38 protein-coding genes and 1 pseudogene (1 of these 39 running past the window's edge) are annotated in these 57,671 nt (G+C 44.6%); 24 read left to right on the forward strand and 15 right to left on the reverse strand.

Going from position 1 to position 57,671, the window contains the following annotated elements; translation table 11 throughout:
- Positions 1-142 precede the first annotated feature (142 nt).
- The 6 genes from IEW93_RS03825 to IEW93_RS03855 form a co-directional block, all read right to left on the reverse strand.
- The gene (locus tag IEW93_RS03825) at positions 143-625 is read right to left on the reverse strand and encodes a hypothetical protein (protein WP_188737100.1); all 483 of its coding nucleotides are present in this window, start codon (positions 623-625) and stop codon (positions 143-145) included.
- A 218-nt stretch (positions 626-843) separates the two neighbouring features.
- Entirely contained in the window at positions 844-2,382 is a 1,539-nt protein-coding gene (locus tag IEW93_RS03830) for a transposase (protein WP_188737102.1), read from the reverse strand.
- Between the two features lie 240 nt (positions 2,383-2,622).
- Positions 2,623-3,111 (reverse strand): hypothetical protein, encoded by a 489-nt coding sequence (locus IEW93_RS03835; protein WP_188737104.1) that lies wholly within the window; start codon positions 3,109-3,111, stop codon positions 2,623-2,625.
- A 1,084-nt stretch (positions 3,112-4,195) separates the two neighbouring features.
- A complete protein-coding gene (locus tag IEW93_RS03845; RefSeq protein WP_188737108.1) occupies positions 4,196-5,773 on the reverse strand; it encodes a general secretion pathway protein GspF in 1,578 nt (525 codons plus the stop codon).
- A gap of 103 nt (positions 5,774-5,876) precedes the next feature.
- Entirely contained in the window at positions 5,877-8,315 is a 2,439-nt protein-coding gene (locus tag IEW93_RS03850; protein ID WP_229706596.1) for a LamG domain-containing protein, read from the reverse strand.
- Positions 8,316-8,317: 2 nt separating this feature from the next.
- On the reverse strand, positions 8,318-9,526 hold the full coding sequence (locus tag IEW93_RS03855) for a hypothetical protein (RefSeq protein WP_229706598.1): 1,209 nt from the start codon (positions 9,524-9,526) through the stop codon (positions 8,318-8,320).
- A 387-nt stretch (positions 9,527-9,913) separates the two neighbouring features.
- On the opposite strand from IEW93_RS03855, the gene IEW93_RS03860 reads away from it, so the two are divergent.
- The 15 genes from IEW93_RS03860 to IEW93_RS03930 all read left to right on the forward strand — a co-directional run bounded on the left by IEW93_RS03860 (position 9,914) and on the right by IEW93_RS03930 (position 25,729).
- Positions 9,914-12,571 (forward strand): HzsA-related protein, encoded by a 2,658-nt coding sequence (locus IEW93_RS03860; protein WP_188737113.1) that lies wholly within the window; start codon positions 9,914-9,916, stop codon positions 12,569-12,571.
- Positions 12,572-12,626: 55 nt separating this feature from the next.
- The gene (locus IEW93_RS03865) at positions 12,627-13,367 is read left to right on the forward strand and encodes an outer membrane beta-barrel protein (protein ID WP_188737115.1); all 741 of its coding nucleotides are present in this window, start codon (positions 12,627-12,629) and stop codon (positions 13,365-13,367) included.
- On the forward strand, positions 13,337-13,999 hold the full coding sequence (locus IEW93_RS03870) for an outer membrane beta-barrel domain-containing protein (RefSeq protein WP_223419759.1): 663 nt from the start codon (positions 13,337-13,339) through the stop codon (positions 13,997-13,999). Before IEW93_RS03865 ends, IEW93_RS03870 begins: the two co-directional genes overlap by 31 nt.
- A gap of 57 nt (positions 14,000-14,056) precedes the next feature.
- Complete coding sequence (locus IEW93_RS03875) at positions 14,057-14,575, forward strand: TlpA family protein disulfide reductase (protein ID WP_188737117.1); 519 nt, start codon at positions 14,057-14,059, stop codon at positions 14,573-14,575.
- A 7-nt stretch (positions 14,576-14,582) separates the two neighbouring features.
- Positions 14,583-14,843, forward strand: a complete 261-nt coding sequence (locus tag IEW93_RS03880) for a DUF4266 domain-containing protein (RefSeq protein ID WP_188737361.1) — start codon at positions 14,583-14,585, stop codon at positions 14,841-14,843.
- Positions 14,830-15,984, forward strand: a complete 1,155-nt coding sequence (locus IEW93_RS03885) for a DUF3570 domain-containing protein (RefSeq protein ID WP_229706602.1) — start codon at positions 14,830-14,832, stop codon at positions 15,982-15,984. The genes IEW93_RS03880 and IEW93_RS03885 overlap by 14 nt, the downstream gene beginning before the upstream one ends.
- A 65-nt stretch (positions 15,985-16,049) precedes the next feature.
- Positions 16,050-16,601: an AraC family transcriptional regulator gene (locus IEW93_RS03890; protein WP_188737120.1), complete on the forward strand. Its 552-nt coding sequence runs from the start codon at positions 16,050-16,052 to the stop codon at positions 16,599-16,601.
- A gap of 48 nt (positions 16,602-16,649) precedes the next feature.
- Positions 16,650-18,743 (forward strand): tetratricopeptide repeat protein, encoded by a 2,094-nt coding sequence (locus IEW93_RS03895; protein WP_188737122.1) that lies wholly within the window; start codon positions 16,650-16,652, stop codon positions 18,741-18,743.
- Positions 18,743-21,763, forward strand: a complete 3,021-nt coding sequence (locus IEW93_RS03900; RefSeq protein ID WP_188737125.1) for a tetratricopeptide repeat protein — start codon at positions 18,743-18,745, stop codon at positions 21,761-21,763. The genes IEW93_RS03895 and IEW93_RS03900 overlap by 1 nt, the downstream gene beginning before the upstream one ends.
- Entirely contained in the window at positions 21,750-22,535 is a 786-nt protein-coding gene (locus IEW93_RS03905) for a tetratricopeptide repeat protein (protein ID WP_188737127.1), read from the forward strand. Before IEW93_RS03900 ends, IEW93_RS03905 begins: the two co-directional genes overlap by 14 nt.
- Positions 22,536-22,883 carry a hypothetical protein gene (locus IEW93_RS03910; RefSeq protein WP_188737129.1) on the forward strand — a complete coding sequence of 116 codons (348 nt, stop codon included), beginning with the start codon at positions 22,536-22,538 and terminating at the stop codon, positions 22,881-22,883.
- 108 nt (positions 22,884-22,991) lie between these two features.
- Complete coding sequence (locus tag IEW93_RS03915) at positions 22,992-23,645, forward strand: MotA/TolQ/ExbB proton channel family protein (protein ID WP_011636700.1); 654 nt, start codon at positions 22,992-22,994, stop codon at positions 23,643-23,645.
- A 5-nt stretch (positions 23,646-23,650) separates the two neighbouring features.
- Entirely contained in the window at positions 23,651-24,205 is a 555-nt protein-coding gene (locus tag IEW93_RS03920; RefSeq protein ID WP_188737131.1) for a biopolymer transporter ExbD, read from the forward strand.
- A complete protein-coding gene (locus IEW93_RS03925) occupies positions 24,202-24,735 on the forward strand; it encodes an ExbD/TolR family protein (protein ID WP_188737133.1) in 534 nt (177 codons plus the stop codon). The genes IEW93_RS03920 and IEW93_RS03925 overlap by 4 nt, the downstream gene beginning before the upstream one ends.
- A 1-nt stretch (position 24,736) precedes the next feature.
- Positions 24,737-25,729, forward strand: coding sequence for an AgmX/PglI C-terminal domain-containing protein (locus IEW93_RS03930; RefSeq protein WP_188737135.1), 993 nt, complete (start codon positions 24,737-24,739; stop codon positions 25,727-25,729).
- 213 nt (positions 25,730-25,942) lie between these two features.
- On the opposite strand, the gene IEW93_RS03935 is transcribed toward IEW93_RS03930, so the two are convergent.
- Positions 25,943-26,497, reverse strand: a complete 555-nt coding sequence (locus tag IEW93_RS03935) for a class I SAM-dependent methyltransferase (RefSeq protein ID WP_229706604.1) — start codon at positions 26,495-26,497, stop codon at positions 25,943-25,945.
- Positions 26,498-26,816: 319 nt separating this feature from the next.
- Here IEW93_RS03935 and IEW93_RS03940 point away from each other — a divergent pair, with 319 nt between their 5' ends.
- The 6 genes and pseudogenes from IEW93_RS03940 (at position 26,817) to IEW93_RS03970 (ending at position 45,321) form a co-directional block, all read left to right on the forward strand.
- Positions 26,817-27,674, forward strand: a complete 858-nt coding sequence (locus IEW93_RS03940; protein WP_188737137.1) for a helix-turn-helix domain-containing protein — start codon at positions 26,817-26,819, stop codon at positions 27,672-27,674.
- Entirely contained in the window at positions 27,658-35,532 is a 7,875-nt protein-coding gene (locus IEW93_RS03945; protein WP_188737140.1) for a type I polyketide synthase, read from the forward strand. Before IEW93_RS03940 ends, IEW93_RS03945 begins: the two co-directional genes overlap by 17 nt.
- Positions 35,529-37,604 carry a PfaB family protein gene (locus tag IEW93_RS03950; RefSeq protein WP_188737142.1) on the forward strand — a complete coding sequence of 692 codons (2,076 nt, stop codon included), beginning with the start codon at positions 35,529-35,531 and terminating at the stop codon, positions 37,602-37,604. The genes IEW93_RS03945 and IEW93_RS03950 overlap by 4 nt, the downstream gene beginning before the upstream one ends.
- Positions 37,601-43,389, forward strand: a pseudogene (locus tag IEW93_RS21985) (hotdog fold thioesterase). The gene IEW93_RS03950 and the pseudogene IEW93_RS21985 overlap by 4 nt, the downstream one beginning before the upstream one ends.
- Positions 43,390-43,407: 18 nt before the next feature.
- Positions 43,408-45,036 (forward strand): eicosapentaenoate synthase subunit PfaD, encoded by a 1,629-nt coding sequence (gene pfaD, locus IEW93_RS03965; RefSeq protein ID WP_188737144.1) that lies wholly within the window; start codon positions 43,408-43,410, stop codon positions 45,034-45,036.
- Positions 45,037-45,063: 27 nt separating this feature from the next.
- On the forward strand, positions 45,064-45,321 hold the full coding sequence (locus IEW93_RS03970) for a hypothetical protein (protein ID WP_188737146.1): 258 nt from the start codon (positions 45,064-45,066) through the stop codon (positions 45,319-45,321).
- A 77-nt stretch (positions 45,322-45,398) separates the two neighbouring features.
- Here IEW93_RS03970 and IEW93_RS03975 read toward each other — a convergent pair whose 3' ends face one another.
- The gene (locus tag IEW93_RS03975) at positions 45,399-46,088 is read right to left on the reverse strand and encodes a fumarylacetoacetate hydrolase family protein (RefSeq protein ID WP_188737148.1); all 690 of its coding nucleotides are present in this window, start codon (positions 46,086-46,088) and stop codon (positions 45,399-45,401) included.
- A 185-nt stretch (positions 46,089-46,273) separates the two neighbouring features.
- Here IEW93_RS03975 and IEW93_RS03980 point away from each other — a divergent pair, with 185 nt between their 5' ends.
- Positions 46,274-48,304 carry a methyl-accepting chemotaxis protein gene (locus IEW93_RS03980; RefSeq protein ID WP_188737366.1) on the forward strand — a complete coding sequence of 677 codons (2,031 nt, stop codon included), beginning with the start codon at positions 46,274-46,276 and terminating at the stop codon, positions 48,302-48,304.
- 77 nt (positions 48,305-48,381) lie between these two features.
- Here the strand turns inward: IEW93_RS03980 and IEW93_RS03985 are convergent, their stop codons facing one another.
- The 4 genes from IEW93_RS03985 to IEW93_RS04000 form a co-directional block, all read right to left on the reverse strand.
- On the reverse strand, positions 48,382-49,965 hold the full coding sequence (locus IEW93_RS03985) for a methyl-accepting chemotaxis protein (protein WP_188737151.1): 1,584 nt from the start codon (positions 49,963-49,965) through the stop codon (positions 48,382-48,384).
- A gap of 599 nt (positions 49,966-50,564) precedes the next feature.
- On the reverse strand, positions 50,565-51,575 hold the full coding sequence (locus IEW93_RS03990) for a succinylglutamate desuccinylase/aspartoacylase family protein (RefSeq protein WP_188737153.1): 1,011 nt from the start codon (positions 51,573-51,575) through the stop codon (positions 50,565-50,567).
- Positions 51,575-52,480: a 30S ribosomal protein S6--L-glutamate ligase gene (gene rimK / locus IEW93_RS03995; RefSeq protein ID WP_188737155.1), complete on the reverse strand. Its 906-nt coding sequence runs from the start codon at positions 52,478-52,480 to the stop codon at positions 51,575-51,577. The genes IEW93_RS03990 and rimK overlap by 1 nt, the downstream gene beginning before the upstream one ends.
- A 4-nt stretch (positions 52,481-52,484) precedes the next feature.
- Positions 52,485-52,916, reverse strand: coding sequence for an ATP-dependent zinc protease family protein (locus IEW93_RS04000; protein ID WP_188737157.1), 432 nt, complete (start codon positions 52,914-52,916; stop codon positions 52,485-52,487).
- 889 nt (positions 52,917-53,805) lie between these two features.
- Here IEW93_RS04000 and IEW93_RS04005 point away from each other — a divergent pair.
- Both IEW93_RS04005 and IEW93_RS04010 read left to right on the forward strand, forming a co-directional pair.
- Positions 53,806-54,477, forward strand: a complete 672-nt coding sequence (locus tag IEW93_RS04005; RefSeq protein ID WP_188737158.1) for a DUF2461 domain-containing protein — start codon at positions 53,806-53,808, stop codon at positions 54,475-54,477.
- A gap of 135 nt (positions 54,478-54,612) precedes the next feature.
- Positions 54,613-55,974 (forward strand): RsmB/NOP family class I SAM-dependent RNA methyltransferase, encoded by a 1,362-nt coding sequence (locus IEW93_RS04010; protein WP_188737160.1) that lies wholly within the window; start codon positions 54,613-54,615, stop codon positions 55,972-55,974.
- 421 nt (positions 55,975-56,395) lie between these two features.
- Here the strand turns inward: IEW93_RS04010 and IEW93_RS04015 are convergent, their stop codons facing one another.
- From IEW93_RS04015 to IEW93_RS04025, 3 genes are all read right to left on the reverse strand, one after another.
- The gene (locus IEW93_RS04015) at positions 56,396-56,794 is read right to left on the reverse strand and encodes a DUF2802 domain-containing protein (RefSeq protein ID WP_188737162.1); all 399 of its coding nucleotides are present in this window, start codon (positions 56,792-56,794) and stop codon (positions 56,396-56,398) included.
- 82 nt (positions 56,795-56,876) lie between these two features.
- Entirely contained in the window at positions 56,877-57,371 is a 495-nt protein-coding gene (locus tag IEW93_RS04020) for a chemotaxis protein CheW (RefSeq protein WP_160054647.1), read from the reverse strand.
- Positions 57,372-57,373: 2 nt separating this feature from the next.
- A protein-coding gene (locus tag IEW93_RS04025) for a chemotaxis protein CheW (protein ID WP_188737164.1) crosses the window boundary here: on the reverse strand, positions 57,374-57,671 show its 3' portion. It continues 761 nt past the right edge of the window; the window shows 298 of its 1,059 coding nt (coding positions 762-1,059); the start codon falls outside the window, past its right edge; its stop codon occupies positions 57,374-57,376.

Consider the following 57,671-nt stretch of genomic DNA (forward strand, 5'->3'; position numbering starts at 1 on the left):
TCTCTATTGAGGACTCAAAAAAGGCTTTTGCATCAAACTCTTCGGCTATTGACTGTATACTAAATAAAAAAGTTAATAACAATATGGCTGATAATTTCACAACTCTATCCTTGATAGCTAACGCCTCAAGAAGAGGCGCGCATTAGCGCGTCCTTCTTGCTTGACTTGTTATACGAAAATTATCAACAATTTTACAAATCTCTTCGGGAGCAACATCTGTTAAACGCTGATGTATTTCGGGAGTACTTCCCATTAATGGACCAACCATAAATACCTCAAAGTCATTTACGCCAATGTTATCTATTCGGTCTTTGATGACGTAGCCTTTTGGAACGTATTTTGTAGTACTGAAATCAACCGTACTTATTAAATGCCCATTCTCAATTTTATATCTGTTTGCGTAGTAAGTGATGTCTACTTTGCCTTTTGAGTCAAACTCATAAGACAATACACATTTACGTCCATTCTCAGTGAAACCAATTTGGCTAAACCAGTAAGGGTAACGGCCGTCAAATTTTAGCTCCCAAGTTCCTACTAGCTGAGAAGTACTATACTCGACATTTTTTGGTTGTGATGCACAAGAACTTAAAAACGTTGCGATTATTAATATTAACGCTGATTTCAATTGAATCTCCTTTTCGTATAACGAGCCTGTAGAATTACTCGTTGTTAAATTTATTTTGATTAATGAATAAACAATATCTGAGTTTATATTTTGATTCAATTATTTAGTGGTGTTTAGATTATTATTTAGCATGCAGTTTTGTTGATTTTTTTAGTGTGCTTTAGGGGGGATTGAGGCCGGTTTGTAGCGTTTTTTGAGGTAAAAAGGGCTTCCCCTTCTTAGTGCATCGTGTGTTGCAACTTTTCTATGTTATGAACAAGGCAGTACAGTTGCCACTGGGCATTCACTTTGGCTTGGCCACGTAAGGTCAATTTATTCATCCCTTTGTTGACCGTAATATTGCCAAATACCGGTTCGATACAGCCCAGTCGTTTGCTATATTGCCGCCGCCCCATTGGGCTGTCTATTTTCACTTTCATCTTGTCGGTGTAACTCAGTTTTTTCCGTGAGGCATCATTTTTAAACTGCACTTGCCGACCCGTTTTTATCGGCGGTTTTCGCATGCATTGCTGTTGCAACGGACAAGTTTTACAATCTTTTAAATAACCACAGAATCGAGTGTATTCTTGGTGATAACTTTTGACATTGATGCCGCTTCGCCACATCTCATTGCCTGCCGGACATCGGCAAGTTTGCGTTGCTTCGTCATAATGAAAATCATCTGAAGTAAACAATCGAGGCTTGCCATTACGTCGTTTTAATCTGCGTTTTTCTTCCTCGGTTTCGTAAGTTTCACTTTCTTGAAACAACGGGTTTCGTTTTCTAAATTGATTGTCTGCGATGTAGGTATCAAAGCCACTTTGTGCCATAAATGCCAGATTAGCCTCACTGTTAAAGCCACTGTCTGCGGTAAATTTTATGGTGTGCTCGCTTGAGGGGTTAACAGGATTGAGCTTATCGAGTTGTTGTTTTAATTGCGTGACTGCTGGCTGGAGTGTTTGCTGCTCACCGACCGAACCCCACGTTTGTGCTTGTAAGATAATTTGATGTTTATCATCGTTTATCGCAATACCATTGTAGCCTTGAATGGTGCCCTTCGATGTGGTCATCTTTGCACTGTCAGGGTCGATGATATTGCTTTTCACAGGCTTACCTTGGCTGCCTATTTTTTCTTGGTGTGATGCGAGGAATGCCGTGATTTTATCCGCACTTTTATCTAACTTTCTTTTTTGGTTTAAGTCTTGTGTGACGAGTTCTTCACTCAACCCATCTTGCGCTTGATGACGCTCAATAATGCGTTTACTTGCCCGTTCTAGTTTTGCTTTTTTACGGCCAAGTTCATCAAATGTACCACTCCATTCTTTGCTCGCATTTGACTTTAACTTACAACCATCGATGGCAAACATATTGCGGCCAATGAGCCCTTCTTCATCACAAATCAGCAGCACTTGCGTAAATAAGGGTTCTATTTGTTCATGCATTTTAGCCACAAAACTGGCTATGGATGTGTAATGTGGCTGAACGTCACCCGCCACGCTCATGAACAAAATATTGTTTTCACACGCCTTAGCAATGCGTCGACTGCTAATTAACCCATGCGCATACCCGAGTAAAATAATTTTGAGCATCACTGCTGGTGAATACGCTGCCGCCCCCGTTTTATCATTGTGATACCAAGCATCAAACCCCGATAAATCGAGTTTATTTTCGATAATATAACAAAGGGCATACTCGAATGTGCCAGGCAAAATTTGCTCTGAAAAATTGATGGGAATGAATTTACTTTGGCAGGATAAGTCAGGCTTGTAGTTGGCCATAACAATTTACTGTAGGTGAATAATATCTATTAGATCACAGGCATCGACACACCGCAAGCTCAAAAAACAACCAATTTGTTTTTTAGTAAATAGACGTTAAAAACGTCTATTTTGGAGAAATTCTACAGCCTCAACGCCCGCCTAAGCGGCAATTTAACAATGGGCTAAAATTATTGAGCGCAGCGACAATAGCCCATTGTTAATTGTCCGAGCGAGTTTACGAGCAAATTCAGGCGCTTGTTATATTTTGTTTAATGATTCGCATAACTCAAAATAACTTCTATCTTCAGTTATTGAAAGCGAACCGTCAGCATACACCTTAATTAATTTACTATTTGGGACATACTCAGCTCTACCATTACAATCAAACTTATTTGGAGCTCCGTAATAGATATTAAACTCAAAATATTTAGGACTGCCATCTTCATTCAAAGCAGAATCTTTTATAATAAATTCAATATCTTTTACTTGTACTGACGTCTCTTTTTTTAACGCCTCAATATTTGGAGTTATCCAACCATGGTTAGCTGTAGAAATTCTTAGCTTTTTAAGCGTTCTGGATGAATCAGTTGTTGGGTAGAACTCTAATTTTGTCGCCCCGAATGGATACGGTATATTCACCTCATAGGTGATTTTACTCGGTGGCAAAAACTTAAAATTCAATTGAACACTTGCATTAAGTGCTCCTGAAAAAATAATTAAAAATGCAATTAAAACTCGATTTATCATAAAAATATAACAGCTTATTGAAGGGCAAATGAAAATTAAAGTCGCCCTTTAACTTATTGATTATTAACATCCTACATTTGCTATCTTATTGAAGCAAAGCAATTAATTGTGCCTAACAGACAAAAACAAACCGAGCTTGCGCGTAAAGTAGAATTTTGGCTCAGTACACTAAAAATTAAATCCAATAAAATCAGATGATTACGGTTTTTCTATTTTTAATACGATACAACTAAAGAACGATTTTAAATCGTTTTTTAGTTGTAAATCGATGAAATCCCATTATAACTGTACATAAAAACAGTGCGTATCATATAAAAGTGTCCCAGTTGATTTTATCTTTCACTCTTTTGGCTTTTTCACATGCGCAGCATGTGGCTGTTGGGGTTAAGGGTTTCCTCCTTGCCCGAGTTTATCTCTCATTGAAATGCACCTTGGTACAGAAATGATCAAACTTTAAGATAAACGCACAGATAGCCGAGCTTACAAGGATGTACAAGCTGCGTGTCACAGAAGAGTTTGAACTCGAGGTGATTCAACCGCATCCATAAACTAATATTTAGCGACACATCTGTGCCAATACACAGCAAGCAACGAAAAAATAGAGCCTCGGGTGCAAGCGCAGCTGTGACCGTCCATGACATGGACGTCATGGCCGAGCTTACAAGGATGTACTTGCAGCGTGTCACAGAAGTGTTTGATCACGAGGTGATTCAGCCACATCAATGAGCCAAAATTTAGCGACGCATCTGTGCCAATACAATGCCAGCAACGAAGAAATCGAATCTCGGGTGCAAGCGCGGCTGTGACCGTCCATGACATGGACGTCATGGCCGAGCTTACAGGGATGTACTTGCAGCGTGTCACAGAAGAGTTTGCACTTGAGGTAACTCTGCCGCATCCATGAACTAATATTTAGCTACACATCAATCCGATACACCACCAGCAACGCACAGATAGCCGAGCTTACAAGGATGTACTTGCAGCGTGTCACTGAAGTGTTTGCATTTGAGGTGACTCAGCCGCATCCATGCTAGATCAATATCAACAATCCCTTTGTCTTTTGATTTTCTTACAAATAGCCAAACTACACTATCGGTTGAAACGCAGTTAACGAATCGAGCATAGTGGCATTACCTAATCCTTGCCCTGGTGCAACAGAGGTAAATTGGCCTTGTTCACCGTGTAGTGCCATGTAATTAAGCAGTACCGTTTCCACTAACAAATTCACGTTATTAGCAGACGGTGCCGACGCGGTATCAACAGAGGCATCAGATCGCATAAAACCAATCTGTTGTTTTTGGGCCATTTGATCGGCAGTCCCGCCCATTAACTGCGGCTTACCTGAAGGGCTATACACCAAAAAGAATGAGGCTCCCGTTGACGAATTATCGCCTGTCCATTCACCTTTACCGCGCCCTTCCATCGAGTCATCAATACGGCCATTACTTGAAACTGAGCCATCACTGAATACATATAACATTAACGGCATATTACGACGTGAAGCATACTCTAAACATGCACCCATACAGCGCCCAGCACGTAAATCACGTAACTCACCTGTTGCACGCTCGCCAGTGTGATAATCAAACCCGCCCATGGTCACGGTACCAGCGCCAGAGAAGCCATTCACCACTAGTTTCATGATGGACGCGGTTTTTTGAAACTCTGATTCTGAATCAAACTCATTAATACCAAAAATACCACCAGGGCCAACAATATCAGGGTCTAATAACGGATTTAAGGTTGAAGGATCACCAAAGCGATCTGCTAAATCAGCACTTTTCACATAGCCACAATTAACCAGATCTTTAATCACATCATCACGTGTGACCTGGGTATTCACCGCCGCCATTTTTTGCGCGCTAATACGTTGAATGCTTTCCATTACCGCCACAGCGTCACGTTGCGACAATAAACTGAATAAGTCCCCCACATCCACCAAACCTGTCACGTCTGACGGACGGTCAATTTTAGTTGGCCGCTTACTTAAATCGATAAAGCTTGTGGGCGCCATTGAATTACCGCCCGAATCTGAATTGCGCGAGCCCACCAACGGCATTAACGAACCATTCGCGCCCGCCGCTGCAATGGCATACATAGGGTTATGTGGGTTATTGCCCGTGTCGTTGTCTGAACGATTAGGGATCACGGCACCATTTATGCGCGATGCCGTATCAGGAGACACTTTTTCTAAAATACCACGTAAAAACGCCGAGTCAGAATGAAATGCTAAGCCTAAGTCAGTATTAATAAAATCAGACATACCTGCATTTGGATTAGCGATAGAGGGCGCCATATCACCGGGTAAGCCTAGCTTGTTATAACCCGCTGTAGATAGAAAATCTTGCTGACCGCCAGCACCGCCAACTAATACGTTAGAACCTGCAATATTGGCACCGCCCGCTAAATCAAAACTAATAAACGGAATTTTGCCTGCCCCCTGCACGCTAATACCACAGGAGCCCCTTAATGCCTCAAGATCTGGCGATAAAGCGGCATGAGCATTGTTAGGGCTAGCAAACATGCTAAACAAAGATAAGCCCGCCACAGCGGCACCGCCTTTGTATAAGCCCGTTGAAATAAACTCACGACGAGTCATCGGTTTACGGTGATCAGCAAACAACAATGGACTGTCTGGGTGAAAATGCTTTGGTCTAGTCATTGTTGTTTCCTTGTTGTATCGGTTTTACACTCACATCGGCTGCGAATATCAATGGCGGTAACATTAGTTGCACACTGGGTAGTAAGTATGTCATCAGCAGCTCCTATTGCACTAGCATCACGGCACTAGCAAGTACCGCTGCACATGTCGATTTGGCAATCGTTCTTGTGCGCTCAGCATCGCAGGTACCACTGCACACAGACAAACCAGAAACTAAGCTGTCTAGCTCGGCATAAATAGCACTTTGATTAGGCTGATTGCTCAATGATAACGGCATTAATTGATTAATTAACGGGTTCAGTAAATTGCCCCTCTGAGCAGTGCTCAATGCCTCACCAGGCACAGCGGTAAAATCAACATCAGGGAACCAATTTCCTCGAATTGTATTATCTTCAATTGCCGAGTCGCAGTAAGCAATCGCTAATTGGGTAATACCCATCTGCTGCGCTGAAATAAAGGTTTCAATGTTTTCAATACTGGGCAGTTGACGTTTAACCAGCTCATAGGTGTCAAACACTTTAGTCGATTGTTGAGACACTCCAGTTAATGCACTCATGCTGTGATTAATCTCAGCAAAATTACGCACACCAATTTGCGCAGACTCAGTGCTCGCAGGCACCTCTGAGGGAGTAACAAATACGCTAGGTAATACCACATTGGTATGCTCGCCTAATTGCTCAAATGTTAAGAAAAACTCGTCCTGATTAACCCCTTTTTCGAGCGCGATAATGGTGCCAAGTGCCGAGATTGAAAAGGGCTCAGCAATGTCTTGCCCTGCCGAAAGTGACAAATCCAAATTAACATAAGACTGACCTTGCGCACTTTCTTTACCGTTAATCCCGATGCGTAATCCTTTTACGTCAAACCCGGTGCTCACAGGCGTGCCATCAATGTTGACAATGGCGGCATTACTAAACAAATAACTGTAATTATCAAACTGACTCACTTCAAACATCACGTAAGTATTAGGCAGGTCAACTAAATGGCTTATCGAGAACAGTAAAAAGAACTTTTCGCCTACACCAACCTCATAATTTTGCTGTACTTGTTCAGATGTTAATACACGATTATATATGGCTAATAAACGAATATCGCCTTGCCACACATGTTGATTAGACGCTTCGCGGCCTAAAATGAGTGCAAAGCTGTCATCCCAGTTGGCTAATGGCGCAATATCTTCATCCACTACATCAATTAGCTGACCGTTCACATAAATACGGCGACCATCAGTAGCGTTATAAGTCATCACCACATGTTGCAAAGTGGCTTGCAATACTTCATCGGCATCAGGGGTGCTTAATGCAGGCTCTCCATTACTGTTTGATGCGTCAGTTTGCAGCATAAAATCATAATTATAGAGTGTTTGCCCAAGGGTAAAGTTACGTGCGTCGTCGCCTGCTGAATAAGTAACGATGCGGGCTGGTCCTTCTTGAGTGACATTATTAGGCGTTACCCAAGCTTCGACCGAAAACTCCCCTGTCGCGGTAATTAAATCATGTAATTTTTTGCTGTTTGCGGTACTCGCTTGGGCTTTACCATTAGTAAACGACAACCCCCAACTACCTAGCCAGTCTACATCGCCGCTGAGGGTTAAATTAGCAGCAGGAGAGATGCCCGATGTATCATATGCAATGGTGCCCTCACCCGTTTTAAATTGATAAAGTGCAATCACGTCGGTTTCAAAACGCCCACCGCTTGATGCAGTAATACCGTCGGTTAAACGCAACGATTTAGATACCACCATATCAGGCGAGACTTCATCAAGCTCAATGCCATCACTCAAAGCCATAATGGCATCGCGCATTTCAATACTGTCGTCGACACATTGACTCCAACAATTATGAAACTCAGATCCTAAACGCACAACAAGCCTTGATAAGGCCGGCTCATCTAAGTTAATGACGCTTTTTGCCGCTTCATAAGCCACATCAATGTCATTACTGGCAAAAAACGGCGACTGTGCAGCTGGCACACCTTCGTTATGGCAAGAGACACAATATTGATTCAGCAGTGGGTAAACATGCTGACTAAACAAACTACTGTCATCTGGAAAGCTTTTGCTCGCACCGGGGTCGCGAATAACCGGTGCGGTTAACTCAATGGTATTAGCCGTACTGACACGCTCGTCGGCCCACAATTTTATCCATTGAGTCATGGTTTCGCCACAAGCAGAGTCACTGGCAAGCCAGCAATTATGGCCACCTGCAACCTTAGTCACCAAACGCGACACTTTAGGGTCGGTTAAATCAACTAAAGGGTTTGTTGCTGCATAAGCATCGTTAACATCATTACGGCTAGCAAAATAAGGCGCCTGACTACCTTCAGTGTGGCAAGCTCCGCATTTATCTTGCGTGGAAATATTGTCCCAAAGCGAAGATTTGTATTTTTGAATATCGGCCGTTGCCGCTGCAGGCCCGGTATACACATCAGATGTAGGAGTTTGCTCAGTTGGCGGATTTTCTTCAACATCACCACCACCACAGGCACTTAAGCCCAAAAACAATGAGACAAAAACAAGGCGTTTAAACAGTAAATGCTTCATGTTTATTCTCCCATGCAGTAGTTGCCAATTTCGGCAAATACTCGCTTAAGTTGATAAGCATTCTGCTTAAATGAGGCTGTAGTTGCGCTAATTTGTGCAATATCGGCTTGGCTTTCTGCGTCACGCAAACATACTGACTTAAATACCTTTTTAACCTGACATTGAGCAAAAGCATGGCTATTTGCCAATTCTTGACCTAGCGACTTAGCACCACTGCCCTGGCCGGGTAAACCACTGTCCCAGCCTAATTTTTGGTTAGGTCCTTCACGCCAGTAGTTTTGCCAATCATCGTTTGGCGTCGCAAACCCATAAGGAAAACTGGTTGAGTTAATATGATATTTACCCTGAACGCGAGTGCCGGTATCAGGGTCAGTTTGACCACTGGTATTGTAGGCAATGGCCCCATTCTCCCCAGTAGGGTCTTGCTCGAGGTTAAACTCATATTGATAGTAAGCAAACGCCTGGGCTAAAGGATCCATACCACTGTGACAACTTGAACAGTTATTAATAAACAAACGGCTATCGCCACCAGGGCTACGGCTCACATCTTGGCGAATACGATCTGTTGGACGAGTATTGTCTTTTAGTGGTTCTAAATCGGTGCACAAATGGTTCATTAAGGTAAATCGAAACATCGCTCGGTTTGTCCCCAAATAAAAGAACTCTTTGGCGGCCGCTCTGCTGGTTAACACACCGGCAGTGGCTGATGAAGGCAACCCATTTAAACTCGATTGAGTGGTGCGCTCAAGCCCATCTTTTAAATCAATAAATTGATCTTCCAAGGCCTGATAGTGATCGTTGTTATTACGATTATAAGCAGGTAAATTTAAACTGTTATTGCCCACATACACCATGTCAGCTTGCAAGATTTCTCTAAAATCAACATCGTCTCGCACGGCCCCAATCACAGTGGCCGAATAGTCATTTAATGGCGCAAAAATATCTTGGTCAATGTTAGTCCAAGGTGTGGCAAATAACTTAAGTGTGGTGGAGTAAAATGCAGGGGTTTCCATAGCAAGATAGGCAGCTTCAATAGGTTTTCCATCATCCAATAACGCAGCCATACTCAGCAACGTAGCCTCAGAGGCAGCAACACCGGCAATACGGTCGTGTAATTGTTTTGCTTGCTCTAAACTGCCGGCACATGCATTCACCGACAATAAGCTTAACGCCCCAAGCGTCAATAAATTAATAACATGCTTAACTGACATGATTGTTCCCAAATAAGATAATAAGCTGAGGCTTTTTATCGTACGAAGCCGCTCCTTCATACTCTCTCCTTGTCACACTTAACTGCCTTGCAAAAAAATGACGTTGGCCTTGTGGTGCCTAATGGAATATTTTTTAAACAATTAGGTTGTTCTTTGCTGCTGATTAAAGCATTCAATGCAGCACAATAAAAGTATTTATTTTGTTAATTTTTTTGACACTCCCAGCCAATTACTTGACGTCAAAAAAGTGCCCCCAAGCGTCAAAAAAAAGTATTGCAACTATTTAATAAAAAGTGTTGAAACACTGAGCCTACAAGGCAATAATGTCAAGCATCGCCGGGTTAGACTCATGCCCAAATAACAAGAATAAACGGTTAAGGAAAACACATGAGGCCGATATCAGGCTATAACATAATCCTGTTTACAGTAATCACATTGTTACTAGGATGTAATACTGAAACAGCCATTAAAGATGAGCAACCTGATCCTGTTCTTGTGGAATATCCGGTGGCCTATATCGAGCGCAACTTAGTCGCAGTCGACGAGACAACGGCACAATTTGAAACACTCAACCCCGCCCGTTTTAATCCCGGCGCGCAATTATTAATCAAACGCAATGCCTTTGCCGATTCACCTACCACCAATTTAACCGCCACTTTATTCGGTGAAGATCAGCTCATTGATATCCGCGATCTTTCCGTTTCAGACGACGGCCAGCAAATGCTAATGGCGATTAGAGCACCTGAAATTGAAGGTGTAGACGACGATGAGCAGCCTACATGGAACATTTGGCGTTACACGGTTGCCACTGAAACATTAGAACGCGTAATAACCAGTGATGTGACCGCAGAGCAAGGCGACGACCTTATGCCAAGCTTTTTGCCCGACGGCAGAATTGTGTTTGCCTCAACTCGCCAGCGTTTATCACGGGCTATTTTGCTCGATGAAGGTAAACCACAATACACTGCACTCGATGAAAGCAGCTCTAATGAAACATTTAACATCCATGTAATGGACCCAGACGGCAGCGCCATTAAGCAACTTACGTTTAATCTCAGCCACGATTTTTATCCTTTAGTATTGCAAAGTGGGCAAATTTTATACAGCAGATGGGACAGGATGGGCGCCGACCATGGGGTGAACTTATACCGCATGAATCCCGATGGAACAGATAATGAACTGGTGTTTGGCTGGCATTCGCATCAACTTAATTTAGATGCTCAAACCGAGTCAATTGACTTTATTAAGCCACAGCAGCTACCGAGCGGCGAAATTTTAATCTTGTTAACCTCACAAGATGATAGCGTAATCCAAAAACGCCCAGTGCTAATTAATATTGATGACTATATTGATGCACAGCAAGCAACAGCCACATCAGGAGCCGAGGGCGATGCCATTACTGACGTTGAACTGGCCGACTTTAACTTTTCATTCTCAACCGATTTGGCACTCACCGGTCGATTAAATCATTTGTTTCCACTGCCAGACTCGAGCCAACGTTACTTAATGAGCTGGGATTTATGCCGTGTTGTGGTCAATGATATTATCCGTGCTTGTGGCCAATTAACTGCAGAGCAACTGGCCGATGAAAACCTAGTTCAAGCTGATGCCTTATATGAATTATGGCTACTCGATAATGCCAAAAATACTCAACAGCTAGTCGCCACAACCACCCAAGGTACCGTGTTAACTGAGTCAGTGGTATTGCAACCAAGCTCGCAGTCTAAAACCTTTATTGCCGATAAAGTAGTCGGTAATGAACTCGACTCACAGCTCAGCCAAGCGTTAGCGGGATCAATCCACATTCGTAGTGTGTATGACTTTGACGGCACAGACAGCACAGCCAATGCTGGCGGCATCAGTCGTTTAAGTGACCCAACACAAACACCTGCGGCAAATTTACCAGCGCGTTTTTTACGTGTTGTTCGTGGTGTGCCTATGCCACCAGATGACGTTCGCGATATTCCTAACACAGATTTTGGGCGCAGCAACAACCAACTTATGCGCGAAATTGTTGGCTATAGCCCAATTCAACCCGATGGCTCGGTTAAAATAAAGGTGCCTGCAAACGTACCGCTCGCCATCAGCGTGTTAGATATTAATGGCCAGCGTATCGGCGGCCGTCATCGCCAATGGATTACACTCAAACCAGGTGAAACGTTAGAGTGTGTGGGTTGCCATACCGCCAACAGCCAATTACCTCATGGCCGATTAGACGCCCAAGCTGCCAGTATTAACCCTGGCGCGGTAGGTGGTTTTGCCTACCCCAATGCCAGCAGTAATATTATTCCAGAACAAGGCCAAACCATGGCCGAAGCCGATGAAATGGTTAATGGCCTAGCAGAACTTAGCGCCAGCATAAAATACACCGACATATGGACCAATCCGGCTTTATCGACAGTCAATCCAAGTGTCGAATACAGTTACGCTAATTTAGCCACGCCAGCTCCAACCGGCAGCGAATGCTTTGATAACTGGACCGCATACTGCCGCATACAAATCAATTATGTTGAGCACATTCAACCTCTGTGGGATCTTGCAAGGCCTGTTGTCGACACAGCAACTCAAATGATCATTGCCGACAATACCTGTACCAGTTGCCACAATATTGTCGATACCGACGGCGTCACGCAAGTTCCCGCAGGGCAACTGTCATTAGCAAACACAGTATCAACAGACGAAGCCGCACACTTAACCTCGTACCGCGAGTTGCTGTTTAACGATGTAGAACAAGAAGAAGTCGACGGCATTTTAATCGACAGATTAGTTGAAGTACTTGATGCAGATGGCAACGTAGTTTACCAAGTCGACAGCAATGGCGAGCTGATCCTTGACGCAGATGGAAACCCTATTCCGGTGCTTACAACGGTCAATGTGCCTGCAATATTGTCGTCGAATGGCGCTCGTTCTAGTAGTGATTTTTTTGAGGTGATGAATAACACCACTCACCAAAATATGTTGTCTGCTGACGAGTTAAAGCTGATCAACGAATGGTTAGACATAGGCGCGCAATATTACAACACGCCATTTTATTCGCAGGATTGAGTAAAGCACAGCGCAAACAATACGTTGAACTCAAAAGACTTTATTAAAGGGAACTATGCTGACTACTATACGCAACATTTGCCTGCTACTGACACTATTGTGCTTAAGCCCAATATTGCAGGCTAACGACAACCCAAACTTACGTATTGAGGTGCCTTTTGTTGAACTCAGATCAGGCCCGAGTGCGGGTTATCCAGTGGTATCTGTCATTGAAAAAAATGAAATAGTCAGCGTATTACTTAAACGTACTGCCTGGATAAAAGTAAAAGACAAACGCGGCATTGAAGGCTGGTTTCATGAGGATGATTTATTAGGCCTATCTCAAAACGGTCAAGCCATAAACACCACACAAATCACAGAACAAGACGTGATAAACCGTCAATTTGAAGCAGGCGTAATGTACGGCGACCTAGAAGGCGCTAATTTTTACAACCTGTTTGCAGGTTATGCTTTTACCCCAGTTTTTAGCGCCGAATTATCGGCGGGTAAAGCCTTAGGCAGCATCTCTGACAGCGATGTATTTGAAGTCATGTTACTCAGTCACCCAATACCCGATTGGCTAGTTGTACCCTACCTAGGCGTTGGCGCTGGAGTCATTAATACCGAACCGCACAGTGTATTAGCTGACACAGAATCACGTCGTAGTACACTAATGAGCGCCGCCGCTGGCGTTAAATATCACCTTGCCCGTAATTTTATATTACGCGCCGAATACAAACTCTCGATAGCCTTAACCGACCGAGATGAAAATGAAGAGATCCAAACATGGAAAATAGGATTCAGCGTATTTTTTTAATGCCGTTATTGACCGCCAGTGCCTTGGCATTGACCGCATTAACACCAAGTTCAGTCGCTTTTGCTGCTGACGATACTGCCACCACAGTTAAAGCAGATGTAGAGCGCCGAGATGTACTCGACGATGTGCTCGACACTGAAAATTTTGAAGTCGGAATTCAAGGCGGCATCATGTCGATTGAAGATTTTGAATCTAGCCCTTGGGTGAGTGCGCATCTTGGCTATCACATTAGCGAGCATTTTTATGTTAAAGCCCGTTATGCTCAGGCTAAAGCCGGTGAAACCAGTTTTGAAAAACTCGCCAATGCAGCGCCGCTGTTAACCGATGCAGAGCGAGAGTTAACGTATTACGGCTTAAACATTGGCTATAACTTGCTACCTGGTGAAATATTTTTCAGTAAAGACACAGTGTTTAACAGTGTGTTTTCAATTGAACTAGGTGGCGGCAATACTGAGTTTGCCGGTGACGAGCAATTTACCGTTAACTTAACCGCCAACTATCGGGTGTTTTTAACCGACTGGATAGCATGGGACTTAAGCATGAGTGATTATTTGTTTAACACTGAGGTCACTGGCGAATCTAAAACCACGCACAACTTGAATTTTGCCACCGGTGTGTCGTTTTATTTTTAAATTTATTGCTCAGCAAAAACAGTAACAAAAGCAGAAAAAAACTAATAAGGAAATACAATGTTGTTCAGTCGATTAAGCGGTAAATGTCTTATTGCCTTAGGGGCATTACTTTTGGCTATGCAGGTAATGTCGATGCAGGCTCATGCTCTCACTATTGGTGACACTGCACCCGACTTCACCTTAAAAAACCAACAAGGTACTAACCTTAACTTAACCGAACAACGCGGTGAGATAATCTTAATCAACTTTTGGGCATCCTGGTGCGGACCTTGCCGTAAAGAAATGCCGGTACTGCAAAAGTTACAAGACAAATATCGAGACCTAGGCGTGCAAGTGTGGGGCGTCAACGTTGAGCAAGAAAACCAGGCAGGCAAAGACTTTTTAGCCGATCTTGATTTGAGCTTCTCAATCTTTTTTGACCAAACTAACTCCTTGTCTAAAACATACCAAGTTGAAGCCATGCCAACCACAGTGATGATTGATCGCAACGGTAAAGTGCGTTTTGTGTTTCAAGGTTATCAAGATGGTTATGAAAAAAAATACGCCGCCGCCATTAAACAGCTGATCAGAGAGTAAATCGATGATGACATCCACCTTATCACCTCGCCTCACCGCCTTGTCGCTTAAAGGCATCGCGCTACTCAGCCTTATTGGACTTAGTGGTTGCTCGAGCATGGGCATTGAACCCTGGGTTAAGCCCTACGAGCGCCAAAATCTAGCTGACCCAATCATGCGCATGAATCGTCACCCAAGCGCCAGTATGCATGTGGCTCACGTACTTGAAGGCCGTGAATCAGCTCGTGGCGCTGAAGGCACCGGAGGAGGTGGTTGTGGTTGTAACTAAATGGTTTAATAACAGCGTCAAACTCTTCGCGGCAATATGCCTGGGGTTAACTAGCTTAATGGCTCAAGCAGCAGTGCTCGACCCTGACCGCGCTGATGTGCTGTATCACAGCTATGAAGGTGGCGGCATGACCATTGATGGTCCGTCAGTGATGCTGCGAAAAAAAGCCTCTGAATCGGTCGCTATTACCGCTTACTATTACTTGGACAGCATTTCATCAGCCTCTGTTGATGTGATCAGTACCGCCAGCCCATACACTGAAAAACGCCACGAAGGCCAGGTTGGCGTTGAATACCTGCACGACAAAACCTTAATGTCACTTAATTTGCGTCAAAGCAATGAAGACGATTATTTAGCCCAGTCATTTAGCATTAATGTGTCGCAAGACACCTTTGGCGACTTAACCAATCTTAATTTGGGTTTATCGTACGGCGATAACGAAATTAAACGCAATGGCGACGATATTTTTGAAGAGCAAAGTGAGCAATACCGTATTCGTGCAGGCATCAATCAAATTTTAACCCGCAACTTCACCGCTAGCCTCAACCTTGAAGCGATTGCCGACAGTGGTTATTTAAATAATCCTTACCGCACCGTGCGCTATGTCGACAACAGCATTCCATCTGGCGTGGGTTATCAAGCCGAAGTCTACCCTGAAACCCGCAATTCGTTTGCGGCAAAATTGTCGGCCAGTTACTTTTTACCTTACCGCGCGGCGCTGTTTTTTCACTACCGCCATTTTAACGACAGTTGGGAAATTACCGCCAGCGATGTTGAAGTAGGCTACAGGCACCCGCTAGGTGACAGTTTAGAACTCGAACTTAAAGTGCGTTACTACCAACAAACTCAAGCAGAATTTTACAGCGATTTATTCCCCTACCGTGACGCACAAAATTACATGGCGCGCGACAAAGAGTTAAGTGATTTTAGTGATGTGACTTATGGTTTAGGGATAACTTACCTACTGCCGGCATCAATGTCATTTGCCGACACTCGCTCTGAGGCCTCCTTACAATGGGATTATATTGATTTTCAATACAATAACTTTAGGAACCCTAATGCAGAAGGCGGAGTCGGTAACGAACCCTTTTATGGCTTTTCGGCCAATGTGATCCGCGCCTTTGTTAGCGTGTATTTTTAATGTTTATAGTTAACTTTATTGATAAAAAAATGAACCTACAACGCATTTACCAGGGCCTTAACCATATGACTATCGCGCATAACTTTTGTGCTTTTTTACTCCGTATCTTTGCTCTAACAACGCTACTGATAGGCTTGTTGTCTGTACCTGTACATGCTCAAGACAGTAATGGCGCACTGGCATCAGAGCTTGAAGACATTAAAAGTCAGGTGTTAAAGCTCAATCGCGATTTGTTTATTTTAGAAGAAGATTTACTGTTTCCAGCCAGCACTCAAATTGCGGTGTTCGTGTCGGTTGATGTAGGGCGTTTTCTTAAACTTGACAGTGTAGAACTTAAAATTGACGACAATAATGTCAGCGGTTTTTTGTATACCGAACGTCAACGAAAAGCATTAGAACAAGGCGGCATTCAACGTATTTACTTGGGTAATATCAAAACAGGCCCGCACCTGCTAACTGCCATTTTTACTGGTAAAGATCCAGAAGGTCGCACAGTGCAACGCGCGATCACTCACAACTTCGATAAAGACGATGAAACCGTGATGATTGAGCTAAAAGTTGAAGACAGCGAATCAAGCTATCGTGCTGATATCAAAGTCGAACAATGGGTTCTGTAAACCATAATGGCCTTTAATACTCAATTAATTAGCACAGGGCTAACTTGCATGGGTCGTCGACTCACAGCCGGTTTCGGTGCAACTGTAATGTGTTGTTGCTTAACACTGTTTACTTCAGGGGCACTGCAGGCTGAAGAAAACACTCGTCAATCTGCCACGACCACAGATCTTGAAGACAAATTTTATCGCCAAGCATTGTACTTTTACTTTGCCGGTGATTATGGCGCAGCTTTAAGACAAATTAGTCTTAATCGCCAACGTAAAGGCATTGACTCAGATCGCAGCCAACTGTTTGAAGCCGGGTTGCAAGTGGCTATTGGTTTACACGATCAGGCCACACAAACATTAATCCGCTTTGAGCAAAATCAGGCCAATACCACACGCCACACCAGCAAAACCACATCAAGCGCATCGCCTGGTGAACTGTTACTCATTGCATTATTGCAACTGAGCGAGCAACAAATTGATCAAGGCGACATTGAAACCGCTAAACTCACGTTAGCCAGAATTACCACCCTTTTGCCGTCTTATGTTGAACAGTACCACGTACTCAGTCAGTTAGCTTATTGGCCAGAAACGCCGCCATTAAGCGCTCAAGTTCAACAAAAAAGCCTAACAGATGAGACACAACCCGCTGATTCAGCTGCCGCGTATATCGCCTTAAACCAGGCATTATTGCATATGCAACAACAAGAGTATGACAAGGCTCAACCCATATTAGTTGAACTCAAAGAGCAACAATGGCAACCACCTGAAGTCAATTTTTGGCAACGCCTGTTCAACCCTTTTGCCCAGCCCGAAATTGTTGATGATAACGACGAACTATTGCCTGAAGTCAAAGACGCCTTATTACAACAACAGGCGATTAATGATTATGCAAAATTATTGTTAGCTCAGTTGTATGTCACTAATAAGCAATACGATTTAGCCTATAACGAATTGGCCGATTTCCCTGAGCAAAGCCCTTATGCCGAATCAGCATTATTTTTGTTTGCCTATTCTGCCCAGCAACAACAGCAATTCGACATGTCGTTTAATTTGCTCACCCTATTACAGCAGCAATATCCTTATTCTAATTTAGCCTGGCAAGCTGCGCTTTTAACAGCAAAACAAGTTAGCGAGCAACAGTCGCTAGCTCAAGGGTTAACGCTTTATCAGCAAGCTGAGCAGTTGTATTTGCAAAAAATGGCTGAAATTAAAGCCTTTGCAGAAACCGTAAGCACCATTAACAATGTCACCGATTTTGCCACTCAATCTGAGGCTCAGCAAACCACGGCCTTAACGCCAAAATCAGATGCATTAGCCCTGATCCTTACAGAGCGGTTTAACACAGACGCCCCTTGGTTAAAAAAAGCCTTAAACGATCCGCAATTAGTGACCGATTACCACACATTATTAAACCTTGATTTACTTGCTGATAACGTACAAAAGCAGCAAGCAAATAGCCAATGGCTAAAGAGCACCTTAGCGCTCAACGCCCAACGCCAAGCCAAGGTTATTGAGCAGCAAAAAAAGCTTGCCTATAAAGAGCTAATCAACAACCTAAACACGCAAAAACAACGTATTGCCACCATTATTGAGCAGGCTCAAGCCCAACAAGATGCCCAAGTCTTTGCAGATCCAAACCAACAACAATGGTTAAACCGGATTAATGACAGCCAAAACACACTCAATAGATTAGCAGGTCAACGCAATACCGATGATGAACAACAAAGGCTGGACAGAATTAAAGGGGTGCTGCAATGGCAGTTACAAAGCACCTTTCCTCAGCGATTATGGCAACATAAACAAAGCCTGAAACAACTCACTGAACAGCTCACCTTGCTTGAACTACAAGCCAGCCGCTTTAGTGATTTATCAAATAATCCACGCCTTTTGGCTGACTTTGAGGCGCGCCAACAACAAACCCAATTAGACATTACAGCCATGCAGAGTAATATTGGCGCGCTGCGCGATAAAACCGACCGGGATATACGAGGTAAACTGAGTATTTTTACTCAACAACAGCAATACACTCTGCAGCAATTATTGCTCACGACACGTCATCAAATGGCCAGTGTATTGGAGCAAATGTCGCAAGCGGACAAGCGCTCAAATCCTATTGCACCAAGCATTGAACCCACTTCACAAGGAGTGCGCTAATGTCTGCCTCATCTCATGTGTCAAGCGCATTAATCATTGGTTGCACCCTCTTTTTATCGGGGTGTTTTAGCAGCGGGCAAGCAGAGTTAACTCAACAAGGTAAACGTGCCAGCTTAAGTGATATTGCCAATAAATCCTCAAATAAACATGTCCCCTCAGTAGCCATGACTCAAGAGCAACGCGCTACTGCGTTGGCCAGTATTTATCAGCAACTACTGACGCTAGAGCCTGATCCTGAAGTGCGAACTCATGTGGAATATCGTTTAGCACAAATTAATACCGAGTCATTTGAAGCGCAATCTTATGCAGACTTAGATGATGAATCACTGGCAGACAGCCAAGTATTGGCGCAACTGACAAAAAACGATGCTGCACTGCAACAATTAATCGATCAATATCGGCAACTATTGCAAGGTTATCCGCAGCGAGCAGAAAACGAGCACATACAATATCAATTAGCTAAAGCACTGGATTTGCAAGGCAAACAGGATGAAAGCCTGGCTGAGGTTGAATCATTACTGCAACAGTATCCACAAACGGGTTATCTGGCTGAGCTTAATTTTAGGCGCGGTGAAATTTACTACAATTTGCAAAATTACCCAGCAGCAATTTCGGCCTACCAGCAAGTGTTAACGGCAGATAATAATCAAAAGTACCAACTCAACAGTTTATATATGCTCGGTTGGTCTGAGTTTAAACTTAATCGGCTTGCCAATGCCGATAACGCCTTTTTACAAGTGTTTGAAGCGATTATCGCCAGCGAACAAAACCAGCTGAAATCAGCACAGCTCACGGCCGATAATTTTGCATTTGACAAGCTAAGTAGCCGGGCGCAAAACCTCGCCATCGACACGCAAAGAGTGCTGAGTATTTCATTAAGCCAACAGCTGCAATCTCAATCATTAGTTGCCTTGGTGAATGACAATCAATCGCTACCCTATATTGGTTTATATCAACATGTGTTATTTGCCAATTTAGCCACCTTTTTACTCGACAAAAAGCTCGACCATGATGCGCAGTTAACTTACCAGGCTTATATAGACTTTACCCCAAATCATATTTGGGCGGCGCGCTTTTCACTCGACTTACTTGATTTGTACCAGCGTCAGGGTAAATTTGCCGCCATGCATAAGCTTAAAAATGTTTATGTTAATCAATACGGCTTAAACAGCGCCTTTTGGCTAAATGCTTCAACGGCGCACCAAAGTGAATTGCTGCCGCATTTACTCAACTTTAGCGACGAACACAGCCGCCGTTTATATGCTGATGCGCAAACACAACAGGGTAAGGCACGGGTCTTGGCGTTTTCTCAAGCCGCTTCAGCTCTTAGCACCTACTTACAGCTGGCCACATTACCCCAAGCTAAGGCACTACTTAGCAAAGATATTGTGAACGACCAATACTTATTTGCCGACGCCAACTTTGAGGCTCAGCAGTATCAAGCTGCATTAGACAGCTACTATGCTATTGCTTATGAAAATACCCAAGCGAACCACACTGCCGCGTTAGCAAAAATCCAACAACAATCTGCCTATGCGACAACCGTAACAATACGTGAGCTTATTGAACAACATCAGCCACAAATGGCAGAACTCATAGCCAAGCGCAATCAATTAGACAAACAGTTTATTACCCAATATCCACAAGATGAACGCGCCTTACAATTAGCCAGTAATGCGGCGCAGTATTCATTTGACAGCCAAGACATGGCCAACTTGAAATTTTATACCGATTTTGTCTTGCAAGCTTATGGCATTGCACCGCTTGCAAACACATCAAATTCAGTACAAACCGCCAAGCCACTTTCTGACGCTGCCCGTAAACAAGTTCAGTTTGTTAGCCAACTTTATGCCAATAGTCTATACCAACAAGAACAGTACTCGCTGGCAGAAGATGCCTACACTTTAGCGCTACAATACACAGATCAGCGCACCGACACCTGGACTGAAATGCGTAACCTGCTGGCTTCCAGTATTTACTTTCAGGCCAAGGCAGTTAAACACACTGAGCCTTCGCTTGCTGTAAGCCAGTTATTACGCGTCGCGCAAGCCGTGCCTGAATCACAATACGCACTCAACGCAGAACTTGACGCAGCCAACCTTTTACTTGAACAACAACGCTGGCAAGACGCCATAGATGTATTAAAGCCCTTTCAGCAACGACATCCAAACCATGAGTTTAGTGCGGCTATTCCGGCAAAATTAGCCCAATCATACGAAGCGCTAGGCCAGTGGGATTTAGCTGCAGAGCAATTATTGTTGATTGTCGCTAAAGAGGACTCTGGCGCGCTTAAGCGTGAAGCCTTATACACAGCTGCCGAATATTACTTAAAGGCCGGCGATAATAACAACGCCCTCAACACCTTTAGAACGTATGCCAAAACATACCCGCAACCATTTGATGTGGCTCAAGAAGTACGCTTTAAAATGAGTGAGTTTTACCGTCAAAGTGGCGACGCCAATAAGCAATATTACTGGTTTAGACAAATACTTAGCTTTGATCGCCAGCAATTGCAAACTGATGCCAATGCCATTCAAACTCGACAAGCTGAGCTCGCCTCAATTGCCGCCTTTGCGTTAGGCGAAGCAGAGCAGCGCAGTTTTGCCGCCATAAAACTCAATGCACCACTGCAAAAAAGCTTAAAGCGTAAACAAGACGCCATGAAAAAAGCCATTGGTTATTACCAACAGGTACTCGACTTTCAACTGGCTAAATACGTACCCCACGCCACTTACAACCTTGCTGAAATGTATCGCCAACTCGCCAGTGACATGATGAGTTCTCAGCGCCCTGGCGACTTAGATGAATTAGCATTAGAAGAATACGAGATTTTACTTGAAGAATTGGCCTATCCATTTGAAGAAAAAGCCATCGAAATTCACATCAGCAATACTCAAAGAGCATGGGATAATATTGCCGATCAGTGGATAGATAAAAGCTTTGAACGCCTGGCACAAATGTCGCCAGCCCTTTATCAAAAACAAGAGTTAATGCATGAGGTCGTCGATGCTATCCATTAAGCCATTATTTACCTCATCAGCAACTAAACTTGCAGCCATAGCGTTATTGAGTCTAGTGCTGCTACCCAGTTGTAGCTCATCAACAGGCAGTACAGCAACAAAAAGTACTACCGATAAAAACCTAAATGGCATGGACAATGACATTGTCGACATGGTCAGTCTTAATGCGCAACGCGCTAATACCAGCACCAGCAGCAGTGCCAACACAACCGACAAGCGTAATGTGTATCTAGAGCAAGCCTCACAGCGTTTAGAGGGCGTGCCTGAGTCGGTGTTAAGTCAATATCAACAAGCCATTGAGCAAATGAAAAACCAGCAATGGCAAACAGCTAATACGTTATTTGATAAGGTGATTGCTGCAGAGCCTCAATTATCTGGTGCTTATGTCAATAAAGCCATTATTGCCATTAATCAGCAGCAATTAACCCAAGCCGATGCGCTACTAGACCAAGGCATTGCCGTTAATAATAGCAATCCTTATGCACACCAAATTAAAGCGAATATTGCCAGGCTGCAAGGCCAATATGAGCAGGCAGAACAAGGTTACTTAACAGCGCTTACACTATGGCCGCAATACCCACAAGCACAACTCAATTTGGCCATACTATTAGAACTGTATCGCGGTAAATTACTGCAAGCTCGCCAATATTACATGGCATATTTGACCAACCAACCAGATGATGAACAAGCAAAGCGCTGGTTAGCAGGGGTTGAAATAAAAATACAACGCGCGGGCCTAACCTTACCCGACGACAGTAACGGAGCAGGCTAAATGGATACTTTACAAGCGACTAACACCACATTTTGCCTAAACAAATTAACATCAGTATTCACCGCCTTGCTGCTCAGTGTTTCAGCGCAAGTAATGGCTAATGATGAGGTAACACCGCAAAAGGCGAACTCAAGCAATAAGCCTGTGGTGATTGAAAGCCAGGTAACGGGTTCACAAGAGCAACCTAAAGTGCTTTACATTATGCCCTGGCAAGGAATAACCAGCCCAATAGACATTAATAATAAAGACATGCGGCTCACCCTGCCTGAATTTAAACCCATTAACCCCAAGGCATTTAAGCAACAGGTGAGAGATTTTGCCAAAAGCAGCCAAACTACCGAGAAATAAACAGAAAAAATTAACCAAACAATGTCGCTGAGTCACCAACAACCAAACAACTGAACCATGTAGCCCAAATGCCGTGGATTCAAACAACAAAAATAGAAGGAACATCACATGAGTTTTACCGACCATATCATTGCGTTTTTACAAAATGGCGGCCCATTTATCTACCCTATCGCATTGGTGTTAGTAGTTGGTTTGGCTATTACCATTGAGCGCTGGTTATATTTAAGCTCAGCGCATCGCACTAATCAGCAAGCGTTTGCATTAATTAAAAACGCCCTAAAAACCGGCGACATCAATACCATAAGCCAACATGCACAAAACCATAAAGCGCCCGTGTTTGATGTATTGCAGTCAGGTATTGCGCGCATATCAAGTGCCAGCCGCCGCGAAGATGTTGAATACGCCATGGAAGAAACCGTCATGGAATACATGCTGCGCCTAGAAAAACGCACCCCCTTTATTGCCACACTGGCCAATATCGCAACGTTACTCGGTTTGTTAGGTACCATTATGGGCTTAATCGCGGCATTCTCGGCAGTGGCTAGCGCCGACCCAGCAGAAAAAGCCAACTTATTGTCATCGAGTATTTCAGTGGCGATGAACACCACCGCATTTGGTTTGATCACCGCTATCCCACTGATTTTATTTCACTCGAGCCTGCAAACTAAAACGGCCACCATTGTTGACTCAATAGAAATGGCAGGGATCAAACTGCTCAATTCACTGTCATTTAACAAGCAAACGGATAACAACCGAGGCTAATGAGTATGAGACGCCACCGTCGCCCTAATACCCAAGATGCAGAACTGGATATCACCTCATTTATGAATTTAATGATCGTGTTAGTGCCGGTGCTACTGCTAAGTTTGGTGTTCTCACAAGTGCGTATTTTGAATCTACAATTGCCGATCTTGTCTGAAACAGAACAAGCGCAAGATGAGCAAGAACCTAAAATACTCGAACTTGTTATCACCCCTGCTCGCCTGGAATTAAACTACCCCGCTGGCATGTCACTTAAACGCTTTGATGTGACAGACACAGGTTATGACTTTGCAGCCCTATCAGTGTACCTGCAAGATTTAAAGCTGACATTTCAGCAACAGGGCATAGAGAAAAACGATATTGTGTTGCTGCTAGACCCAGCCATTGACTATCAAACCATCGTATCAGCCATGGATACGGTTCGTTCTTTTAAAGCTGTTGTTGCCGCTAATTTGGTAGATGCTGAATTGTTTCCAATGATCTCGCTTGGCGATGCTCCCGCGGTCAGTGACTCAGAGTCACAGGCCACTATTGGACAACCAATAGGAGCCAAGCAATGATGAAACAATCGGCCAGAAGCCGCAGATTAGTTAAACATCACAAACGCTTAAAAGCGGGTAGCAAGCTTAACCTTGTCGCGTTAATGGACATTTTCACGATTTTGGTGTTTTTCTTAATTGTGAATCAGTCTGAAGTGCGGGTTTTGCAAAATATCGAAAAGCTTAGCTTGCCAGTGTCAGTCGCTGAAACCTTGCCCGTTGAAAACCTGGTTATCACAGTCATTGCCGACACTGTGTTAGTACAAGAGCGGGCTATTTGGCAAAAAAGTGAAGATGGACAAGGACTCACTGAGCAAGAAAACCCTGAGTTTATTGAAACCTTAACCACTGAACTCACCTACCAGGCCAGTAAGCGCAACGAACTGACTGAAACCGAACAACAAAACGGCCGAGCTGTTACCATTATTGGCGATGCGTCAACGCCTTATGTGGTGTTAAAGCAAATAATGGCCGCCTGTGCTGCAACGGGGTATCGAGATATATCGTTAGCGGTTGAACAACAAGCAAAGCAAGTTAATGGTGAGGGCTAATATGACAACAGCGACCTTTCACCCGCATCAAACAACAAATAGCTTTAATGATTTAGGCGACTTATTTAAACCCAGCAAACAAGACAAACTCTTTAAACTGATTTTGTGGGTGCTGTTGTTGGTTTATTTGGTGTTTGCCGTTGTGGTGCCCATGCTTGAACAAGTTGAGCTGCCACGAGAAGTTAAAGAGCAAGTGCCGCCACAACTGGCGAAAATCATCTTACAAGAAAAGCAACTACCGCCGCCGGTTAAACCTGAGGTAAAACCGCCTGAGCCAGAACCACTACCAGAGCCAGAACCGGCTCCGCCAGTAGAAAAAGCTTTAGAAAAGCCAATAGAGCCAGTGGTAAAACCTCAAGTTGTGCAACCCACAACCCGTGAGGCCGCCAAAGAAAAAGCCAGCATATCAGGCCTGGCCGCTATGAAAGATGAGCTATTTTCAATGCGTGAAGCCTTTGATGTTCAACCAGCAGCACAGCGTAAACTTGAGCAGACCACCAGCCAAGAGGTTAAAGTAAAACGCGATTTACTTGCCGGCGCGGCTAATAAGCAAACCGACAGTTTGGCAAAATCAACCATTAGCCAAACGGTGTCATCTGGCTCGCTGAGCGGTAACGAAACCCAGCAAATTCGTCTCGCAAAAGAAGAAGTGTTAGCCAGCCAAGGCGCCGTGGCAGAAAAGGCCAGTCAAGCAAGCCAAGGGGGGCAACGTTCAGAAGCTGCGCTTAGACGTACTCTAGAGGCCAATAAATCTCGGCTTTATTCGCTCTACAACCGCGCCTTAAGAAAAGATCCCTTTTTAAAAGGCAAAGTGATGTTTGAAATTGTCATTCAACCTAATGGCAGTATCAGCAAAGTGAGCATTAAATCTAGCGAGCTAAATGACGCAAAATTAGAACGTCAATTAACCTTGGTGCTCCGTTCAATTACTTTCCCAGCAGAAAGTGTTGCGGTAATGACCACCATATGGGCCATTGACTTCTTTCCAAGCTAAGTGAGCGACACCCAAACTAAAAGCAGGTAATGATATATTCATCACCTGCTTTTAACGCTTAGTGGACAGGTCAATAAGTTGAGCGACATTTAAAAGGTTACTCGAGAACACAGGCAAATTATCGTAAAAATGTCAAAATATGACCTTTAAATGCTTCTGGTAAATAATCTGTGTGTAATGGTTTTTGATGAACAGAACTAAAGCCTAGCTCAATCATTTTGGTTGACAGCTTATTTTTTTACCGCGGCCAGGGTCCACTAAAATCACTTCGCAAACATCATTGGCATGGGCATTAATAAAGTGAGCTAACAACTCAACATGCTCATCTTCGTATAATAAATCGCTGCCAATAATTAAATCGAATGAACCCAAATGATCTTGATCACTGGCCCAGTCAGCTTGTTCATAATGAATCGGTTTGTCTTGATTTAGCTCTGTATTACGCAATAAAAACTTACCCACTTCAGGATGGTAATCAGTCGCGGTGATGTCAGCATGGCGTTTGTTTAGTAACAAACTGCTCAGTGCCATGCCACAACCAATTTCAAGAATACGCTTACTACCAGTTTGGTACCCATCGATATGATGCGCAAGCACTAGGCTAGAAGGCCAAATAACACCAAAAAGAGGCCAATTGGCTGAAGAAATGCCAAGCTTATTAGCCACACCATCTGGATCGAAAAACTCTTGTTTATCACGTAACGTACAAAGGTGAATATCAATTTGACCAAACTCGACCGTTTGGTAGCTTAAGCGTAAATTTGTCATTTGGCGGCCCTGTTGTGGTGCTCGGCCAAACATCTGAGATAATTGACAAAACGTAAGACTGACCAAACTATAGTAATCTGACCAAAAGACAATCTATTTATATAATATTCCGTCAATTACTGAGTCACTAAATAAGTGTGCTAAGGCACTAGCATCATGACTGATGCGTCCTGTCACATTCTTTTTAGTCTCGGGTGATTGTATCGAACTGAAACCTCATGTAATCTGCTTGTTGTTAATATAATAAATGGATATTGAGCTAATTTGAGCGAGTCTTGAAAGCAAACGTCCCAACAGATTATTTGGAACCCCTGTCTAGATGACAAAAAAGATAAATTCACATCCTGAGCCTAAGTCTACTGAGGTTCGGCCACGTCCTAAAACGGTAAAACACCGTAATGCGACCACGACGCCAGAGATGCGCCAATTTATCCAGCAATCCGAATATAGCGTGAGCCAATTAGCTAAAATACTTAATATCAGTGAAGCCACTGTGCGTAAATGGCGCAAACGTGACTCAATAGATAATACGCCGAACACCCCGCATAAACTCAACACCACGCTCTCTCCCATGCAAGAATATGTCGTGGTTGGTTTGCGCTATCAACTTAAAATGCCGCTAGACAGGCTATTAAACATTACCCAAAAGTTTATTAACCCAAATGTATCTCGCTCCGGCCTAGCCCGCTGCTTAAAACGTCACGGCGTATCTAAACTCGATGACGTAGACAGTGCATTTGTACCAGAACGTTATTTTAACCAGCTGCCTATTACTCAGGGCACAGACATCGTTACCTATGAAGTTAACCCACAAACATTGGCTGACACCTTAGCCATTCCCAATGTCGACAATGTGGTGCAGGTAGAATCATTAAGTATTCCCAAACAATACAGCCCCAAACAAGCTTATTCAGTGTTATTGGGTGTTGATGCAGACACCGACTGGGTCTATTTAGACATTTATCAAGACAGCCATACTCAAGCGAGCAACCGCTATATGGCTTACGTGCTTAAGCATGGACCGTTTCATCTACGCAAATTATTAGTACGCAACTATCACACTTTTCTTGCTCGTTTTCCTGGAGTAAGTCAATCAGCCGCAAGCGCAGCCGAACCCCAACATCAGGTAGCTGATCCTCAGTTATCAAACGGAGACTCAAATGAGCCAATCCAATAATCATGATAAGCGCCTTAACAAGCGCTTAAAAGACATGCCCATTGCCATTGTTGGCATGGCGAGCATATTTGCCAATTCGCGTTACCTGAACAAATTTTGGGATTTAATCAGCGAAAAAATCGACGCCATTGTTGATATTCCAGACAGTCACTGGAACGCCGACGATTACTACGATGCCGATAAATCTGCGCCCGATAAAAGCTACTGTAAACGTGGCGGTTTTTTACCTGAAGTTGATTTCAACCCAATGGAATTTGGTCTTCCACCTAACATTTTAGAACTCACCGACACCTCGCAATTATTGTCATTAGTGGTAGCCAAAGAGGTATTAGCTGACGCTGGCGTTGATGCACAATACGATACCGACCGTATTGGTATTACCCTTGGTGTGGGCGGCGGACAAAAAATCAACCACAGCTTAAGTAGTCGCTTGCAATACCCTGTACTTAAAAAAGTATTCAAAAACAGTGGTATTAGTGACGCCGACAGCGACATGCTGATCAAGAAATTTCAAGACCAATACATCCACTGGGAAGAAAACTCATTCCCGGGTTCGCTCGGCAACGTGATTGCTGGCCGTATTGCTAACCGTTTTGACCTAGGCGGCATGAACTGTGTTGTCGATGCGGCTTGTGCGGGCTCACTTGCGGCCATGCGCATGGCGATTACCGAACTGGTTGAAGGGCGCAGTGACATGATGATCACCGGCGGTGTTTGTACCGACAACTCGCCGTCAATGTACATGAGTTTTTCAAAAACCCCAGCCTTTACCACTAACGACACAATTCAACCTTTCGATATCGACTCAAAAGGCATGATGATCGGTGAAGGTATTGGCATGATCGCCATTAAGCGCCTTGAAGATGCTGAACGTGATGGCGATAAAATCTATGCGGTAATTAAAGGTATTGGCTCATCGTCTGACGGTAAATTTAAAAGTATTTATGCTCCGCGCCCAGAAGGCCAGGCTAAAGCATTAAAGCGTGCTTATGATGACGCAGGGTTTGCCCCGCATACAGTAGGACTCATTGAAGCCCATGGTACAGGTACCGCCGCTGGTGATGTGGCTGAGTTTAACGGTTTAACGTCCGTTTTTGCTGAAGATAACCAAACAAAACAGCACATTGCACTAGGCTCGGTTAAGTCTCAAGTCGGTCATACTAAGTCTACCGCAGGCACGGCAGGCTTAATCAAAGTTGCATTAGCTTTGCATCACAAAGTGTTACCGCCAACGATCAACGTCAGTAAGCCACACCCCAAATTGGGCATCAATGATTCACCGTTTTATCTCAATACCGAAACGCGTCCTTGGTTACCTCGCCCTGACGACACGCCGCGCCGCGCCGGGATTAGCTCGTTTGGTTTTGGTGGCACTAACTTTCACATCGTATTGGAAGAGTACCGTCAAGAACACGCCCGTAATGACAAATACCGTCAACGCGCGGTGCCACAAAGCTTACTGATCAGTGCAGATAACAAGGCTGCACTGCAAAGTAAATTGGCCGAGCTACAAGCTGAAATAGCCGCCATCGATACCAGCAAAGCCAATAGTCAAGAATTGGCATTAACCGAGCTAGCCCAGCGCTTTGCCATTTCTGAGATCGCGCCAACTGCAGCACGTTTAGGCCTAGTTGTGACGTCAATTGCTAACTTAACAGTGCAGCTTACTCAAGCCCTTGGCCAGTTAACTAACAATGATGCCGATAATTGGCAATTACCCTCTGGCGCAAGTTATCGCAGTGCCAGCCTAGTGCATAAAAACGCGAAAGCGAAAGTGGCAGCATTGTTTGCAGGCCAAGGGGCACAATATGTCAACATGGCCACCGAGCTTGCATGTTACTACCCTGAAATGCGTCAGCAATTAATGCAAGCAGACAAAGTGTTTGCCAAGCATAAACAAACGCCATTATCGCAAATTATCTACCCTATTCCGGCTTTTGAGGAGCAAGACATTGCCGCGCAGCAAGCCGCATTAACCAACACGGCTTATGCTCAAAGCGCCATCGGTGCGGTCAGCATGGGCCAATACGCACTGTATACGCAAGCCGGCTTTAGTCCTGACATGGTCGCAGGCCACAGTTTTGGTGAACTGTCAGCCTTGTGTGCAGCAGGGGTTATCAGCCAGGATGATTATTATCAATTGGCCTTTGCTCGTGGCCAGGCCATGGCGGCCACACCTGCCGATCAAGACCCAGGCGCCATGTACGCCATCATTGTGCCGCCACAAGCAGCCGAACAAGGTGTCAGTCAGTTAGAAAACTGTATCAGTGCCTTTGATGGCGTAAAAGTCGCTAACTACAATGCGCCAACGCAATTAGTGATTGCAGGCCCAACAGAGGCTTGTGCTGATGCAGCAAAAGCCATTACTGCAGAGTTAGGCTTTAAAGCCATTGCCTTGCCAGTATCAGGTGCGTTCCACACTCCTTTAGTTGGCCACGCGCAAAAGCCGTTTGCCAAAGCAATTAGCAAGGTTAAGTTTGCTAAGCCTAACGTGGCGTTATACGCCAACGGTACAGGCAAGCTTCACCCAAGCGATGGCAAATCGATTCAAGCCGCCTTTAGTGAACACATGCTGCAGTCAGTGCATTTTAGCGAGCAACTCGTTGCTATGTACGATGCTGGCGCGCGAGTATTTGTTGAGTTTGGGCCTAAAAACATTTTACAAAAGCTGGTTGAGGCCACATTGAGCAACAAACCTGAAGCGGTTAGTGTTGTTAGTCTAAACCCTAACCCGAAAGGCTGTAGCGACACTCAATTGCGTCAAGCAGCAACCCAACTTGCAGTATTAGGCGTTGCATTAACTGAGGTTGACCCTTACCAGGCACCTTTAGCAGAGCTGGCCAAAGTATCACCGATGAACGTCAAACTGACGGCGCAAAACTACATCAGCCCAAGCACACAAGCCAAGATGCAAACATCATTGCAAAGCGGCGAAGTCACCAGCAAGACAGTGGAAGTGCCTGTCGAGAAAATTGTGGAAAAAATAGTGGAAAAACAAGTGATCAAAACAGAGTATGTTGAAGTGGCAACTGCACCTACGGCATCTGCGCAAGCGTCTATTGCACAAGCGCCTCTTACACAAGCGCCTGCGCAAGCTAGTCAAACATCAGCTCAGGCGCAAACACACACAAGGGTAAGTAACGACAGTTTAAGTGCATTTTTTGCAGCGCAGCAACAAACAGCCACCTTACATCAACAGTTTTTAGCCATTCCACAGCAATATGGCGATACGTTCAATAGCTTGATGACAGCCCAGGCGCAAATGGCATCATCAGGGGTTGCTATCCCCGAAAGCTTGCAACGCTCGATGGAACTATTCCACCAGCATCAAGCGCAAACACTGCAAAGTCACACACAGTTTTTAGCACTGCAAGCGCAAACCAGTCAGGCTGCTCTTGCCATGTTACAAGTGCAAGCACCTGCTGCTGTAAATACCTTTGCCAATAACCTTGCAGCGCCACAAACGGTTACAGCACCTGTTGCGTCAACCCAAACACCAGCAATGACTCAAGCCGCTGCGCCAGCAACTTTTGCAGCCGCTGCCACAACACCAACACCGACACCCGCAGCAGTATCAGAGCCAATCGCTCAAGTGGCTCAACCAGCAGCACCGATGCCTGCAACGGCACCAGTAGCAAGTGCATCTACAGGCTTATCGGCAGATGCAGTGCAGCTCACCATGATGAATGTGGTTGCCGACAAAACCGGTTACCCAACTGAAATGCTCGAACTTGGCATGGACATGGAAGCTGATCTAGGCATCGACTCCATCAAACGTGTGGAGATTTTAGGTACAGTGCAAGATGAACTGCCGGGCTTACCAGAGCTTAGCCCTGAAGATTTAGCTGAGTGTCGCACCTTGGGCGAGATTGTTGACTACATGCAATCAAAGCTTGCACCAGTAAAGGGGTCAACTGTCCAAACATCACCTGCTAAAGCATCAGTAGCTCAAACATCAGCGCCAACATCTGGCTTAAGCGCGGAAACCGTGCTCACGACCATGATGGCAGTGGTTGCCGACAAAACCGGTTACCCAGCTGAAATGCTTGAACTCACCATGGACATGGAAGCCGATTTAGGTATCGACTCCATCAAGCGCGTAGAGATTTTGGGCACAGTGCAAGATGAACTACCGGGCTTACCAGAACTTAGCCCTGAAGATTTAGCAGAGTGTCGCACTTTGGGTGAAATTGTTGATTATATGCAATCAAAGCTTGCACCTGTACAGGGATCAACTAACCAAACATCACCTGCTCAAGCATCAGTAGCTCAAACATCAGTGCCAACATCTGGCTTAAGCGCTGAGACCGTATTGAATACCATGATGGCAGTAGTCGCTGACAAAACCGGTTACCCAGCAGAAATGCTTGAGCTCACCATGGACATGGAAGCAGACTTAGGTATCGACTCCATCAAGCGCGTGGAAATTTTAGGCACAGTGCAAGATGAGTTACCGGGCTTACCAGAGCTCAGCCCTGAAGATTTAGCTGAGTGTCGCACCTTGGGCGAGATTGTTGATTATATGCAATCGACCTTGTCTGCCTCAACTGAGTCAGCCTCAACTGTATCTACAGCGCCAGCGGTACAAGTCGAAGCCTCAGGCTTAAGCGCGGAAACCGTGCTCACGACCATGATGACAGTGGTAGCCGACAAAACCGGTTACCCAGCAGAAATGCTCGAGCTCACCATGGACATGGAAGCCGATTTAGGTATCGACTCCATCAAGCGCGTAGAGATTTTAGGCACAGTGCAAGATGAACTGCCGGGCTTACCAGAGCTTAGCCCTGAAGACTTGGCTGAGTGTCGCACCTTGGGCGAGATTGTTGATTATATGCAATCAAAGCTTGCACCAGTACAGGGATCAACTATCCAAATATCACCTGCTCAAGCATCAGTAGCTCAAACATCAGCGCCAACATCAGGCTTAAGCGCGGAAACCGTGCTCACGACCATGATGACAGTGGTAGCCGACAAAACCGGTTACCCAGCAGAAATGCTCGAGCTCACCATGGACATGGAAGCCGATTTAGGTATCGACTCCATCAAGCGCGTAGAAATTTTAGGCACGGTGCAAGATGAACTGCCGGGTTTACCAGAACTCAACCCAGAAGATTTAGCCGAGTGTCGTACATTGGGTGAAATCGTCAGTTATATGCAAGGTAAGCTAGGCGCACCAGCCTCAGTTACCGTTAAGGCAACATCGAATACTGAAGTTATCGACACATCAGATTTACCACCACACAGCGGGGTAGCGCTAAAAAAGTTGCCAGCGGCGGATAAACTAGAAGCATGTTATTCAACAGACAGCTGCATTGTCATCACAGATGATGGCCATAACGCAGGTGTACTTGCTGAGAAACTTCATGCAAAAGGATTAACCGTCGCCGTTATTCGTAACCCAGACAGCATCAGCGCTGCTCACTCGCCTTTAAGCAGCGACATCAGCAGCTATGTGCTTAACAGCATTGATGATGCAAGCATTGCCAAAGTGGTAAGCGAGATAAGTGCTAAGCACCCCATTGCGGGCTTTGTACATTTACAGCCTCAATTTAAGCTCAACACCCAAAACCTCGTCAGCTGCAATGAGGCGGCAAAATCCGCTGTTGATAACGCCTTTTTATGGGCGAAACATCTGCATGCTGAATTTGCTAAACCCCTGCAATCACGCTTAAGTTACTTTACCGTAAGCCGTATTGACGGTGGCTTTGGCTACCTAGATAGCGCAGCGCTTAGTAAAGCTGAATTAAACCAAGCTGCACTGTCAGGCCTCACCAAAACCTTAAGCCATGAATGGCCAAATGTGTTCTGCCGTGCGCTTGATATCGCCAATAACATTGATGCCAAAACGTTTGCCAATGCCATTATTGCTGAACTGTTTGATGTTAATGGTGAAGCACCCAGTGCTAAACGCATTACCGAAGTGGGCATTAGCCAGCAAGGCCGCGCAACATTAATTGCAGCAAAAACTGGCAGCTCGCAATACCCAGCAGCAGTGTTAACCCAACAAGACAACATATTGGTCACTGGCGGCGCTAAAGGTGTCACCTTTGAATGTGCACTTACCTTAGCCAAGCAGTGTCAATCGCACTTTGTACTTGCTGGTCGTAGTCAGCACCTTGGTAATAACATGCCAGCTTGGGCCCAAGGCAAACAAGCTTCAGAGCTGAAAACCGCCGCCATTAGTTACATTCAATCTCAAGGCGAAAAACCCACACCAAAGCAAATAGATGCATTAGTGTGGCCAGTACAAAGTAGCTTAGAAATTGACCGTGCCCTCGCCGCCTTTACCAAGGTAGGCGCCAGCGCGCAATATGTGGCGATGGATGTCAGCAATGCTAAAGGCGTTATCGACGCACTGGCAGAGTTAACTGATGCTAACGATAAAAAGTTAGTCATCAATGGCGTCATTCATGGCGCTGGCGTATTGGCAGATAAGCACATTCAAGACAAAACCTTAGATGAACTGAATCGCGTTTACAGCACTAAAGTCACTGGCATCACGAGCATCATTAATGCGCTTGATCCACAAGAGATCAAATTGGTCGCCATGTTCTCATCGGCGGCAGGGTTTTATGGCAATACAGGTCAAAGCGACTATGCGATGTCGAATGAAATTCTTAATAAAACCGCATTAAAATTGGCCGCACAATTGCCCCAAGCCAAAGTCATGAGCTTTAACTGGGGCCCATGGGACGGCGGTATGGTGAGCTCTGCACTGAAAAAGATGTTTGTTGAACGTGGCGTATACGTGATCTCGCTTGAAGCTGGTGCCAACTTATTTGCTCATAGCTTATTAAGCTCGCAAGGCGTGCAAATGCTAATTGGTTCAGATATGCAAGGCTCAGCTTCACAGGATGCTACTGCAAAAAAGCCTAATGCGAACACTTTGCCGCACGCAGAGGGTTCGCTGACGTTTTCTGCGCCATATTTGGCTACAGACAGCAAAATCATTACGGTAACTCGTGTGCTTCAGCGTAGTGAGCTGGAATTTGTAAACGATCACCGAATTGCTGGCAACCCAGTGTTGCCGACGGTGTGCGCTATACAGTGGATGCGCGAAACCGCACAAACCTTGTGCCATATGCCAGTGTCTATTGCTGACTACAAATTGCTCAAAGGGGTTATTTTTGACACCGACCAGCCACATTTACTGCAGTTGCAACTCACTCAAACTGACGCGGGCATAAACGCGTTATTAATGAGCCGTTTGTTAAACGAGCCAAACTCGGCGATGAAGCCACAATATCAGGCTACCTTAGTCGCTAATGACGCCTTAACAGACTCGGCCATCACTGCATCAAGATTACCTGCAACGGTACTGCAAAATTTGACACAAATGACCGCCATACACCATGGCGATAGCTTGTATCAAAATGGCACTTTGTTCCATGGGCCGCGTTTGCAGGGTATTAAGCAAGTGTTGAGCTTCGATGATGAACAGCTGGTGTGCCAGGTTAAGCTACCGCTCATCGAACTTGCCGACTGCCCCGGCTTTGCGCCATCATCAGTCACGGGTGGCAGTCAACTGTTTGCCGAAGATTTGCTGTTACAGGCCATGTTGGTTTGGGCAAGGCTCAAGTACGATGCTGCCAGTTTGCCATCATCAATGGGGCAATTTATCACGGTAGCGCCTTTTGTCAGTGGCGATAAGGGTTACATTCAACTTGAGGTGTTAAAACACAGCGGCAGAATGTTAATGGCCAATGTGAGCTTGTATCATCAAGATGGACGTTTAAGTTGCCAAATGCGTGATGCCAAAACCACCATTAGCAAAACCCTGAATCAGGCCTTTACTAATCAACATGAGAGTCAACATGAGAGTCAGCCTGCAAACCAGCACAGCAAGGACAGCGTGTGACCTTTACAGTAAATGCGATGTCCGTAGATCAGCAAGTAGCGTTAACCGAACAGTTAACCGTTGATCTCAAACAACAACAAGCCAAGCCAATGCGCTTGGCCTTGTTGTTGGCTGCGCCAGCACTCTCCAATGGCAACACACTGTCCATTAAGCATCTTGCATTAGCATCTGGGCCACTCGAGATGCTTTTGCTTGATGCCGCAAGCCTTGTTGCACATCATCACTGCGATATCGTCAATATCGGTGATAAACTGTGGCTTATGTCAGCAATGACGGCTGCAAAAAATGGCATTCATGCCCATGCATATTTAAACGGCATAGGTTTTGGTGATAACACCGAGCAAGCCATAGTTCAAGCACTCGATCATGCCAAAAGACAACATGTTCAACCTCAAGCTGTAGAGTTAACTCAGGCTAACAATGCACTCAATGCATTAGTCACGCTTATCGAAGACATTGCCTATCGACGCTTGCCCAACAGCCAAGACTATTGGTTTACACCAGCTCACCAAAGCCGCGTTGCCAGCTTGTGTTACCCAAGCAACATCGGTGTGCTCGCGTTAGTACTTACACAGGGCAGTCAATTGCGTAGCGCTAAACCGTTATTAGCAGCTAACCGATTAATGTTGCCATTATCAGCACACGATATTGCCCAGTTACACATACAGTTAACCGCAGTTTGCGACATACTAAGCGAGCCATGCGATGAGCTAAACTTGCTTAAATTTATTCGCCAGCAATGGCAACAATACCAATCGCAAGCACCCTATACCTTGGTGTTAATGGCGACGAATCAAAGCAGTTTACAACAAGAAGCCAGCTCCCTCCTCGCGGCAATTGAGGCGCAGCAAACACAAAATACGACAACGCTTAACAAAACGTTTCACTACAAAACGCCAGCAGGCAGTTGCTTTACCGCTTCGCCATTAGGCGCCAACGGGCTGAGTTTTGTCTACCCAGGTGTCGGCACGGTTTACCCGCAGATGTTTAGCCAATTAGGCCATGTGTTCCCTCAAGTCTTTGCCAGCTTAGAGGCCCAAGGTGACTTGCCGGCAATGCTGCAAAGCCAAGCGATTTATGCAACGAAAGAAAAAAACAGCAACCACATGAGCCTCAGTGAGCTTGCCATTGCCGGTGTTGGCGCAAGTTACATGTTGAGTAAAATATTGCAGGATGAATTTGCCATAACACCCCGCTTCGCTTTAGGTTATTCAATGGGCGAAGCCGCCATGTGGGCCAGTTTAGGCGTATGGCAAACACCACAAAAATTGATTGAAGCCACCCAAAACAGCAGTATTTTTAATCAAGATATTTCAGGCGAGCTTCGCTGTGTAAGACAAGCCTGGCAATTAGCCAATGATGAACCCATTGTGTGGAACAGTTTTGTTACCCGCGCTACCGTTGCCGACCTTAGCCCGTATTTAGCCGATTACCCTCGCGCTTACATTGCCATTGTGCAAGGTGACAGCTTAGTGTTAGCTGGCTGCGAGCAAAGCTGTAAAGCATTACTTAAACAAGCCGGGAAACGTGGCATTGCCGCCAATAGAGTCACCGCAATGCACACCCCTGCTGCGCTCAATATAATTGAGGATGTAAAGCAGTTTTATTTACAGCCTTTAGCAGCAGCGTTGCCCACTTCGACTCAATTTTTATCGGCAGCCCAAACACAGCCCGTTGAATTAACATCGCACGCTATTGCCCAGTCGATTGCCGACACCTTTTGTCATCCACTGGACTTTAGCCAGCTTATCAGCGACTCGATTAGCCAGGGCTGTCGTTTATTCGTCGAAGTCGGCGCCGACAGACAAACAGCCACCTTGATCGATAAAATTATTGGCCAACAAACAACCGATGTGCAGGCGCAAGCGTTGGCCGTCAATGCCAAAGGCGCAGACGACATTAGCAGTTTATTAAAATGTTTAGCCCAGTTAATGACCCACAGAGTACCTATGTCATTAACCCCGTTTATGCAAAGCTTAAACGAAGCCATCGAACAACAAACCTTATTCATTGCCGCCAACAGCCTAGCTGTTGGACATGCTGACACTTTATTAGAAGGAGAACCTCATTGAGTTCTCAAGCTACCCCAAAAATCGCCATTGTAGGCTTAGCCAATCAATATCCCGATGCCGACACCCCGGCAAAGTTTTGGCAAAATTTACTCGATAAAAAAGATTCTCGCAGTCAAATTACGGCACAAAAGCTCAACGCATCACCTAATGACTATATTGGCGTACAGGGGCAATCTGACCGTTTTTATTGCAATAAAGGCGGCTACATTCAAAACTTTCGCTTTAATCCTGAAGGTTATCATATCGATAGCAATGCTTTTGACGGCCTAGACGACAGCTTTTTATGGGCCACAGATACGGCACGTAATGCGTTAGCAGATGCAGGGATTACCGATCTTAATCATCCAGGCTTACAGCGCACCGGTATTGTGATGGGCACCTTGTCGTTTCCCACCGCTAAATCAAACCAATTGTTTATACCGCTTTACCACAGCGTGGTCGAAAAAGCCTTACAAACCAAACTACAGCAGCCCAACTTTGTATTGCAAAACTTTGGTTTAGCGGCACAAAACGAGCAATATAATTGGCGCAATGGTGCAGTAGCTCACAATGCCTCAAAGCTTGTGGCAGATGCTTTAGGCCTTGGCGGCGCGCAATTAAGCCTAGATGCCGCCTGTGCTAGCTCGGTTTATGCTTTAAAGCTGGCCTGTGATTATTTACATACTGGCAAAGCCGACATGATGCTGGCTGGCGCAGTGTCTGGCGCAGATCCATTTTTTATCAATATGGGCTTTTCAATTTTTCATGCCTATCCAGACCACGGTATTTCAGCGCCGTTTGACAGCAACAGCAAAGGCTTATTTGCCGGTGAAGGTGCTGGCGTATTGGTGCTAAAACGTCTTGAAGATGCAAAGCGTGATGGCGACCATATTTATGCCCTCGTCAGCGGCATTGGCTTATCAAACGACGGTAAAGGTCAGTTTGTGCTTAGCCCAAACAGCAAAGGTCAGGTGCAAGCATTCGAACGTGCCTACCGCGAAGCCGCCTCATTTGACTCAAGCATTACCCCTGCCAGCATTGAAGTGATTGAGTGCCATGCCACCGGGACGCCATTAGGCGACAAAGTTGAATTGACCTCAATGGAGCGCTTTTTTGAAGGCAAACTCAATGGCAGCGCCACGCCATTAATTGGCTCGGCAAAATCTAATTTGGGCCACTTACTCACCGCAGCAGGCATGCCCGGGATCATGAAAATGATTTTTGCCATGCGTGAAGGTGTGTTACCACCGAGTATTAATATCAGCGCGCCTATTAGCTCGCCTAACGGTTTATTTGGTCAAGCAACCTTGCCAAATGAAGTGCAACCTTGGCCAGATAAAGCGGGCAATAACGTCCGCCATGCTGGTGTGTCAGTCTTTGGTTTTGGTGGCTGTAACGCACACTTGTTATTAGAGTCTTATTCCGATAACACAGCAACATCGCAACAACCGACTCAAGTGATCAATGCAAGCGAAAAGCCGATGCACATTACCGGTATGGCTGCCCACTTTGGCCAGTGCAGTAGCATTAATCAGCTTGCTGAGCGTATTCGTGCCAAGCAAAGCTTGTTTACGCCATTGCCGACTCAGCGCTGGAAAGGCATCAACAAGCATCCAGAGCTATTGGCCAAATACGGTATTGAGCAGGTGCCTCATGGCGCTTACATTGATCAATTCGACTTTGATTTTTTACGTTTCAAAGTGCCGCCCAATGAAGACGACAGACTCATTTCGCAGCAGTTGTTACTGATAAAAGTCGCCGATGAAGCCATTGTGAATGCCAACCTAAAACCCGGCAGCAAAGTGGCCGTGCTAGTGGCCATGGAAACCGAGCTAGAATTACATCAATTCCGTGGACGAGTAAACTTACACAGCCAGCTCGCACAAAGCCTGGCAGCCCAGGGCGTTAAGCTCAGTGACGATGAATACCAGGCACTAGAAGCCATCGCCATGGACAGCGTACTCGATGCCGCCAAATTAAACCAGTACACCAGTTTTATTGGCAATATTATGGCGTCGCGGATTTCATCATTATGGGACTTTAACGGCCCAGCCTTTACCATTTCGGCTGCAGAGCAATCAGTTAATCGCTGTATTGATGTGGCCCAAAACCTATTTGCCATGGGCTCACTACAAGAGCCATTAGATGCAGTGATTATTGCAGCGGTTGATTTATCTGGCAGCATTGAAAACTGCCTACTCAACAATGCACACCTGCAAGCCGCAGGAATGCAGGAATGCAGGCAAGCACAACCCACTTAGGTGAAGGTGCTGGTGCGATTGTATTACAACAAAATCATCCAACTGAAAGCTTTGCCAGTATTGATACAGTGCAGTTTGCCAAGCAAGATAAGCTCAAGCTCGAGCAAACCTGCGATATTAACGAACTTAACATGGCTCCGCTTTGCCATCAGTCTGATTTTGGCCAGCAACTCACTCGCCAGTTAACTCAATTGGCTAAGCCCAATAGCCTTTCAAGCGCACAAGAGATATTAGGCCATACCTTTGCCGCCTCTGGCATGGCAAGCTTGCTTAATGCACTTTTGCAAAGCCAGCAATTGCAACAAGCTGACATTAGTGCACAGGTGATTAGTGCCAGTGAAAATCAATACTCACGCATTGGTTTAACGCTCAATCAACTACAACAACAGGCGCTTGCCAGCCGCGTAACACTGCCACTTACACAACAACTAACGCAAAGTGCCAAGCTGAGCTTGATTAAACAAGTCAGTTTAGGTGGCCGCGATATCTATCAGCATATTGTCGACAGCCCAGTTGCTGCTATCGATAACATTGTTAGCCAATGCGCGTCGATTAAACCCGTTTCAGTGCAACAAGCCCCAACAAAAATGAATATAAACGAGCCCACTATGCCCGCAAGCCATTTCGCACATAAACCAGGTATGCAGCCGCAAACAGAAAATCAAACTCATTCGACTCAAGCAATGAGCCAGGCAACGCCACCCGCGCACTTAACGGCTTTTCAGCAAAACCAATGGTTAGCACAACAAGCCCATTTAGCCTTTTTAGCCAGTCGCGAAGCAGGGTTAAAAGTCGCCGACAGCTTATTAAAAGCACAACTGGCCTCGATAACATCGACCACAAACGCACAAACAATAGCGCCTGCGTTTACAGCCAAAGCGCCAGCTGAACAATACGTTGAAGCTCAACCGGTACTGGCAGAGCGCAAACCTAATCATGCGCAGGTTCCGGCTTACACAGCCCCCACTCCGGCAGATAAACCCTGTATTTGGAACTACGCCGATTTAGTGGAATATGCCGAAGGTGATATCGCCAAAGTATTTGGCCCAGATTATGCCATCATCGACAGCTACTCACGCCGCGTGCGCTTACCCACTACCGACTACTTACTGGTGTCTCGAGTAACAAAACTTGATGCCACTATGAATCAATACAAACCTTGCTCAATGACCACAGAATATGACATCCCGGTTGATGCGCCGTATCTGGTTGACGGTCAAATCCCTTGGGCTGTGGCGGTTGAGTCTGGCCAGTGCGATTTAATGCTGATTAGCTATTTAGGCATCGATTTTGAAAACAAAGGCGAGCGCGTTTATCGCTTACTCGACTGCACGCTTACCTTTTTAGGGGATTTACCCCGTGGTGGCGACACTTTGCGTTATGACATTAAAATCAACAACTTTGCACGCAATGGCGACACCTTGTTGTTTTTCTTCTCGTACGAATGTTTCGTTGGCGACAAGATGATTTTAAAAATGGACGGCGGCTGCGCAGGCTTCTTTACCGATAAAGAATTGTCTGATGGCAAGGGCGTTATCCAAACCGAAGATGAGCTTAAACTGCGCCAAAAAGTGCTTAACAACCCCAATAAACCGACATTTGCACCCTTACTACACTGCACGCAAACCGCTTTTGATTATGGTCAAATCCACCATTTATTAACCGGCGATATTGGCAGCTGTTTTGGTGGCGAACACGTTGGCCACCAGCTGCAAACGGGCATGCAAAAGTCACTGTGTTTTGCATCTGAAAAGTTCTTAATGATTGAGCGCGTAAGCAATTTACAAGTGAGCGGCGGCACATGGGGCCTAGGGTTAGTTGAAGGCCACAAACAATTAGCCCCAGACCATTGGTATTTCCCGTGTCATTTTAAAGGCGACCAGGTAATGGCGGGCTCATTAATGGCTGAAGGCTGTGGCCAATTACTGCAATTCTTTATGTTGCATATTGGTATGCATACGTTAGTTGAAAACGGGCGTTTCCAGCCGCTCGAAAATGCCTCACAAAAAGTGCGTTGTCGTGGCCAGGTGTTACCGCAACACGGTGAATTAACTTACCGGATGGAAGTCACCGAAATAGGTATTTCGCCACGTCCATATGCTAAAGCCAATATTGATATTTTGCTTAATGGCAAAGTGGTGGTTGATTTTCAAAACCTTGGGGTGATGATCAAAGAAGAAGCCCAATGCACCCGCTACTTAAGTCATTCCAGCACAAATAACTCAAGTATCAAGCCTGCCAAGGTGGCTGGCGTAAACCTAAACAACACCGACAGCCAGCAAGATATCGCCCCGTTAATGGCGAAAATAGCCGACACCAGCGCGCCAACCAATAAAGGCGTTATTCCGCTTAAACATGTTGAAGCACCGCAAGTCAGCGCTAATTCTAAATACGCAAACCGCGTGCCTGATACCGTGCCCTTTACGCCGTATCATATGTTTGAATTTGCTACTGGCGACATCGAAAAGTGCTTTGGGCCAGACTTTAGCATCTATAAAGGGCTAATTCCGCCGCGTACTCCTTGCGGTGATTTGCAGTTAACCACCCGTGTTATCGACATTAATGGTAAGCGCGGCGAATTGAAAAAACCATCATCGTGTATTGCTGAATATGAAGTGCCAACAGATGCATGGTACTTTGCCAAAAACAGCCACCAGGCGGTAATGCCATATTCGGTGTTAATGGAAATCTCATTACAACCCAATGGTTTTATTTCAGGCTATATGGGCACCACATTGGGCTTCCCTGGGCAGGAGTTGTTTTTCCGCAACCTAGATGGTCATGGCACCTTATTACGCCATGTGGACTTACGCGGCAAGACCATCGTTAACGACTCACGTTTACTGTCTACCGTGATTGCGGGCAGCAATATTATTCAAAACTTTACCTTTGATTTAAGCGTCGATGGTGAACCGTTTTACACTGGTGGCGCAGTGTTTGGCTACTTTAAAGCTGACGCGCTTAAAAACCAACTAGGTATCGATAACGGTAAGATTACCCAACCCTGGCATGTCGACAACAATGTCGCAGCCGACACGGTAGTCAACTTGCTCGACAAACAATCGCGGGTGTTTAATGCACCCGCGCACCAGCCGCATTACCGCTTAGCGGGTGGTCAGCTTAACTTTATCGACACCGCTGAAATCGTTAACAATGGCGGTAAATACAGTAAAGGCTATTTGGCAGCATCACGCACCATTGACCCGAGTGATTGGTTCTTCCAATTCCATTTCCATCAAGATCCGGTGATGCCGGGTTCATTAGGCGTTGAAGCTATCATCGAGTTAATGCAAACTTACGCGATTACTAACGACTTAGGTGCCGGTTTTACCAATCCTAAATTCGGCCAGATTTTGTCTGATATTAAATGGAAATACCGCGGCCAAATTAATCCGCTTAACAAACAAATGTCGTTAGATGTGCACATCAGCGCAGTAAAAGACGAAAACGGTAAACGCATCATCGTCGGTGATGCCAATTTAAGTAAAGACGGTTTACGTATTTACGAAGTAAAAGACATCGCGATTTGTATTGAAGAAGCCTAGCTTTTCAAGGAAAAGATAATGACAACCCAAATAAAAAACGAAAAGCTTTCTCCATGGCCTTGGCAAGTGAGCCAACAGCACGTCAGTTTTGACCCTGCAGGGATGAACAAAAAGCTTAAAGACTTATCGCAAGCCTGTTATGTGGTGAACGATGCTCAGCAGGGTTTAGGTGTTGCACAACAAGCTCAAGTAGTGACCGATGCAATCACCGCCGTTAACGCCCTGCCTGTTAGCGCCTTTGCCCCAGCTCTTGGCACCCAAAGTTTAGGTGACAGTAATTTCCGTCGTGTTCATGGGGTTAAATACGCTTATTACGCTGGAGCCATGGCCAACGGTATTGCCTCAGAAGAGCTGGTTATCGCATTAGGCCAGGCTGGTATTTTATGTTCATTTGGCGCAGCAGGGCTTATCCCATCACGGGTTGAGCAAGCCATTACGCGTATTCAAGCAGCCCTGCCAAATGGGCCCTATGCGTTTAACTTAATCCATAGCCCAAGTGAGCCAGCACTAGAGCGCGGTAGCGTAGAGCTATTTTTAAAACACAAAGTGCGCACCGTAGAAGCCTCTGCCTTTTTGGGCTTAACACCGCAAATTGTCTATTACCGCGCAGCAGGCTTAAGCCGTGATGCTCAAGGTGACATTCAAATAGACAACAAAGTCATCGCCAAAATTAGCCGCACCGAAGTGGCAATTAAGTTTATGCAGCCTGCCCCGGCCAAAATACTGCAACAACTAGTGGATGAAGGCCTTATCACGCCAGAGCAAATGGAGTTAGCCCAATTAGTGCCGATGGCCGATGACATAACCGCGGAAGCCGATTCAGGTGGTCATACCGATAACCGTCCATTAGTGACGTTACTGCCCACCATTTTGGCACTAAAAGATGAAGTCCAAGCACAATACAATTACAAAACCCCTATTCGCGTAGGTGCCGGTGGTGGTGTGGGTACGCCCGATGCGGCTCTGGCAACCTTCAACATGGGCGCGGCGTTTATTGTCACAGGCTCAATTAACCAGGCTTGCGTAGAAGCCGGCGCCAGTGAACACACCCGTAAATTATTAGCCACCACAGAAATGGCCGATGTGACCATGGCACCTGCGGCCGATATGTTCGAAATGGGCGTTAAACTGCAAGTGGTGAAACGCGGCACCCTCTTCCCGATGCGCGCTAACAAACTGTACGAAATTTACACTCGTTATGACTCAATAGAAGCCATACCGGTTGATGAGCGTGAAAAGCTTGAAAAACAAGTATTTCGCTCAAGCCTAGATGATATTTGGGCCGGTACAGTGGCGCATTTTAATGAGCGCGACCCTAAGCAAATCGAGCGCGCTAAAGATAACCCTAAGCGCAAAATGGCATTAATTTTCCGCTGGTACCTTGGGCTGTCAAGCCGCTGGTCAAACACAGGTGAAACCGGCCGTGAAATGGATTATCAAATTTGGGCAGGCCCAGCCCTTGGCGCATTTAACGCCTGGGCAAAAGGCAGTTATTTAGATGACTATACTCAACGACATGCAGTCGATTTAGCCAAACACTTAATGCATGGCGCAGCTTACTTAGCACGAGTAAACTTATTAACGGCTCAAGGCGTTAGCCTACCAGTTGCCTTACAGCGCTGGCGCCCTGCAGATCAAGTGAAGTAGCCTGCACTCGAGATAATAGGAACGATAATGAGCGACACACAAAAACTCGATTTTTCAGCGGTAAATGGTTCAACGTTGGCGTCATTCAACCAGCAAAAAAACCTGATAAAGCGCATGCTAAAAGGCAACAGCGCCACGTGTGCCGACTGCAATAAACCACTCACATTGCAATTGCCACCTAACAGTAAAAATGCCAAGCCAACTGCAAAAGCCCCCGGCATTTATTGCGCGAAAGGCTGTACCGATATTGAGCTTGACATGGAAGCCGTTGCATTACTGAAATAATGCCGAACTGATATTAGCAATGAATAAAAAAGACCCTCTACGCTAAGAGGGTCTTTTTGCTTTTAATACACCGACTGTCAAACTGCCTTCCACTGTTTAACTAACATGGCTTGACCACAAAGCTCTACCATCGATTTATCGCCACACAGCGCCGATTCAAATACCTCAAACGGCACATTTGGCCACAGGCTGATTTCAAACGAAGTGTTACCACAGACAGCGCCAACGCCTTTTGGGGTACCTGTCATCACAATATCGCCGTCATTCAAGCTCATAAACTCACTGATGGCGGCAAACATGGCATTGGGCTGGTAAGTCATTAATTGCTGATGTCCAAGTTGAGTCACCACGTTATCAATAGTCAATTGAAAACACCAATTTTGCTGCGCTGATGTGATGGGAATAAATTCGCTAAACAATGCTGAACCGTCAAATGCTTTACTGCGCTCCCACGGTAAACCCTGCTTTTTGAGTTTGCCCTGTAATTCACGCTTGGTCATATCCAGTCCAACGCCTACAGCGCTAAATTGACCATCCTTAACCATAAAACACAGCTCAGCTTCATAATGCAGGGTTTCACCCATTTCACTGTGTAAGGTGTCAGTAATGGCAGAATTAGGTTTTAAAAACACCACCATTTCATCAGGCACGTCATTGCCCAGTTCATGAATATGGTCTACATAATTACGCCCAATACAAACAATTTTGGATGGCGTTATCAATACATCTGCATTTTGTTGCTTTAAAACCAATTGTTGTAAGCTCACATTAACCTCGACTTTTATTTCACCCAAACTCACCCAACGGCAATGATAACGTGTTAATTAATCGCGTTACCAGATTGCATTACCTCACAACAGCAATTACATTTAATTAACAAAAACATAAAAAGTGTTACACAATAAATATTCACTGCTCAGACAGCGAAAATAACAAGAGACACTCAATGACCATGCTTGCACTTACCATTAAACAAAAAATTGCACTGGGGTTTGCTTCTATAGGCATTTTATTACTTGCTGGAAGTAGTTTTTTTTACCGGTCACTGAGTGAAATTCAAACCGCGAATAGTAATATTGAAGTGTTAGCGGTACCTGTCCAAAACCAATCTACGGCGTTACAAATTACCTTGCTGAAAATGGCCAAAACAGAAAGCTTGGCATACTCACAAATAGGCAACGACGATATTACAACCAGTTTTAAGCAATTTACTGCTTTGCAGCAAGATTTTTCGAATGCATTAGCGGATTTATCTGCAAAAGTGGCAAACCATCCTCAAATGGATAAAGCCCTCAGCCAAGCAAAAAATGTCTACCTGCAATATGCCGATGTTTCTCAAACCATGTTTAGTGCCAAATTGGCCATTGAACAAAGTAAAAATAATTTCAGTGCCCTTAAAAATCAATTTGATAATCTTAAAATCGATGCCAGCAATAATATGATCGACTTAGAAATTGTTGAAGCACCAGCAGGTGAAGAACAATTACTCGAAGCTGTTATCGGTTCAGGAGTTCGTATCGATGACATGCTATTTACCCTGGGCAACACTGTCACCGAGCTAGGACGTTTAACCACAGCCGAGGCCGTAGAAATACATAAGCAAGATGTTGCAATGCTGCTTGGCAATATCACCACTAACACTGACTATCTCAAGCAACAAGCAGCAACGTTGCCTGTTGCACAATTACTAGGCGACTTCGATGCTAATTTAGCTAAACTCTTGGTTTTGGTCGATACTCCTGGAGACTTGTACAAGGCACAAATGAAAGTGGTTGAGCAATTTCAACAAGCTGAATCCAGTTATATAAAATCGAACCAGCTATTTGAATCAACAAATCAGCAATTAGATCAGCTTGTTCAACTCGCCAACCAAGGCTTTAACGATATGCAACTGCTCGCTATCGATGAGGTCAACACGGCAAAAACATTGGCTATCGTCATGGCTGTTGTATTTGTATTAATGGCAGGATTTATTTATTACTTCACTTCTAACGCCATGCTCGGACCATTAAAAGCCAGTAATAATGCACTATCACGTATCGCTAGTGGTGATTTATCGCGACGCTTAACAAAACGAAATAACGATGAGTTTGGTGAGCTAATGGATAACATCAATAAACTGTCTGATGACTTAACTGACTTACTGCAAGACATAACCCGTGATGCACATTTACTCGATGATGCTGCTATTCGTTCTCAAGATCAAAGCCAAAAAATATCACGTTCTGCATTAGGGCAAATCGATAACATAAACCAAGCTAAACAATTGGCAGAACAAATACACCACAGCTCAATGACGGTAAATGAGCAAGCTTTAGAATCAGAGCAACACGTTAAATTAGCCTCAACACAAGGGGCTCAAGTAAAAACAATTGCTAACGATAACCGCAATCGTATAGCTGCCTTGTCAAAAGGATTAAGCGACTCAGTCAATATTATGACTAAACTGAGTCAGCACAGCGATAATATTGGCGGCATTTTAACCACCATTAGCGCCATTGCAGATCAAACCAACCTATTGGCATTAAACGCAGCCATCGAAGCTGCAAGAGCAGGCGAACATGGCCGCGGTTTTGCTGTCGTTGCCGATGAGGTTCGCTCACTGGCTTCGCGCACCCAATTATCAACGGCTGAAATTCAAACGATGATTACCGCACTTCAACAAGAAACCAATAACGCGGTGAATGCGATTTATAAGGGGCAAACCCAGGCTAATGAGTGTGTTGAGCAAAGCCAATCACTCAATAATGCCATCGAACAAATTGAATCCGCACTAAGCATTATTAATGGCATGAGCCAAAGCATTACCCAAGCTGCAGATCAGCAAGTCAATTATAGCCAGTCCATTGAACAAACCATGACAGAAACCGCAAATGCCGCCACGCAAAATGCCGAGGAGTCGACGACCATGGCTCAACGTAGTCAGCAATTAAACCAGCTGGCGCATTCGCTAACCACATCAGTAGAGCGCTTTAAGTTGTAATATCCTTGTTTATAAATCGCATCAACAAAAAAGGCCAAACGCAAACCGCTTGGCCATTTTTATTCGTTAATGCCGAGTTATTTTTTACCTAAGGTGCCCACAGCAAAACGGCGAATAATTGAGCGCGCCATCAACACGGCTTGCCCAAGCTCGCTGCTGTTATGTAACGATTTTTGTGATGACTCTTTAGTGATTTCGGCTGAATCAGCAATTTCTATAATTTGTTGATTAATGTGCTCAGCGACCGCACTTTGTTGTTCAACAGCAGCAGACATATCTAACGTCAATTGAGTAATTTGCTCGACTGATTGATTAATCGATGCCAATGCGTTTCTCGTTTTATCGACAATTTCAACGCCTTTGCTCGCAGCCATTTCACCTTTAATAGACACTTGCACCGCGTTTTCAGCCCGCTTGGTTAACACGTTGACTATACCGTGAATTTTATCTGTAGACTCACGTGTTTTTAACGCCAATGAGCGCACTTCATCAGCCACCACACTAAAACCTCGTCCCTGTTCACCCGCCCTGGCGGCCTCAATTGCAGCATTAAGGGCAAGTAAATTGGTTTGGTCAGCAATACTAGAGATTAAACTGGCAGCTTGCCCAATCTCAATCGTTGACTCTGAAAGCTCACGGACGGTTGTAGCAATGTCGGCAACAGATAAATTTAACTCATCAATAGAATGCTTTGCTTGATCGGCAAGCTTAGCGCCTTCGCTAACATTATCTAAAGCATCTTTGGCACTTTCGGCATTGCGCTCAACATTGGTTGACACCTCTTGGATCGCTGTCGACATTTGGGTAATCGCTGACGCAATTTGTTGTGTTGACACACTTTGAAGCGAAACGGCTTTTGCGGTGGATTCCGCTTCAACTTGCGTATGCTCAACTATGCCATCTAATGACTTGGCTGCATCTTCAATACGTGTCATTGCGGTGCGGCAACGAGCAACCTCACAACCAAGGGCTAATTTAGCCTGAGCTTTAGCGCCAAAGTCGGCAAAATACGTTTCAGCAACCGTTAAATCGCTAAAAGATTCTGGATTAAGTTTGACCACTTCAAACCAATCCTGCTGCTGTTTATAACCTAACCAAGCTGTACTTAATATTAGGGTTAATAAGCCTAAAGCACCCGCACTGCCTCCCCAAAATGCCATTAATATGCCAGATAAAATCAACATTGGCAGCCAGGCTGGGAGTAGCTTAATAGCATGGTGAGCTAGCTTTGCAGATAAAGGTCGTGGTGCTTTTTGAGCTCTAATTCGTGCATAAGCGGCTTCGGCTCGAGCGATTTCTGAAGGTAAAGCGACCACCCTAACCGACTCGTAACCAACCACTTTGTTGTGTTCAAATACCGGCGTAACAAATGCACTTACCCAGTAATGATCACCATTTTTACGCCTATTTTTTACTAGCCCCATCCACACCTTACCGCTAGAGATACACTTCCACATGGCGTTAAATACATCACTTGGCATATCAGGATGACGCACAAGATTGTGTGGTTTACCGATTAATTCATCTCTGTCAAAACCACTAACCTCAACAAAAGCATCGTTACAATAGGTTATATGACCGCGTAAATCTGTCCCAGAAATAAGACGTGTATTTTCATCAAAGTGAAATTGTTTTTGGGTGACGGGTTGATTATTGCGCATAGGCACTGACTTCCTTGTCTTTAAATGTTGTGAAGGATTAATCCTTTGTCATCGATAATAAAGCACGTAAAGCATCATTAGATGACACAAAAGACTATAACGAAAAGCTTAATTAACGATTAATAATATAGCGTGAATACGGATAAATGTATAACCTTACATTTATTAGGTTTAAATATAGTATCTATCTGAATTTTTACAAATAACCAGCTGAGCTTATACCGAATGACAAACGATAAGAGCCTACTTAACTTAAGCTTTTAAGAGGTGAATAAATGACGCAGAGGTTATCTAGAGTTATGCCGTTCAGCACAAAAATGTGATCTTTTTTACAGGTTAACATCGCTTATAATTTCGTTAGAAATGTTGAAGGTAAAACAACGAGCTCGCTGCAATTTCAGCCTTATTCTAAGCAATTTTTCTTACGCAATCTTATACCATTTCCATTAATTATATGACCAATCAGAGTCGCTCAGACAGTTCAGTTTGAGGCGCATTGTTGAAATAATGGTATTAACGCTTTTTACTACCCTAAAAAAATGGCGTGGAATAAGATTCCACGCCATTAGAGTCACAATCATTCACAGCGATAACTCAGGCTATGCATATTCCTGCATAAAATCATCGAGATTATCGTTGATAATTTCAATCTCATCGCCACTAAATTGGGCAATGTGGAACAAGGCTTCACCTTCATTTGTCACAGGTATATTACTGTTACCGATAATAATCCCGTCACTTGGCGCTAACAATGCATAAGGCTCACCGCCCAATGGATTGACTATGTTTGCCAGAACTTGGCCTTTCGATACGCGCTCACCAAGTTTAAGTTTAATATTAACTAAACCGTCCGCTTCACTGCGTACCCAATAACTGCGGCTGGCATTAACTGATGCTGTCGGTTTTATTTTACCTTTAAGCATGCCAATGCATCGCATCACATTTAATACACCATTTAAACCTGATTTAATCGACAGCTCACTAAAACGTAAAGCCTCACCTGCTTCGTATAAAATACAGGGGATTTCGAGGCTATTTGCATAACCCCGCATCGAACCATCACGCGCTTTTGATGACATCACCACCGGTGCGCCAAAAGCATTTGCCATCGCTAGCATGGTTTCATCGTCTGTATCACAACGAATTTGCGGTAAGTTTTCACGATGAATAGCACCTGTGTGCAAATCAACAATATGCGTTGCACGCTTTACCAGCATACTGCTGAACAAATGTGCTAAACGACTGGCTAAAGCACCTTTAGCAGACCCTGGAAAGCAGCGATTTAAATCACGGCGATCAGGCAGGTAACGTGATTGCTGGATAAAACCAAACACATTCACAATCGGTACCACTAATAAGGTACCGGTTAAGGTTTTAGCATTCACACGACCGAGCAAACGTCGACATATCTCAATGCCATTTAACTCATCACCATGAATGGCCGCGCACACAAGCAACGTGGGCCCAGGTTTTGTGCCGTGAAACACTTCAACATGCAAATCCATTGGTGTGTCGTTATACAGTTTTGCAGCAGGCAGCTTGACACTTAATTGTGTCCCAGCGGTAACAGATACATCACCAATAACAAACGGTTCGTGCTTTTTTGCCATTAACCGACTCCTTTGGTTTTTGCGCTAGTAGGCTTAACATTTTTTTCGATAAATTGAATAATCTTCTCTGCGACATCAATACCGGTTGCTTTTTCGATACCTTCAAGGCCAGGAGAAGAGTTCACTTCCATTACTAACGGGCCATGTTTAGAACGTAAAATGTCAACACCGGCAACATTTAAGCCCATTGTTTTCGCAGCCCTAAGCGCTGTAGAGCGCTCTTCTGGCGTTAACTTAACAATGCTGGCTGAACCACCACGGTGTAAATTAGAGCGAAACTCACCCGGTAATGCTTGGCGTTTCATTGCTGCAATCACGCGATCGCCAATCACAAAACAACGAATGTCTGCACCACCTGCTTCGGCAATATATTCTTGCACCATTATGTTGGCTTTTAAGCCCATAAACGCTTCAATAACTGACTCTGCCGCTTTACGCGTTTCAGCAAGCACTACACCGATCCCTTGAGTTCCTTCAAGCAGTTTAATGACACAAGGCGCACCGCCCACCATGTCCAATAAATCTGGCACATCTGCTGGTTGGTTAGCAAAGCCCGTTATTGGCAAACCTATACTTTTACGAGATAAAAGCTGTAACGAACGTAATTTATCGCGTGAGCGAGTAATGGCAACGGATTCGTTTAATGGGTGTGTTCCCATCATCTCAAATTGGCGTAAAACGGCTGTACCATAAAACGTGACCGAGGCACCAATACGCGGAATAACTGCATCAAATTTTGGCAGCTCTTCACCGCGAACATGGATGCTTGGCGCGTTCATATTGATGTTCATGTAACACTTTAGTGGGTCAACAATTTTAACTTCATGACCACGTGCTTCAGCCGCTTCTTTAAGTCGACTTGTTGAATAAAGATTGCGATTCCTCGACATAATGGCGATTTGCATTTTGCTATTCTCCTGCTAAATATGACTCTGCTGAATTTACCAAAAAACGCCCTTCTAATGCGCGCCGGCCAAGCAACATTCTGAATGTCATGTTGTCTCTGTTTGTTAAGGTCAGTTCGATATCGAATTGTTGGTCACCGATAATAATCGGCGTTTTTATCACGTAGCGGTTAGTCACATGTCCGCCGGAGTCACTTACAGCTCGGCGATCAAATACAGGGAATTCGCACACTACTTCACGGTCTGATTCTTGCTCCGGATGAAGCCAGACTCGAACCCACTTTTGTTTATTTTTTTGAAACGGTTTAATTTTAAATGCGTGCAAACAAGACGTTTTTGCGCCAGTATCCACTTTGATTTTGACTCTTTCGTTGCCAATTTCAGGAAAAGTGCCCCACTCTCGCCAACCCACTATTCCGAGGGAGTGTTCAGTCATGGTCGATCCTTTCTTGTAGAGGAATTTTCATTCCAGAGTGTAATCTATCAATAAAATCTATTTATGATTATGTAATACCAATCAGCACAAGAATGTGATCATTCTTACTGGTTAACATCGCTTACAAGGCCGTTAGATATTTTCAAGGTAGAACAACTAGTTAGCTGCAACTCCCGCCTTAATTCTAAGCAATTCCCCTACGTAATCTCTGATAACTTATTTATCCTGATTGGTATATTGTGATATCGCCAAACTGTGACCTTATTGCCATCAATGTGACCTTGTTCAATGTATTCTAGTCAAGATATAGACTAATAACCGTTGGTTTTAGTCGTCAGCCAGTCACTCTCAGTACACTAACATGTTAATCCGGAAAATGTTGTGTCATTGTGAATGAATGCGATTTAGGGAAGATACAAACAAGATGCTTGATAAAAAACAAAATAACAAGACTGGGATAAAACAACCTTTAAAGCAATTTTAACACAAAAATGCTATTTATATCAAACTAACATTGAACACCAACAAAAATTAAAGCTTTAACTCAGTAGGTTACAAAAAAAACACACCATATCCAAAGCGACAAAAAGGTGACTTAACTTTAAAAATATACTTTAAAACACTAACGAAAAAAATATAAAAGGTTAAATAACACTCATATCAAAATCAGTTGGTGTGTATATAATAGTACAGGTTATTTTAGACTCAAATGATCATAAAAATGACAGGTTCTTTATCATAACGTAAATGATAAACAGGACCGATTTGCGATATCATTGATATACCCAACCCTAGGTCGTATTTCACATTGCCACATGGACATGTGCCTCATAAACCCAAAACACGCTCACGGTTATCATTTAGGATTAACGATATAAAAGGTATTACCATGTTTAGCTCTCATAGCTTTCATTTTTTACAACAACTGGCCACTCATAATGACAGGGAGTGGTTTAAAGCTAATCAAACCGATTATGAAGATAATGTTCGTACTCCAGCGCTGCAATTTATTGACGCAATGCAAGGGCCTATTTTAGCCTTATCACCTCGATTTACAGCCATTCCTAAAAAGGTCGGTGGCAGCTTAATGCGTCCACAACGTGATAGCCGTTTTAGTAAAGATAAAACCCCATATAAAACCAATGTGGGCATTCAGTTTAGGCATTTCCAAGCAAAAGATGTTCATGCCCCTGGGTTTTATGTGCATATAGCCAATGATGAATGTTTTATTGCCGCGGGTATTTGGCACCCTGAGTCTAAAGCGCTTAATGCGATAAGGCATTGTATCGATGAAAACCCAAACAGCTACAAAAAAGCCTTGGCGACGTTAAAGCAAGCTGGGTTTGAATTAACGGGCGACAGTTTACTCAGGCCGCCACGGGGATTTGATAGCCAGCATCCACTAATTGATGAGCTTAAACGTAAAGATTTTATCGCAATCAAGCCCATCACCATTGAGCAAGTGTGTAGCGAGCATTTTGTCGAATTTTGCAGTAAAGAGTTTGAACATACTCGTTCATTAATGGCTTATCTGTGCTTTGCGCTGTCTTTAGATTTTTAACGCAAACAACATATTTAGCAGTAAAAACTAACTCCGCTGACCTATGCGGTTTTCGCCTCAGGGCATGGTAAACTAGCGCCATATTGCATTAAGTTGCACCAATACTTTTGCTATTTCGCCACATCAGGTTATTTAATGAGTCAAACACATTCTGCTAAGCCCTTTCTGTCAGCATTTAATGACAGCATTGTTATTGAGGCCAGTACTCCCGCACAAAAACGTGCACTGAGTTATGCCACCACGATAGAAATGCTGTTTAACCAGGTCATGAGCACCAAAATGCCGGCTGATAGAATTATTGGCCAATATTTTCGTGAACATAAAAAGCACGGTTCAAAAGATAGACGAGTGATCCGCGAAACGTTATTTGGATTATTTCGTTGGTGGGGTTGGCTGAAACAATTGCAAGCACCACAACCTCACGTAACTTGGTTTAGACAGTTAACGGCTTGTGCTGCACTTGAGCAGCATAAATGGCAAGATATTACTCAAGCATGGGACACGATAGCCGCATGGACGCCAACAGAAGTACCGCCGACAAACAGCGACAGTATTAATGACAAACTCGCGTTATTTATGTCGTTCTCTGGTCTAACCGATTGTCAACTTAGCGATTTACTGCCCAGCTGGTTTTGGCGAACCTGCCCAGTTTCACCAGCAGAACAACTCGCTGTAGTTGAAGCAATGACCAGTCGCCCGCCAATTTGGGCTCGTGTGCAGAGCATAAAGGCTGCCACTGCCATTGCGCAACTGAATAACGCCGGTGTTGACGCCGTGGCTAGTCAATACTTTACTGACGCCATAAGTCTGGGCAATAAGAGCATCAACCTCAATGAGATTGAAACTTATAAGCAAGGTCATCTTGAAATTCAAGATCTTGCCTCTCAAGTTATTGGCCAAGTTTGCCAACCTAATGCTGATGAACAATGGTGGGATGCGTGCAGTGGCGCCGGTGGTAAAACCTTACAATTACGCTCGTTAATGCTACAACAACACCCACAAAGCAGTGGCAGCATTATTGCCTCAGACATTCGCCATAAGCCTTTAGAAGAACTGAACAAACGAGCAAGCCGTGCAGGCTTTAACAACATTAGTGTTGCGCCATGGAAATCAGATGCCCTACCCGTTAATGCCAACACATTTGACGGTGTGTTAGTTGATGCGCCGTGCAGTTGCACAGGCACTTGGCGACGCAATCCTGATATGCGCTGGTTAGATGATGCAAGCGCGGTGAGTGATAAACCAACGCTGCAATTAGATATTTTAACCCGCAGTGCTAAGGCGGTGAAATCAGGTGGGCAATTAGTGTATGCAACGTGTTCATTGTCACCAAGTGAAAATGAACACGTTGTTGAGGCATTTTTAGCGCAAACCAATGAATTCGAATTAGTACCTGTGATCCACCCATTTACAGGTGGATCGTGCAGCATGCTTACCATTTGGCCGCAAGTTGCAGACAGTGATGGGATGTTTGTCGCTAAAATGCGCCGAAAATAAAATCAATTCAATACCCTATGAATTAGTACAACTATTACAGCTTAATCATAAACAAAAAAACGCCATCTAATTAGATGGCGTTTTTTGTTTAAATCGTTGTAATAATACCAATTCCACTAATTATCTGGTCATTCAGCGGGAATTCTGTGTCTTCTAGGCAAGTAATAGGATTGTAGGCATAGTTGTTCTCGGCAACTGCTCCTGCGTTGCTCTACCTCCTGCGTCCATGCAGTCGTACGTCAAAATACTATTAAGCAGCATAGAAGGCACAGAAACCCGCCTTGTAGGAGACGCTCAGACAGTCCATTTCTTTGTTGCATTGCCTTAGAAGGGAATGACCATTATTTCAACAATGCGCCTCAAACTGAACAGTCTGAGCGACTCTGATTGGTCACATAATTAATGGAAATGGTATAATTCATTACTTTCGATGCAATCTTAAAATTAATTCAGCTTCTGCCTTGGGTAGCTCGCACTCTTGCATTAACTCTTCAACCCCTGCGCCAAGCCCAACCATTTTAACCGCCCGAGAATACAGTTTAGCTTGAGGGTCTTGCTGACTGGCTTCTTCAATCATATCAGACTGCTGAGATAGTTTTTTTTCTAACTCAACAACTCGACGGCCAACACCAATAGTACCACTTCGAAGCTCATGCAACTCACGCTTTACGGCTTCACGCTGACGATCGCTCTCTTTGACCAGTACCGTTAATGCGTCAACTTTGGTCTTTAACTTACGTGATTGTTTTTGAAGATAAAGCACTAAACCTAGGCAAGCTACTACGTACACTAGAGCTGCAATTAAAAATTCATCACCCATCAATATACCTAATTTGCCAAAACATAGAGCAAAACAAAAAAGCCAACATATCAGAGTTGGCTTTTGGATTACAACGTCTGTTTTAGAGTTGCGTTAACTCAACCCACTCGTCGTCTGACAACAACTTATCTAGGTCGACTAAAATCAATAATTCATTATCTCGATTACTCACGCCTTGAATAAACTTCGCGCTTTCTTCGGTACCGACATTGGGTGCATTATCAATTTCTGAGCGACGTAAATAAACCACTTCAGCAACGCTATCTACCAAAATACCAATGACTTGTTTTTCAGCTTCGATGATAACAATTCGAGTTGAGTCGTCAAGTTCAGCAGATTGCAGGCCAAAGCGTGAGCGAGTATCAATCACAGTGACCACGTTGCCACGAAGGTTAATAATACCGAGTACGTAATCAGGCGCGCCCGGTACTGGAGCTATTTCGGTATAACGCAATACTTCTTGTACCTGCATAACATTTATACCGTAGGTTTCATGGTCTAACTTAAATGTTACCCATTGTAAAACCGCATCGTCTTTACCCGCAGCAACCGCTGCTACACTTCTAGAATCGCTCATAGTTAACCTCGGTCAATCGAATCCTGACAACCTAAACCTGCATCAAGCATTTCAATTAATGCTTGTACATGCAAAATGCCACACATTTGTTGTTTTACTACCCCAGCAAGCCATGGACGCTTACCCGGTTTTTCACGCCAGTTGACGTGTGATTTATCTATTTTAACGGCATTAACCAATGACTCACAGGTTAATCCCCAAGCACTGTTTTCTAGCATAACAAGATATTGATAATTTACTGATTGCGCCAGCTCTGGTGTGTATTTTTCTGGCATAACCCAGGCGCAGGTATCAACAACA

It is taken from the genome of Shewanella inventionis (assembly GCF_014641855.1).
GTDB classification, from domain to species: Bacteria; Pseudomonadota; Gammaproteobacteria; order Enterobacterales; family Shewanellaceae; genus Shewanella; species Shewanella inventionis.

Bases quoted from the DNA above. Each gene is read 5' to 3' on its own strand.
- IEW93_RS03830 (WP_188737102.1), bottom strand. From the start codon at position 2,382: ATGGCCAACTACAAGCCTGACTTATCCTGCCAAAGTAAATTCATTCCC.
- IEW93_RS03835 (WP_188737104.1), bottom strand. From the start codon at position 3,111: ATGATAAATCGAGTTTTAATTGCATTTTTAATTATTTTTTCAGGAGCA.
- IEW93_RS03845 (WP_188737108.1), bottom strand. From the start codon at position 5,773: ATGACTAGACCAAAGCATTTTCACCCAGACAGTCCATTGTTGTTTGCT.
- IEW93_RS03850 (WP_229706596.1), bottom strand. From the start codon at position 8,315: ATGAAGCATTTACTGTTTAAACGCCTTGTTTTTGTCTCATTGTTTTTG.
- IEW93_RS03855 (WP_229706598.1), bottom strand. From the start codon at position 9,526: ATGTCAGTTAAGCATGTTATTAATTTATTGACGCTTGGGGCGTTAAGC.
- IEW93_RS03860 (WP_188737113.1), top strand. From the start codon at position 9,914: ATGAGGCCGATATCAGGCTATAACATAATCCTGTTTACAGTAATCACA.
- IEW93_RS03865 (WP_188737115.1), top strand. From the start codon at position 12,627: ATGCTGACTACTATACGCAACATTTGCCTGCTACTGACACTATTGTGC.
- IEW93_RS03870 (WP_223419759.1), top strand. From the start codon at position 13,337: ATGGAAAATAGGATTCAGCGTATTTTTTTAATGCCGTTATTGACCGCC.
- IEW93_RS03875 (WP_188737117.1), top strand. From the start codon at position 14,057: ATGTTGTTCAGTCGATTAAGCGGTAAATGTCTTATTGCCTTAGGGGCA.
- IEW93_RS03880 (WP_188737361.1), top strand. From the start codon at position 14,583: ATGACATCCACCTTATCACCTCGCCTCACCGCCTTGTCGCTTAAAGGC.
- IEW93_RS03890 (WP_188737120.1), top strand. From the start codon at position 16,050: ATGACTATCGCGCATAACTTTTGTGCTTTTTTACTCCGTATCTTTGCT.
- IEW93_RS03895 (WP_188737122.1), top strand. From the start codon at position 16,650: ATGGGTCGTCGACTCACAGCCGGTTTCGGTGCAACTGTAATGTGTTGT.
- IEW93_RS03900 (WP_188737125.1), top strand. From the start codon at position 18,743: ATGTCTGCCTCATCTCATGTGTCAAGCGCATTAATCATTGGTTGCACC.
- IEW93_RS03905 (WP_188737127.1), top strand. From the start codon at position 21,750: ATGCTATCCATTAAGCCATTATTTACCTCATCAGCAACTAAACTTGCA.
- IEW93_RS03910 (WP_188737129.1), top strand. From the start codon at position 22,536: ATGGATACTTTACAAGCGACTAACACCACATTTTGCCTAAACAAATTA.
- IEW93_RS03915 (WP_011636700.1), top strand. From the start codon at position 22,992: ATGAGTTTTACCGACCATATCATTGCGTTTTTACAAAATGGCGGCCCA.
- IEW93_RS03920 (WP_188737131.1), top strand. From the start codon at position 23,651: ATGAGACGCCACCGTCGCCCTAATACCCAAGATGCAGAACTGGATATC.
- IEW93_RS03925 (WP_188737133.1), top strand. From the start codon at position 24,202: ATGATGAAACAATCGGCCAGAAGCCGCAGATTAGTTAAACATCACAAA.
- IEW93_RS03930 (WP_188737135.1), top strand. From the start codon at position 24,737: ATGACAACAGCGACCTTTCACCCGCATCAAACAACAAATAGCTTTAAT.
- IEW93_RS03935 (WP_229706604.1), bottom strand. From the start codon at position 26,497: ATGACAAATTTACGCTTAAGCTACCAAACGGTCGAGTTTGGTCAAATT.
- IEW93_RS03940 (WP_188737137.1), top strand. From the start codon at position 26,817: ATGACAAAAAAGATAAATTCACATCCTGAGCCTAAGTCTACTGAGGTT.
- IEW93_RS03945 (WP_188737140.1), top strand. From the start codon at position 27,658: ATGAGCCAATCCAATAATCATGATAAGCGCCTTAACAAGCGCTTAAAA.
- pfaD (WP_188737144.1), top strand. From the start codon at position 43,408: ATGACAACCCAAATAAAAAACGAAAAGCTTTCTCCATGGCCTTGGCAA.
- IEW93_RS03970 (WP_188737146.1), top strand. From the start codon at position 45,064: ATGAGCGACACACAAAAACTCGATTTTTCAGCGGTAAATGGTTCAACG.
- IEW93_RS03980 (WP_188737366.1), top strand. From the start codon at position 46,274: ATGCTTGCACTTACCATTAAACAAAAAATTGCACTGGGGTTTGCTTCT.
- IEW93_RS03985 (WP_188737151.1), bottom strand. From the start codon at position 49,965: ATGCGCAATAATCAACCCGTCACCCAAAAACAATTTCACTTTGATGAA.
- IEW93_RS03990 (WP_188737153.1), bottom strand. From the start codon at position 51,575: ATGGCAAAAAAGCACGAACCGTTTGTTATTGGTGATGTATCTGTTACC.
- rimK (WP_188737155.1), bottom strand. From the start codon at position 52,480: ATGCAAATCGCCATTATGTCGAGGAATCGCAATCTTTATTCAACAAGT.
- IEW93_RS04000 (WP_188737157.1), bottom strand. From the start codon at position 52,916: ATGACTGAACACTCCCTCGGAATAGTGGGTTGGCGAGAGTGGGGCACT.
- IEW93_RS04005 (WP_188737158.1), top strand. From the start codon at position 53,806: ATGTTTAGCTCTCATAGCTTTCATTTTTTACAACAACTGGCCACTCAT.
- IEW93_RS04010 (WP_188737160.1), top strand. From the start codon at position 54,613: ATGAGTCAAACACATTCTGCTAAGCCCTTTCTGTCAGCATTTAATGAC.
- IEW93_RS04015 (WP_188737162.1), bottom strand. From the start codon at position 56,794: ATGGGTGATGAATTTTTAATTGCAGCTCTAGTGTACGTAGTAGCTTGC.
- IEW93_RS04020 (WP_160054647.1), bottom strand. From the start codon at position 57,371: ATGAGCGATTCTAGAAGTGTAGCAGCGGTTGCTGCGGGTAAAGACGAT.